The organism is Shewanella sp. NFH-SH190041 (assembly GCF_024363255.1).
Lineage (GTDB): Bacteria > Pseudomonadota > Gammaproteobacteria > Enterobacterales > Shewanellaceae > Shewanella.
Genome location: NZ_AP026070.1, coordinates 3687749 through 3745419 on the forward strand (window position 1 = coordinate 3687749; position 57671 = coordinate 3745419).

The 57671-nt window shown below is 49.8% G+C and carries 52 protein-coding genes and 1 riboswitch (2 of these 53 running past the window's edge); of the genes, 25 read left to right on the forward strand and 27 right to left on the reverse strand.

Features of this window, described 5'->3' with window-relative positions; all coding sequences use genetic code 11:
• Positions 1–1925 carry the 5' portion of a TonB-dependent receptor gene (locus tag NFHSH190041_RS16460; protein ID WP_261922803.1) on the reverse strand. The gene continues 28 nt to the left of window position 1, outside the view, so only the first 1925 of its 1953 coding nucleotides appear in the window; it begins with the start codon at positions 1923–1925; the stop codon falls past the left edge of the window.
• Positions 1926–2013: 88 nt separating this feature from the next.
• Positions 2014–2203, reverse strand: a riboswitch (cobalamin riboswitch).
• Positions 2204–2453: 250 nt separating this feature from the next.
• Between NFHSH190041_RS16460 and NFHSH190041_RS16465 the strand changes: the two genes are divergently transcribed.
• Positions 2454–2681: a hypothetical protein gene (locus tag NFHSH190041_RS16465; RefSeq protein ID WP_261922804.1), complete on the forward strand. Its 228-nt coding sequence runs from the start codon at positions 2454–2456 to the stop codon at positions 2679–2681.
• A gap of 142 nt (positions 2682–2823) precedes the next feature.
• Here the strand turns inward: NFHSH190041_RS16465 and NFHSH190041_RS16470 are convergent, their stop codons facing one another.
• Entirely contained in the window at positions 2824–3738 is a 915-nt protein-coding gene (locus tag NFHSH190041_RS16470) for a cation diffusion facilitator family transporter (protein ID WP_261922805.1), read from the reverse strand.
• A 315-nt stretch (positions 3739–4053) separates the two neighbouring features.
• Positions 4054–4980 carry a DUF368 domain-containing protein gene (locus tag NFHSH190041_RS16475; RefSeq protein ID WP_261922806.1) on the reverse strand — a complete coding sequence of 309 codons (927 nt, stop codon included), beginning with the start codon at positions 4978–4980 and terminating at the stop codon, positions 4054–4056.
• 163 nt (positions 4981–5143) lie between these two features.
• Here NFHSH190041_RS16475 and NFHSH190041_RS16480 point away from each other — a divergent pair, with 163 nt between their 5' ends.
• Positions 5144–5614: a hotdog fold domain-containing protein gene (locus tag NFHSH190041_RS16480; RefSeq protein ID WP_261922807.1), complete on the forward strand. Its 471-nt coding sequence runs from the start codon at positions 5144–5146 to the stop codon at positions 5612–5614.
• Positions 5615–5687: 73 nt separating this feature from the next.
• On the opposite strand, the gene NFHSH190041_RS16485 is transcribed toward NFHSH190041_RS16480, so the two are convergent.
• Positions 5688–6248, reverse strand: a complete 561-nt coding sequence (locus tag NFHSH190041_RS16485; RefSeq protein ID WP_261922808.1) for a phosphopyruvate hydratase — start codon at positions 6246–6248, stop codon at positions 5688–5690.
• A gap of 331 nt (positions 6249–6579) precedes the next feature.
• On the opposite strand from NFHSH190041_RS16485, the gene NFHSH190041_RS16490 reads away from it, so the two are divergent.
• The gene (locus NFHSH190041_RS16490) at positions 6580–6981 is read left to right on the forward strand and encodes a DUF1294 domain-containing protein (protein ID WP_261922809.1); all 402 of its coding nucleotides are present in this window, start codon (positions 6580–6582) and stop codon (positions 6979–6981) included.
• Positions 6982–7084: 103 nt separating this feature from the next.
• Positions 7085–7564, forward strand: a complete 480-nt coding sequence (locus tag NFHSH190041_RS16495) for an FKBP-type peptidyl-prolyl cis-trans isomerase (RefSeq protein WP_261922810.1) — start codon at positions 7085–7087, stop codon at positions 7562–7564.
• Between the two features lie 90 nt (positions 7565–7654).
• Here NFHSH190041_RS16495 and NFHSH190041_RS16500 read toward each other — a convergent pair whose 3' ends face one another.
• Positions 7655–8881, reverse strand: a complete 1227-nt coding sequence (locus tag NFHSH190041_RS16500; RefSeq protein WP_261922811.1) for a M24 family metallopeptidase — start codon at positions 8879–8881, stop codon at positions 7655–7657.
• Between the two features lie 421 nt (positions 8882–9302).
• Here NFHSH190041_RS16500 and NFHSH190041_RS16505 point away from each other — a divergent pair, with 421 nt between their 5' ends.
• The gene (locus NFHSH190041_RS16505) at positions 9303–11090 is read left to right on the forward strand and encodes an aminopeptidase P family protein (RefSeq protein WP_261922812.1); all 1788 of its coding nucleotides are present in this window, start codon (positions 9303–9305) and stop codon (positions 11088–11090) included.
• A gap of 88 nt (positions 11091–11178) precedes the next feature.
• Here NFHSH190041_RS16505 and NFHSH190041_RS16510 read toward each other — a convergent pair whose 3' ends face one another.
• Both NFHSH190041_RS16510 and rihA read right to left on the reverse strand, forming a co-directional pair.
• Positions 11179–11589: a cupin domain-containing protein gene (locus NFHSH190041_RS16510; protein ID WP_261922813.1), complete on the reverse strand. Its 411-nt coding sequence runs from the start codon at positions 11587–11589 to the stop codon at positions 11179–11181.
• Positions 11590–11745: 156 nt separating this feature from the next.
• Entirely contained in the window at positions 11746–12681 is a 936-nt protein-coding gene (gene rihA / locus NFHSH190041_RS16515; RefSeq protein WP_261922814.1) for a pyrimidine-specific ribonucleoside hydrolase RihA, read from the reverse strand.
• 339 nt (positions 12682–13020) lie between these two features.
• Between rihA and NFHSH190041_RS16520 the strand changes: the two genes are divergently transcribed.
• Positions 13021–13863, forward strand: a complete 843-nt coding sequence (locus NFHSH190041_RS16520) for a cobalamin-binding protein (RefSeq protein WP_261922815.1) — start codon at positions 13021–13023, stop codon at positions 13861–13863.
• A gap of 299 nt (positions 13864–14162) precedes the next feature.
• On the opposite strand, the gene cobO is transcribed toward NFHSH190041_RS16520, so the two are convergent.
• The 8 genes from cobO to NFHSH190041_RS16565 all read right to left on the reverse strand — a co-directional run bounded on the left by cobO (position 14163) and on the right by NFHSH190041_RS16565 (position 21578).
• Entirely contained in the window at positions 14163–14783 is a 621-nt protein-coding gene (gene cobO / locus NFHSH190041_RS16530; RefSeq protein ID WP_261922817.1) for a cob(I)yrinic acid a,c-diamide adenosyltransferase, read from the reverse strand.
• A gap of 11 nt (positions 14784–14794) precedes the next feature.
• Positions 14795–16510 (reverse strand): cobyric acid synthase, encoded by a 1716-nt coding sequence (locus NFHSH190041_RS16535; RefSeq protein WP_261922818.1) that lies wholly within the window; start codon positions 16508–16510, stop codon positions 14795–14797.
• 5 nt (positions 16511–16515) lie between these two features.
• Positions 16516–17058, reverse strand: a complete 543-nt coding sequence (gene cobU, locus NFHSH190041_RS16540) for a bifunctional adenosylcobinamide kinase/adenosylcobinamide-phosphate guanylyltransferase (RefSeq protein ID WP_261922819.1) — start codon at positions 17056–17058, stop codon at positions 16516–16518.
• 11 nt (positions 17059–17069) lie between these two features.
• Positions 17070–17843 (reverse strand): adenosylcobinamide-GDP ribazoletransferase, encoded by a 774-nt coding sequence (locus NFHSH190041_RS16545; RefSeq protein ID WP_261922820.1) that lies wholly within the window; start codon positions 17841–17843, stop codon positions 17070–17072.
• A complete protein-coding gene (gene cobT / locus NFHSH190041_RS16550) occupies positions 17840–18901 on the reverse strand; it encodes a nicotinate-nucleotide--dimethylbenzimidazole phosphoribosyltransferase (protein ID WP_261922821.1) in 1062 nt (353 codons plus the stop codon). The genes NFHSH190041_RS16545 and cobT overlap by 4 nt, the downstream gene beginning before the upstream one ends.
• Positions 18894–19970: a FecCD family ABC transporter permease gene (locus NFHSH190041_RS16555; protein ID WP_261922822.1), complete on the reverse strand. Its 1077-nt coding sequence runs from the start codon at positions 19968–19970 to the stop codon at positions 18894–18896. The genes cobT and NFHSH190041_RS16555 overlap by 8 nt, the downstream gene beginning before the upstream one ends.
• Positions 19967–20836 carry an ABC transporter ATP-binding protein gene (locus NFHSH190041_RS16560; RefSeq protein ID WP_261922823.1) on the reverse strand — a complete coding sequence of 290 codons (870 nt, stop codon included), beginning with the start codon at positions 20834–20836 and terminating at the stop codon, positions 19967–19969. The genes NFHSH190041_RS16555 and NFHSH190041_RS16560 overlap by 4 nt, the downstream gene beginning before the upstream one ends.
• A 100-nt stretch (positions 20837–20936) precedes the next feature.
• Entirely contained in the window at positions 20937–21578 is a 642-nt protein-coding gene (locus NFHSH190041_RS16565) for a histidine phosphatase family protein (RefSeq protein ID WP_261922824.1), read from the reverse strand.
• A 382-nt stretch (positions 21579–21960) separates the two neighbouring features.
• On the opposite strand from NFHSH190041_RS16565, the gene metH reads away from it, so the two are divergent.
• The gene (gene metH / locus NFHSH190041_RS16570; protein ID WP_261922825.1) at positions 21961–25758 is read left to right on the forward strand and encodes a methionine synthase; all 3798 of its coding nucleotides are present in this window, start codon (positions 21961–21963) and stop codon (positions 25756–25758) included.
• A gap of 34 nt (positions 25759–25792) precedes the next feature.
• Here metH and NFHSH190041_RS16575 read toward each other — a convergent pair whose 3' ends face one another.
• The 3 genes from NFHSH190041_RS16575 to NFHSH190041_RS16585 form a co-directional block, all read right to left on the reverse strand.
• Positions 25793–25930 (reverse strand): hypothetical protein, encoded by a 138-nt coding sequence (locus NFHSH190041_RS16575; protein ID WP_261922826.1) that lies wholly within the window; start codon positions 25928–25930, stop codon positions 25793–25795.
• Between the two features lie 464 nt (positions 25931–26394).
• A complete protein-coding gene (locus tag NFHSH190041_RS16580; RefSeq protein WP_261922827.1) occupies positions 26395–27105 on the reverse strand; it encodes a hypothetical protein in 711 nt (236 codons plus the stop codon).
• Positions 27106–27568: 463 nt separating this feature from the next.
• Positions 27569–29842 carry a DUF1561 family protein gene (locus NFHSH190041_RS16585; protein ID WP_261922828.1) on the reverse strand — a complete coding sequence of 758 codons (2274 nt, stop codon included), beginning with the start codon at positions 29840–29842 and terminating at the stop codon, positions 27569–27571.
• Positions 29843–30535: 693 nt separating this feature from the next.
• Between NFHSH190041_RS16585 and NFHSH190041_RS16590 the strand changes: the two genes are divergently transcribed.
• From NFHSH190041_RS16590 to NFHSH190041_RS16620, 7 genes are all read left to right on the forward strand, one after another.
• Positions 30536–31819 carry an exo-alpha-sialidase gene (locus NFHSH190041_RS16590; RefSeq protein WP_261922829.1) on the forward strand — a complete coding sequence of 428 codons (1284 nt, stop codon included), beginning with the start codon at positions 30536–30538 and terminating at the stop codon, positions 31817–31819.
• 331 nt (positions 31820–32150) lie between these two features.
• Entirely contained in the window at positions 32151–32408 is a 258-nt protein-coding gene (locus tag NFHSH190041_RS16595; protein WP_261922830.1) for a DUF2999 domain-containing protein, read from the forward strand.
• Positions 32409–32513: 105 nt separating this feature from the next.
• A complete protein-coding gene (locus NFHSH190041_RS16600) occupies positions 32514–32762 on the forward strand; it encodes a DUF3297 family protein (protein ID WP_261922831.1) in 249 nt (82 codons plus the stop codon).
• Between the two features lie 418 nt (positions 32763–33180).
• Positions 33181–34368, forward strand: a complete 1188-nt coding sequence (tsgA, locus tag NFHSH190041_RS16605; protein ID WP_261922832.1) for an MFS transporter TsgA — start codon at positions 33181–33183, stop codon at positions 34366–34368.
• Positions 34369–34584: 216 nt separating this feature from the next.
• The gene (locus tag NFHSH190041_RS16610; protein ID WP_261922833.1) at positions 34585–36609 is read left to right on the forward strand and encodes a S9 family peptidase; all 2025 of its coding nucleotides are present in this window, start codon (positions 34585–34587) and stop codon (positions 36607–36609) included.
• Between the two features lie 118 nt (positions 36610–36727).
• A complete protein-coding gene (locus NFHSH190041_RS16615) occupies positions 36728–37189 on the forward strand; it encodes a DUF4920 domain-containing protein (protein WP_261922834.1) in 462 nt (153 codons plus the stop codon).
• A gap of 681 nt (positions 37190–37870) precedes the next feature.
• Positions 37871–40078 (forward strand): FUSC family membrane protein, encoded by a 2208-nt coding sequence (locus tag NFHSH190041_RS16620; protein ID WP_261922835.1) that lies wholly within the window; start codon positions 37871–37873, stop codon positions 40076–40078.
• Positions 40079–40180: 102 nt separating this feature from the next.
• On the opposite strand, the gene NFHSH190041_RS16625 is transcribed toward NFHSH190041_RS16620, so the two are convergent.
• From NFHSH190041_RS16625 to mltC, 3 genes are all read right to left on the reverse strand, one after another.
• The gene (locus tag NFHSH190041_RS16625) at positions 40181–40939 is read right to left on the reverse strand and encodes a helix-turn-helix transcriptional regulator (RefSeq protein WP_261922836.1); all 759 of its coding nucleotides are present in this window, start codon (positions 40937–40939) and stop codon (positions 40181–40183) included.
• Positions 40940–40970: 31 nt separating this feature from the next.
• On the reverse strand, positions 40971–41507 hold the full coding sequence (locus tag NFHSH190041_RS16630) for a YbhB/YbcL family Raf kinase inhibitor-like protein (protein ID WP_261925164.1): 537 nt from the start codon (positions 41505–41507) through the stop codon (positions 40971–40973).
• Positions 41508–41728: 221 nt separating this feature from the next.
• Positions 41729–42967, reverse strand: coding sequence for a membrane-bound lytic murein transglycosylase MltC (gene mltC, locus NFHSH190041_RS16635; protein WP_261922837.1), 1239 nt, complete (start codon positions 42965–42967; stop codon positions 41729–41731).
• Between the two features lie 225 nt (positions 42968–43192).
• Between mltC and yjjX the strand changes: the two genes are divergently transcribed.
• The gene (gene yjjX, locus NFHSH190041_RS16640; RefSeq protein WP_261922838.1) at positions 43193–43717 is read left to right on the forward strand and encodes an inosine/xanthosine triphosphatase; all 525 of its coding nucleotides are present in this window, start codon (positions 43193–43195) and stop codon (positions 43715–43717) included.
• Between the two features lie 91 nt (positions 43718–43808).
• Here the strand turns inward: yjjX and NFHSH190041_RS16645 are convergent, their stop codons facing one another.
• Together NFHSH190041_RS16645 and NFHSH190041_RS16650 are read right to left on the reverse strand one after the other, a co-directional pair.
• Positions 43809–44150: a hypothetical protein gene (locus NFHSH190041_RS16645; RefSeq protein ID WP_261922839.1), complete on the reverse strand. Its 342-nt coding sequence runs from the start codon at positions 44148–44150 to the stop codon at positions 43809–43811.
• Positions 44151–44244: 94 nt separating this feature from the next.
• Positions 44245–44439 carry a YheV family putative zinc ribbon protein gene (locus NFHSH190041_RS16650; protein ID WP_261922840.1) on the reverse strand — a complete coding sequence of 65 codons (195 nt, stop codon included), beginning with the start codon at positions 44437–44439 and terminating at the stop codon, positions 44245–44247.
• A 122-nt stretch (positions 44440–44561) separates the two neighbouring features.
• Between NFHSH190041_RS16650 and NFHSH190041_RS16655 the strand changes: the two genes are divergently transcribed.
• Positions 44562–46481: an ABC transporter ATP-binding protein gene (locus NFHSH190041_RS16655; RefSeq protein ID WP_261922841.1), complete on the forward strand. Its 1920-nt coding sequence runs from the start codon at positions 44562–44564 to the stop codon at positions 46479–46481.
• Between the two features lie 44 nt (positions 46482–46525).
• Positions 46526–46972 carry a TIGR02444 family protein gene (locus tag NFHSH190041_RS16660; RefSeq protein WP_261922842.1) on the forward strand — a complete coding sequence of 149 codons (447 nt, stop codon included), beginning with the start codon at positions 46526–46528 and terminating at the stop codon, positions 46970–46972.
• On the opposite strand, the gene NFHSH190041_RS16665 is transcribed toward NFHSH190041_RS16660, so the two are convergent.
• Positions 46956–48554: a GMC family oxidoreductase gene (locus NFHSH190041_RS16665; RefSeq protein WP_261922843.1), complete on the reverse strand. Its 1599-nt coding sequence runs from the start codon at positions 48552–48554 to the stop codon at positions 46956–46958. The two genes, NFHSH190041_RS16660 and NFHSH190041_RS16665, sit on opposite strands and share 17 nt — an antisense overlap.
• Positions 48555–48576: 22 nt before the next feature.
• Positions 48577–49074 carry a TAT leader-containing periplasmic protein gene (locus tag NFHSH190041_RS16670; protein ID WP_261922844.1) on the reverse strand — a complete coding sequence of 166 codons (498 nt, stop codon included), beginning with the start codon at positions 49072–49074 and terminating at the stop codon, positions 48577–48579.
• Positions 49075–49189: 115 nt separating this feature from the next.
• Between NFHSH190041_RS16670 and NFHSH190041_RS16675 the strand changes: the two genes are divergently transcribed.
• From NFHSH190041_RS16675 to NFHSH190041_RS16685, 3 genes are all read left to right on the forward strand, one after another.
• Positions 49190–50161: a hydrolase gene (locus tag NFHSH190041_RS16675; protein ID WP_261922845.1), complete on the forward strand. Its 972-nt coding sequence runs from the start codon at positions 49190–49192 to the stop codon at positions 50159–50161.
• A complete protein-coding gene (locus NFHSH190041_RS16680) occupies positions 50155–50409 on the forward strand; it encodes a YheU family protein (RefSeq protein ID WP_261922846.1) in 255 nt (84 codons plus the stop codon). Before NFHSH190041_RS16675 ends, NFHSH190041_RS16680 begins: the two co-directional genes overlap by 7 nt.
• A 135-nt stretch (positions 50410–50544) precedes the next feature.
• On the forward strand, positions 50545–51432 hold the full coding sequence (locus tag NFHSH190041_RS16685; RefSeq protein WP_261922847.1) for a phosphoribulokinase: 888 nt from the start codon (positions 50545–50547) through the stop codon (positions 51430–51432).
• Between the two features lie 255 nt (positions 51433–51687).
• Here the strand turns inward: NFHSH190041_RS16685 and NFHSH190041_RS16690 are convergent, their stop codons facing one another.
• Positions 51688–52452 (reverse strand): tetratricopeptide repeat protein, encoded by a 765-nt coding sequence (locus tag NFHSH190041_RS16690; RefSeq protein ID WP_261922848.1) that lies wholly within the window; start codon positions 52450–52452, stop codon positions 51688–51690.
• Positions 52453–52860: 408 nt separating this feature from the next.
• On the opposite strand from NFHSH190041_RS16690, the gene crp reads away from it, so the two are divergent.
• The 4 genes from crp (at position 52861) to NFHSH190041_RS16710 (ending at position 55936) form a co-directional block, all read left to right on the forward strand.
• Positions 52861–53496: a cAMP-activated global transcriptional regulator CRP gene (gene crp / locus NFHSH190041_RS16695; RefSeq protein ID WP_261922849.1), complete on the forward strand. Its 636-nt coding sequence runs from the start codon at positions 52861–52863 to the stop codon at positions 53494–53496.
• A gap of 103 nt (positions 53497–53599) precedes the next feature.
• On the forward strand, positions 53600–53953 hold the full coding sequence (locus NFHSH190041_RS16700) for a PepSY domain-containing protein (RefSeq protein WP_261922850.1): 354 nt from the start codon (positions 53600–53602) through the stop codon (positions 53951–53953).
• Positions 53934–54608, forward strand: a complete 675-nt coding sequence (locus NFHSH190041_RS16705; RefSeq protein ID WP_261922851.1) for a response regulator transcription factor — start codon at positions 53934–53936, stop codon at positions 54606–54608. Before NFHSH190041_RS16700 ends, NFHSH190041_RS16705 begins: the two co-directional genes overlap by 20 nt.
• Positions 54605–55936, forward strand: coding sequence for an ATP-binding protein (locus NFHSH190041_RS16710; RefSeq protein ID WP_261922852.1), 1332 nt, complete (start codon positions 54605–54607; stop codon positions 55934–55936). The genes NFHSH190041_RS16705 and NFHSH190041_RS16710 overlap by 4 nt, the downstream gene beginning before the upstream one ends.
• Here NFHSH190041_RS16710 and NFHSH190041_RS16715 read toward each other — a convergent pair.
• Complete coding sequence (locus NFHSH190041_RS16715; RefSeq protein WP_261922853.1) at positions 55914–56585, reverse strand: helix-turn-helix transcriptional regulator; 672 nt, start codon at positions 56583–56585, stop codon at positions 55914–55916. The genes NFHSH190041_RS16710 and NFHSH190041_RS16715 overlap by 23 nt on opposite strands.
• A gap of 427 nt (positions 56586–57012) precedes the next feature.
• Between NFHSH190041_RS16715 and serA the strand changes: the two genes are divergently transcribed.
• Positions 57013–57671, forward strand: the 5' portion of a protein-coding gene (serA, locus tag NFHSH190041_RS16720) for a phosphoglycerate dehydrogenase (RefSeq protein WP_261922854.1). 571 nt of this gene lie beyond the right edge of the window; 659 of the gene's 1230 nt are visible here — the first part of the coding sequence; its start codon is at positions 57013–57015; its stop codon lies off the right edge, out of view.

The window sequence follows — 57671 nt, forward strand, 5'->3', positions numbered from 1 at the left end:
ACGCCTCGGCCACTACCTGGGTTATAAGTACTCCCCCAACTACTGTAATTTGCTGAACTGACATACTGTTTATCCAGCAGGTTATCAGCCCGCAGACTTGCTAACCAGTGACCATAGCGGTAATTCAGCGCCAGATTCACTAACGTATAACCACCCAGCTGAGGTGATACATTGGCATTATCCCCTTCCTCATAACGACGGCCGGTATAAGCTAAGTCAGAATAAATCTGCCATTGCTCAGTAATATCCCAACTGGCATAGACCCGCCCTGAATGTTTCGCGACCCAAGACAGACTTTTACCCTTATGCGCACCTGCGGTAAAACTGGCATCGATATAGTGGTACTCCCCACCGAGCATTACACCAACCAAAGGTTGCCAATCAAGACTCAGGTTGGCGCCATAACGCCGGGATGCCTCAGCATTGACATTAGCCCCGTTAAAACTACCACCGACCGGTTTTTGAGCGGAAGAATCAAAAATAATTTCATCTTCTAAATTCAAACGATACAGATTAAAGCGGCTCTGTAGCCCGCCATTGGTATAATCCCAACCCGCTTCCCAGGAGCGCCCTGTTTGTGGTTTCAACCCCACTACCCCTGGCGGGGTATAAGCCTGCTCATCCACTTTGGCAAAACGGAAATTATCCTCTCCACGCAGATACAGCCGGTTTGCATCACTCAAGTGATAATTCAGCCCCAATTCAAAGGCTTTTGCATGCTGCTTTAACGTTATGCCCGCTGGATAAACCCCGTGGTCATAGAGGTCATCATGCACATCGGCGTAACGCCCGCCCACCACATAGCTAAGCTTGGGAGTCAATGGCACACTGGCCTGTACATAAGGGCTGAGGCTTGTCTGGGTATTATTGCGACCAAAGCTAAAGCGTGATTTGCCTTTACTGATATCTACCCCACTGACCAAGGTCAGCTCACCCTCTGGCGTTGGAATACTTGCCACCGCTTTGGGGCTCAACATCAGCTGGCTGCGGTCATTGCGACCAGGACTGCCCCAGCTGACAAATGTGACATTGCTGCCACTGTAACTGGCATCCGCTGACAGTTTCCAGTTATCACTGATTTTCCGGCTTAAACCACTGCGCCAAGCTGTGGTGATATCATGCTGATAATCTGTATTATTTGTGCTCTGACGCGGATCTTGCAGGAGCTGCAGTTTATTCAATGCCCCCGGGATCTGCACATTGTTGTCAAAATAGCTGGATTCAAGATAAAAATCGGTGAGCTGATCCCGATAGCCAACTCGCCCCAATACCGCACCGGTATCAATATCATTGTGCTGGCGATAATTGTCAGATTTTTTCTGATTACCGGACAGATAATAGTGCCAATTTTCCGCAAAGCTGCCGGCGATATCGCCCTTGGCTTCACGGGTAGCAAAACTACCGCCATTAAGACTAAAATGCCCACCCTGCTTATCTGGCGCGCGGGTAATAATATTGATCACCCCACCCACGGCCTGATCGCCATACAGCACCCCGGCACTGCCATTGAGGATCTCAATCCGTTCAATCATATTCAGGGGAATACTGTTTAAATTGGGCGCGGCAATATCAATATTATTCAGCCGCCGACCATCAACCAGAATCAAGGTATTATTAGCTGCCTGCCCTGAGCTGAATCCACGCATCGACAACATGGCACCCGTACCGTTATCAGAGATCTGAATACCATTAAGATTACGCAGCGCTTCGGTCAGCTTAGTAACACCACTGTCAGCAATATCAGTGGCATCCACCACGCTGACATTGGCTGGTAGGTTTAATACATCACTGTGCATACGGCCGATAATAACGATGTTTTCAATTTCATCAGCACTGACAGGTGAAGACAGCGCTAACAATGACAGCGCTATGGAGGCGGACAAGGTACTGAGCCGTCCGCGTATAAAAGAAGTCTGATTATCCATCAACCATTTTCCTGTTATCAAAAGGGAAACGGTGCAATTCGTACCACGCCACACACACTGACGCAGTAGCGGATCTGCCCGCCGAAATCCGCCACTCACCCTGTCAGGCCGGTCTCCGGACTGAGGCATTGCATGGGGTGCACGAGAGCGACCTAATTAACGCCTCTGCGCGGTCGTCTCTTACCTTTCACCGTTGCGGGGGCAGTGCCGGAGTCACACCGGCTTCCCGATTATCCTGACAATCAAGCTGTCAGCGCACCTTGAGGGTTGGCGACACATGCCAACATAGATGTTGACGATATGTGAAGGGTGGGATTATAGCCATCTAGGAGGATAAGAGTCTAACGAAGATATTGAAAACCGTTAAAAGAATACTAGGGGCTAAAAATATCGCCTTTGTCATTTAAGGTACCTCAATACCGTATGCAAGGAGGTGAAATCCATACTGTATGAGCGTGATCTATCTCATGTTTATAGTCGTAATAGGATGATATTTATACTCAAATATCATTGATTTGAGAGAATAATATGCCAGCAATTCATGTTGATAGTGTTACTACTGACGAAGGGACTTATCGTTTTGACGGCAACTGGAACGGGACGAATTTAACAATCCTAGCAATAGATAAATTAACTCCAGATGGGTGGGAAACGATGGATTTAAACAATGATGAAATACAGGGGCAGTTACAGTATTTGGCGTCTGAATTTATCGACTATCTGCAGGCTCACAGTAACATAAAACCTTTAATCTGATTAGCTAAGCTTTCTGTCTTAACACAGCAAAACTTTTAGCTATCCCCCCTACAAATTATCAAGACAAAATGATTATCGTAATAACTATATTAATCATGTCACCCTTTGCCGCAGGATAACACCTGCGACATGGCAACATAATTTAAAGCCACCTCTCGCTACGGGTAAAACTGACCGACAGCCAAGTATCGCCTAATGGCTGCACCAAATGCTGATGGATAATCTCCCGCACACTGTCCTGCCGTTCCAGCGGCCAATGGTCAGAATCCGCAACCAAAATATTAATTTCCAAATCATATTGCCGGCCCGACTTAGTGAAATGACAGGAATAATCAGAAAAATCATAACGCCGAGCAATACCAGCCAAGGTACTTTCCACCCGTCGTCTGACTGGCGTATCGGGCGTCATCAGTAACACTTCTTTTAAATTACGCCGTAATACCTGCAATGGCAGCATCGCCATCGCCAGTGCTAATGCTGATACCAGAATCGGGTCAACATACGCATTCCAATGGGAATAACCCAAAGCATCGAGCAACATCACCAGCAAAAAGCCCGATAAAATCGTGGTACTGAGAATACCGTCGACCAGCCATTCTTGAGCATCAACCCGCACTAATTCAGAGTCCACTTCACGGGCGATATGTCGCTCGGTAAAGAAAATCACAAAACTAAAGACAGTGGACAGTAAGGCATAGGTCAATGCCACATCGAGATTAATGGGGTTCCCCCCATGGAGCATGGCTTGCACACCGCCATAAAAAGCAAACAGACAGATGGCAAGAATAATTAAGCCATTCACCACAGTGATCAGTGGTTCAAGGTGAGAATAACCGAACTGAAACACCTCATCGTCCGGACGGGAAACCAGATGGGCGGTAAACAAGGTGAGCCCTGTCATCGCCATACTGAGTAAAGAAAAAACACCATCGAGCAAGATGGCATCAGAATTGACATACCATCCCATGCCCAAGCCACTGACAGCCATCAACACTGTCCCGGCCAGGGATATCCGCAGCGCCAGCTGCTCACTACTGCTTTTACGGCAATGCGCCATAAACCCTCCTTTTCCATTGATTAATACGATCTCTCTTCCCTGAGAACAGGGAGGTCGCTTTCAGTATAATATTCGGGGCAGTGATACTCCGTGAGCCATCAGCCATCCCGGGTTATCTGTATCATTCTTTTGCATTTTTTCTTGCACACTGCTTCAGCCTAATGGATAACACCCCCTATTTTCAAATTAGCCATCACTTAATGACACGCCGCTGAACCACAGATTTATCCCTGCACTTAAGGTGATTGAGGCCATCAATAAAACAGGCGGCCATCACTGATGCGATGGCCGCCTGATCTTTAGCTTTAAACGGTATTATTTCTGGCTTTTCAGTCGATTACCAAAGTATTCCAGCGCAACCACAATAGCAATGCCGGCTAATAGACACACAATAGCCAAGCTTAACTGAGAGGGTTGCCCCACGACGTGCTCATAATGCCAAGGTAACAAATTGTGCTCAGCCAAGGGTACCTGCTCTCCCTTAGAATTAACGCGCCAACTGAGCACCTCTTTCCAGGGCCAGATTTTCCCCAACGTGCCCAACATCAGCCCGGTTAAAAACACTAAGGTCGCGCTATGAAAATGCCGCAACAGGGCTGACAGAACATGACTAAATGTCAGTAACCCCAATACCGCTCCCACAGCAAAAGTGGCGATAATCGTCAGATCAAATGCTTTTACTGCACCAATAACAGGGGTATACAGTCCCAGCAACAGCAAAATAAAGCTGCCGGAAATTCCCGGTAAAATCATGGCGCAAATGGCGATGGCACCGCCAAAAAGAATATTAATCAGTGAGGGTTCCACCGCCACCGGGTTGAGTACAGTAATGATATAAGCCACTGCAACCCCGGCCACAAACAGTAACAAGCGGGCGACGGTAAATCCCTGCACCTGTCTGAGCATATGCACGACGGAAATCAGGATCAGCCCAAAAAAGAATGACCATACCGGGATCGGGTGATGGGCCAACAAATAAGTAATCAGCTTGGCTAAACTGGCAATACTGGTCAGAATGCCGCCAAACAGACAAAGCAGAAATGGGCCATTAATGTGCATAAATGCCGCTTTAAGCCCCCGTTGACGGACTATGCCCCACAAGGCTGGATTAATGCGGCGAATGCTGTCCAGCAGGGTATCCAAAATACCGGTAATAAAGGCGATAGTACCACCGGATACGCCGGGCACCACGTCAGCGGCCCCCATGGCCAGCCCTTTGAAATAAGTCAGCAGGTATTGCACTGTTTATCCTTAAAATTGAATACATCTCTCTGAGTTGCCGAGCATTATAAGTAAGTCTGCAACCCTTGCCCATCCATGCCGTGCGCCATGATTGCCTGATGATTATTTCGCCTGTTAGACTCATCAACGCACTCTTATGTTTTTCTGCCAGAAGGAATCCGGCATGACAAGCTCCAAGGTCAATAAAACCCTCGCCTTATATCAGAAACTCAGCCGCTGGCCATTGGGCAATAAACTCTTCTCTCTTGCGATCTGCAGGATGGCGCCTTACTTTGGTAGCGTCAGCCCACTTATCACTCAGCTCAGCCCTAACCATTGCGAGTGTTTGCTAAAAAAGCGCCGCCGTCTGGAAAACCATATCGGCACCTTGCATGTTATTGCTATCTGTAATGGTTTGGAATTGGCGATGGGTGCTATGGCAGAGGCCTCAATCCCTCGCCACCTGCGCTGGATCCCCAAAGGTATGAATTTGGATTACACCGCCAAAGCGGGTTCAGATATCCGCTGTGTGGCTGAGTTACCCGGTGGCAGCTGGCAACCGGGCGATCTTATGGTCAAGGTCACCGCATATGACAGTAATGATATTGTCGTCGTCAGTGGACAAATCCGCTTATGGATTTCTGCCAAAAGCTAACAATCCCCTGTACATCAGCACAAAAAAAGCACCCACATGGGTGCTTTTTGCTCAGCATCTGTATTACTACAGGTTATACAGCAGGCTTGACGTTATCGGTCAGCTCAGCAGTACCCCGAGGCTTATGTAGCAATTTAAATGACATAATGCCTATGACCAGGGCCTTAGTAATCATCATCTGGATATTGCCATAATACGCCGCCATGCCAACAAAACCGGACAGCAGCATAAATACCCGGTAGTTTTTAATATTGGTCATATACATAGCTAGCAGAATCACCCCTAAATCAGCATACTGCAATCCTTCTGACCAGCTAGGGTTAGCAATAAAACCCGCAACCGAAGTCCAGCAAATATAACCCACTCCCAAAATCATCCCTGCTGCCAGCAGTTGGATCAGCCATTTAGGCGCGCGGGTAAAGTCCTTCACATAGCGGTACACATTAATGGATGCCACAGACACATTCAGAATGATCTTCGGCCACCAGCCCATCAGAAATGACCATAAAATATCATTTGCCGCGGAGCCAAACGCAGCAAAGCGGGTAAATTTCATGGAGTTAAATACTGTCAGGGAAATATAAAAGGCAACTGAGGTCCAGCCGAGAATATTGGTTATCAGGTCCAGCGTCATTAGGGTTCTCTTGCATATTGTGGGGGATGCTATGGGCACATAGCTGTCTTATTTTGCCCTGTGGCGAAATACACTGTCACACTGTCGATATGGCAAACCATAACAGCTTCAACTAAATTGCAGCGATTTCGCAATACACTCCGTTGCACTGGCGCGATAATAAGGCGAGAGTAACGCTATTGACAATGATTGCCGCACATAAGCTGTACAGAGTGAGCGTTTTTACAGCAAAAACCCCACAGCCAGAACCAAAGCACCACCCCGGGTCTGTTGACGTTATGACAGTCACTCTGCCAGTATGCTGCCAAAGTTGGACACATAAGGCCCCCCAGTGAACAGACGTATCTTTTCTTCCCGCCCACCCAAGCGTAACCGGCTGACTCCAAGTATCTTCATTACTCTGATTTTTATCGCCATATTTGCCGCAATGCTGTATCGACACGACTTACCACTCTGGCTTGGAGGGCTGTATCTGCTGATGAGCCTGCTGACCTTTATCAGCTATGCCCGTGATAAACGCGCAGCTGAACGTGGCCAATGGCGCACCAGTGAAATCATGCTGCAATTGCAGGCACTATTATGTGGTTGGCCAGGTGCTCTACTGGCACGTCAGTGGCTACGACATAAATCCAGTAAGGTGTCATTCAGTCTGGTACTGTGGCTCATGGTGTTGCTCAACCTTGCTGGACTGATTGCCATTGTCGTGCAATATTTTCCCATCCCGCTGAACTAACAGTGGTATTTAACACTGGCATGGTGCAAAAGAGTATTTGGCTCTACCATTATATTCCTGTCGCATCAGCGGCGAAGATCTACATAGAAAAGGAAAAAACTCAATGAAAATGCTGCTTGCGGCGGTGGTGATTGCCTGCGTTATTTTTTATTTCTTTACCACAATGAACAACCACAAACAGGCCAAAATCAATCAGGAAGCTGGCGCAGCGTTTCTGGCGGCTAATCAGGCAAAAGACGGTGTTAAAGTCACACCATCCGGCCTGCAATACCAATTGCTGCACAAAGGCGATGGCACTGTGCATCCCAAAGCCACTGATACCGTGAAAGTGCACTACCAGGGTACATTAATTGACGGCACAGTATTTGATTCATCCATTGCCCGGGGTGAGCCGATCTCATTCCCGCTTAACCGGGTTATCAAAGGCTGGACCGAAGGGCTGCAGCTGATGACGGTGGGCGACAAAATGCGCTTTTTTATTCCCGCAAATCTGGCATACGGCAATCGTAGCGCAGGAAAAATTCCAGCCGGTTCAGTACTGATTTTTGATGTCGAACTCTTGGGCATCAACCCTGCGGCCTAACGCACCACGCCAATATGCCAAGCCCGGCTAAGTGCCGGGCTTTCTTATCGATAAGTCTGGTACTGTATGGGGATGTTTATCCCTGCAGCATCAGGCCTCATAACCAAACGGGTCATCGATGCTGTGCGCGGGTTGGGTAAACCAGACGGGGCCATCGGCAGACATGTAGAAATGGTCTTCTAAACGAATACCAAATTCGCCAGGCAGACAGAGCATCGGCTCATTAGAAAAACACATGCCTTCTGCCAGCGGGGTCTTTTCACTGCGCACCAAATAAGGCCCTTCATGGATATCCAACCCGATACCGTGCCCAGTACGGTGCGGTAGCCCAGGCAAACCGTGATCTTTTGCCATACCGGCAGCTTCCAGCTCGCCACGGGCCGCCATATCCACTTCACCGCACGCCAGCCCCAATTGTGCCCGATTAAAGGCTGCCAGTTGCGCGGCTTTTTCCAACTGCCACATTTCACGCTGCCGCGCATTGGCAACGCCAAATACATAAGTGCGGGTAATATCTGATTTGTATCCCAGTAGATCACAGCCGGTATCAATCAGCACAATGTCATTATCTGCCAAGGTCTTGGGATGGCGCACTCCGTGAGGATACTGGGAGTCCTCTCCAAACAGCACGATACAGAAATAGGACCCCGCCGGCGCGCCGACCCGGATATGCGCCTGATGAATAAACGCCTCCACCTCAGCCACGCTAATGCCGGCATATAAGATACGCGCAACAGCCTGATGTACCGCTAGAGTCATCTCTTTAGCCCGCTGCATAATCGCCAGCTCAGCGGCAGATTTCCGTGCCCGACAATATAACGTCAGCTCAGCGGCGGACTGCAGGGTCAGTGCCGAGTTAGCCCGGCGTAAACCATCAAATAAAAACAAAGGCACGGACTCATCCACTGCTAACTGCAAGTCCGATAACGCTCGGCCTGTCATGCGCATCAGCATTTGGCCTAGCAGAGCATAGGGACTTTCATCCTCATGCCAAGTATTCACTGTGCCTGGCAAGGTCATAAACTCTGTCACTGTCCCCAGCTCAAAATGGGGCGCGATATATTCCAACTGGCCATCGGCTGTCAGTAACGCCCCGACCATGCGCTCAGAAGGCGACCAGCGCAGCCCGGTAAAATAATACAGATTAGTACCGGCATTGAGGTACAAGGCATCCAGTCCCTGCTGACGCAACAGTGCCGCCGCTTGGGATAGCCGTTGCTGCCATTCATCCCGGCTGATAGGCTGCACGCCAGCAGTCATATCCGTTAATTTGGCCAATTCAATTTCAGGGCGGGAGCCGCCAACACCTAGGGTCATCTATATTTCCTTTGTTATTTTATTATCAAGAGACAAAGCGCAACTTAAGTCACTGCATCATGTAGGCAATTCAATGCTTGCTCTGTGGTGTGTAAGCCTGCCCCCCCCCCTCAAGCACAGGGTATCGTTCAAGGGCGATGAAATAGGAATAACATCCCTGCCACCGCAAACGGCATACCATTAACCGACTGCATACACTCGGTCGCGCAGCAGCAATTTTATACAATATCTGCCACAGTATTCCGAATCTAAGTAACAGATCCTCAGGCTAAAATTTCTCACACCGCTTGCCCATGCCAGATTGCCCCGCCATAATCGAGCCAAGACATAGGCAGTCTGTCCTTGAACATTTTTCCGAAGTTTGGCCGTATCAATTAACAGATACCCTCTCAGTAGACTGCCACAGCAAACGGAGTCCTATATGTCAGACACAATTGCATCCCGCCTAGCCGCAGTGCGCGGCGAAATGGCATCAGTGGGCATTCAGGCTTTTATCGTGCCCCGAGCTGATGAATATCTTGGCGAATATGTTCCAGCGCACAATGAACGACTGCACTGGATTAGTGGCTTTACCGGCAGTGCTGGCGGCGTCATCGTCCTGGAAAAAAGTGCGGCGATTTTCACTGATGGCCGTTACACGGTGCAGGTGCGCCAACAGGTCAGTGATAAGTTGTTTGAGTTTGAAAGTCTGACCGACACGCCTCTAGCCGACTATCTGGCCCATCATCTGGTCGCCGGTGACAAAGTTGGCATTGATGCCAGGTTGCACCATATGGCTTGGTTTGAGGCGACCAAACATACGTTGGCCAAATCCGGTATTGATCTCATTGCCCTCAAACAAAATCCGATAGATCAGCACTGGCGCAACAGACCGGCACTCCCATCGACCCCGATCATGCTCTACAGCGCTGCGCAATCCGGCCAATCCAGCCTGCATAAACGGCAGCAAATTGGCGCTGAAATTACCAAAGCTGGCGCAGAACTGGCACTGATCACAGCACTGGATTCACTGGCTTGGTTGCTTAATATCCGTGGACGAGATGTACCCCATCTGCCGGTGGTCATGGGTACCGGGCTCTTGTGGGCCAATGGCACCATGCGTTTTTTCACTGATATGAGCAAATTGCCGCAATCCATTGATGCCCAAGTCGGCGAAGGGGTAAGCTTTTACCCAGAAGAAGATCTGGCAGAAATGTTCAGCGAGCTAAAAGGGCAAAAACTACTGGCCGACCCTCATACAGCCAATGCCGCCCTGTTGTTGGCCGCGGGCCATGCCGGCGCCGAACTTATCCCGGGGATGGATCCGGTGCTGATGCCCAAGGCCTGCAAAAATGAAGTGGAACTGGACGGTATGCGCAACTGCCATGTCCGCGATGGTGCCGCCGTCTGCCGTTTTCTCGCTTGGCTGGATCGGGAAGTTGCCACCGGCAATCTTTATGATGAAGGTGAACTGGCAGATAAACTGGCTCGGTTCCGTGAGCAAGATGGCCATTATATTGAGCCCAGCTTCGATACCATTTCCGCCGCCGGTGCCAATGCCGCCATGTGCCATTACAACCACCTTAACGGTAAAGCAGCCAAACTCACCATGGACAGCATGTACCTGGTTGATTCAGGCGGTCAATATCTGGACGGCACCACAGATGTCACCCGTACCATTGCTATTGGTGATGTCGGCGCTGAACAGAAAAAAATGGTCACTTTGGTACTGAAAGGTCACATTGCCCTCGATATGGCAAAATTCCCGAAAGGCACCACAGGCCCGCAGCTGGATGCCTTTGCCCGTCAATACCTGTGGCAATACGGCTTTGACTATGACCACGGTACCGGCCATGGCGTCGGCCATTTCCTCAGCGTACATGAAGGGCCGCAGCGGATTGCCAAAAATGCCAATTCAGTGCCTCTGCTACCCGGGATGATATTGTCTAATGAACCCGGGTATTACCGGACTGACGGCTTTGGTATCCGCCTAGAAAACTTGGTCGAAGTGCGCGCCTGTGAAGCACTGGCTGATGCAGAGCGGGAAATGCTGGAGTTCAATGCCATCACATTGATCCCATTTGATCTCCGATTACTGGATAAAAGCTTGATGACCCGGGATGAAATCGACTGGCTGAACCGTTATCACAAACGTGTTTATCAAGCAGTATCACCCCTGCTGCATGAGCATGATCTGGCTTGGTTGAAACATGCCACCCGCGCTATCTAACCGTTATTGCGGCTGATAATGTCGGTTTAATAAAAAGGAGCCCAACGGCTCCTTTTTTGTGTCCTGTTCTCAGGTAACAAACAGTCAATTACTCTGCAATAGGTAATTTGCTTTCGATAAAATCAAATTGACCGCTGTGGATATACACAATGCGGCAATCACTGATATAGCGGACACTGTGCACTTGTTCCTTACGGATATACGCGGTATCGCCAAGAATATATAGCCGCTCATCACCATCTTTAACCAGTTTGCCATCCTGTTGCAGATAAAACTGCACTGCCATATCCCCTTCCACCATGATGGTCATATCATCACCGGGATGATAATGAGGTGGCTCAGTGGTACCGGCCTCCCAGGTTTCCAGCAGTACTTCTACCCCATCAGGATCCTGCGGATAGCCACCGCGGTATTTAAAACCGGCTGGAGCACCCGGCTCTGATTTAAAATGCTGCCATACATCACTGGTGAACATATCGGGTTGTTGGGTAGACATCATCTGACTCCTACAGAATTAAGTCCTTCCATTTTAGTCCCCTGCCGAGATATACCGGTTAAAGTTTACGCCTCATAAGATGAATTCCGTTTCATTCTGCACCGCTATCACAGTATCCCACCTCAACTATTCGTAGGTGACAAATGCCATCACTCATCGCTATGACCAATGAGATAAACTCTCGGTTAGCAAATCAACAAACCCTTGACGCTCTACCCCGAACAACACATGGGCGTTCGCAGGCTGGCCGGTCAACTGATATCTATCCACGACTGTCATACCCAAGGTCAAAGGAGACATAGTGTCTATCGCCACATAACAGTTCTGGCCGGTAAATATCTGCGGCTTGAGTAACCAAGCAATGGTGCAGGGATCATGCAATGGCGCACCAGCAAATCCCCATTTAGGGTCCTTGTGGTAAATCACAAAGAACTCCAGCAAGTCAGCGACGCAATGGGCAACAGGATTAGAAATAGTGCGTATTTTTGCCACATCCTCAGCCATAACCTGTGCCTGATGAGTCACATCCAAGCCACACATGGTGATGGGAATCGCAGACTTAAACACAATATCAGCAGCTTCTGGATCAACATAAATGTTGAACTCTGCAGCCGGTGTCCAATTGCCAACACCCGCAGCCCCGCCCATCAGCACAATGCGCTCCACTTTATGGTGTAGCTCAGGGTAACTACAAAGGAACAGGGCAATATTTGTCAGCGGCCCAGTGGGGACTAAGGTGACTGGACTTGGACTGGCAGCAATTTGCTGCGCCATCAACTGCCAAGCTTTTAACTCTGAAGCGGCAAAATCCGCTTCGGGTAACTCAGGGCCATCCAATCCGGATTCACCATGTACATTATCTGCAATAATCAGCCCTCTGCTCAAAGGCTTAACTGCACCACTGGCCACAGGAATATCCTGGCGGCCGAGTAACGTCAGGATACGCATGGCATTACAAAGGGTTTTACTCTGGGTTTGATTACCAGCACTGGTGGTAACCGCCAGGACTTGCAGCTCAGGGTTGGCCAACGCCATAATCAGCGCAATGGCATCATCATGGCCAGGATCACAGTCAATAATAATAGGGCGGGACATGGTCACTCCAAGGTAAGAGATATTTTTTATTCGAGCCATAACACTACGCCAGCAACCTAATTGTCGTCTGTTGTAGCGGTAACAGTTCGACCAATTGCCGCTAACCATTCCCCAAAGATAGCGAGCTTAAAATAGCCTTACGTATGGGGCTCACAGCAGTACTAAAAACCCAGAAATTCACCAAAAGGATTAAATCGGGTTAATCTATTACCGCAATAGAGACAAAATATCTTTAATTAAGTTTTTTAATAGCTTATTGACCAAAGCATTCCACAAACAAAGCAAAATCCGCTATCCTTGTCACCCCGCTGTTGGGGTAAGATTAAGGAATTACAAATCATGGGCCTGCTGAAACATCTTCTGCCACTTGTTTTCCTCAGTTATACCGGCATCTGTACTGCCGCCAGCATAGACTCCCCTCTTCCCCCAGCCCAACGCATTGCCGCCTTATCCCCCCACGCAGTAGAAATGCTCTATGCCATTGGTGCCGGAGATAAAATTATTGCCACAACAGAACACGCTGATTACCCAAGTCAAGCACAACATATTCCGCGTATCGGAGGCTATTACGGTATCCAACTGGAAAAACTGTTGGCGTTACACCCCGATCTAGTGGTGGTGTGGAGTGGTGGCAATCGCCAAGAGGATATCGATAAAATTCGTCAGCTCGGCTTAAAAGTCTTTGACTCTAACCCAGAAAAACTCGGTGATATTGCCACGGAAATGGAAACTTTAGGTGCACTAACCGGGGAGCAAGAGCTGGCCCACCAGGCAGCTGAAAAATACCGAACAGAGCTGGCGAACCTAAAACATCACAGTGAGAACCTGCCAAAGGTGAAGGTGTTTTATCAACTCTGGGCCGAGCCCCTGATGACTGTATCCGATAATAGCTGGATCCAACAGATTATCGGGGTGTGCGGTGGCGAGAATGTGTTTTCCAGTGCCGAAGCCGCCTATCCCAAAGTCAGCATTGAGAATGTACTGAATGCTGCCCCGCAAGTTATTTTACAAAGTCAGGAACAGGCCAATATCCAAGGGATTAACTGGCGTAACTGGCCCCAATTACCTGCCGTACAACACAGCCAGATTTATCAGCTAAACCCGGATCTGCTGCACCGTGCAGGCCCCCGCACCATTGAAGGGATCAAAGCGGCTTGTCTTGCGATCAACCGGGCTCGCTAACCGCGGCGTCAATCGCAGATATTAGGGTCTGTTGACCTTTCAAGTTTGTTTTTGCAGCGATTTGAGGATGCTTTATACAAGGCAAAGGCTTTGATAGGTAGTTGCGCTACCTGATAAGCCGATAACGCAGTAGAAAGGAGCCTCAAACGCTGCCCGCAGGGTTCGGCTAAAAGCGTTTTACGCTTTGTTGAGCGGTTCTTGCTTAGCATAACTAGGCGGCAAACCACTCGCCGCGATTAAAACGCTTTTATCTCGAACAAAATTTAATCACGAAAGGTCAGCCGCCCCTAATAATGCACTCAGTAATCAAAGCCCTGCTGGGCTTTGATCCCCTGATTAAAAGCATGTCGAACACAATTTATCTCACTGACAGTATCCGCCAGCGCCAGCAAACTGCGATGACAGTTACGGCCAGTCACAATCACATGCTGATGTGCCGGGCGCTGAGAAATTGCGTTAAGCACCCGCTCTAATGGCAGATAGTGATAACTGAGCATATACGTCAGCTCATCCAATAACACCAGACTGATACGCTCATCAGCCAGAAAGGCTTCGGCCTGTTGCCAGGTCGCCAATGCCGCCGCAGTATCAGCAGCTTTATCTTGGGTTTCCCACGTAAACCCTGTGGCCATTACCGCAAAAGGCACCCCAGCCGACTCGAGTAAATTACGTTCACCGCAGGCCCAATTGCCTTTAATAAATTGCACTACTGCAGCAGATTGACCATGACCTACCGCCCGAGCAACCGTGCCAAAACCGGCGGTGGATTTACCTTTTCCCTCGCCGGTGATCACCATCAATACCCCGGTTTCCCGGGTTGCCGCCGCGACATGGGCATCCACTTGTTGTTTCACTTTTTGCTGTCGGGCTTTATGTCGCTGGGCTTTGATCTCGTCCCTATTATCAGAGTGACTGCTCATGTTGGCTCCTGTCATGCTGTCATGCTGTCATCATTGTGCTCTGGTGCAACGTCATCAATAACCGTGTCATTGGTTTGAGGCAGAGGTACCGCGGCTTGTTGCAATATCGCATCGAGACAAGACACATCTAAACTGGCTGCCAATACATCAGCCAATCTATCAAGTTGCTGTTCACGCAGTGCCGCAATATCAGGGGACTGACTAGCGCTTTGCTGTGTCATACCCGCCCAACTCAGAATAAGTTCAGTCGCTGCCGGACTATCAAACAGCCCATGCAGGTAGGTGCCCATAATTTGGCCATCATCGGACAGCATACCGTCATCCATTCGACCAGCATCAGTGTCAGTCTGTTCAGCTGCCGTTGCAGTGCTTAGTGGTTGCTGACGTTGCCATTGCAATGGCGTGATACCACTGCGCAGCGGCCGGGTTTCACCACAGTGAATTTCATAGCCACTGACAGGCACTGTCTGCTGCTCAAGCTGTAAGGTACCGATAACATTAAATACCTGTTTTTGCGGCTTCAGCTCAGTGACCGCTGACAAGAGTCCCAGCCCATCACTGGCACCGGCAGGGCCTTCCACACCGGTTGAATCTTCAATCTCTAGCCCCAACATTTGGTAGCCGCCGCAAATCCCCAGGATTTTGCCGCCATATCTGAGATGCCGATACAGATGATGGCCCCAGCCATTGGCAATTAACACAGACAAATCCGCCCGCACATTTTTCGAGCCCGGTAGAATAATTAAATCCGCAGGCGTCGCCCCTATGGCAGGAGAGGTGGTGGAGACATAGTCAAACGCCACATCAGGATGCAACCGCAGCCCATCAAAGTCGGTATGGTTACTGATACGGGGATGGGCCAATACCTGTACTTTCAGTGCAGGCGTTGCCGCAGTGGCAGGCGGCTGATCCGCCACCAACGCATCTTCCGCATCTAGGTGCAGATTATCCAAATACGGCAGCACCCCAAGTACCGGTTTTCCCGTGTGTTGCTCCAGCCATTTAATCCCCGGCAGTAATAAATCGATATCACCACGAAACTTGTTGATCACTAAGCCTTTAACCCGCTCACGCTCTGAGTCACTGAGCAGGGCAAGCGTCCCGACGAGTTGAGCAAATACACCGCCTTTATCAATGTCCGCCACGAGGATCACCGGACAGTCCACCGCCTCAGCAAAGCCCATATTGGCAATATCGCCTTCACGCAGATTAATTTCTGCTGGACTGCCCGCCCCTTCAGCAAAAATCAGTTCAAACTCCTGACGCAGTCGGTGGTGAGATGCCAATACTGCCGCCATCGCCTGATGCCGCACGCCTTGCTCACCACGCTGCCAAAAGCTGGCGGCCTCTAAGGTAGTTAACGCCTGCCCCTGCACAATCACTTGGGAGCATGTATCACTAGCGGGTTTCAGTAACACAGGATTAAAATCACTGCGCGGGGGTTGATAACAGGCTTGAGCCTGCAGCGCCTGAGCTCGGCCAATCTCACCGCCATCAATAGTCACTGCGCTATTGAGTGCCATATTCTGGGGTTTAAATGGGGCAATCTGTAACGGCATAGGCACTGCGGTCAAATCGCCTTGGTGTAACTGACGTAAACGTCTGGCGTAAAGGCGACATAATCCCGCCACTAGGGTGGTTTTACCGGCATCGGATGCGGTTCCCTGCACCATCAGGGTCGCCACCGTCTCGGCCGGCCATTTCAGAGGCAAGTCCTCTCTGCTCATAACTTTTATCCTTTTAAGGTAAGCGGCAATCCCGCCACCACTAAGGTGACCCGATCCGCCACGCTCGCCACAGCCTGATTCAACCAGCCAGCTTCATCGGCAAAACGGCGGCTTAATTCCCCCAGGGGAACAATGCCAGATCCCACTTCATTACTGACAATAATCATCTCACCGCTCATCGAGGTTAGCGTCTCCACCAAAGCTTGTCGCAAGCCCTGCATGTCGGTAGAACTTGGCGGGGATTCTTGGCATAAAACTCCACTTAACCAAAGTGTTAAGCAATCTACAAGTATTAATCTGTCCGCTCGGGCCTGCGCCGTCAGGCTTGCCGCCAGCGCTGTGCCCACCTCATGGGTCTGCCAGGCCAACTCCCCTAGGTCCCGTTCCTGTCTATGCCGCTCGATCCGCGCGCGCATCTCATCATCCCCGGCAACGGCCGTGGCCATAAAATGGCATTCGAGTTGTTGCTGCGCGATCAATGTCGCCGCGCAGTCCAGCGCATAACGGCTTTTCCCACTGCGGGCGCCACCCAAAATTAAATGGATCATCCCTCAGTCTCCTAAGCCTGTAACAAAGGCAATAACGTCAGATATACAGTCAACTCAGTGATCTGCTGCGCCGCCCCCAGCGTGTCACCGGTATAACCGCCGATCTGACGGCGCATGCCAATTACCAGCAACCAACGGGTCAACAGCAACACAGCGACCAGCACGAAGATCTCCGTCCCGCTAAGCCACAGCAGACCGGGAACCGCCGTCAGTATCAGTACCCAAAGATCATTAACATGCTGATGCTGCGCCAAGGGCTTGCTTTTCCCATCTTCATCACGCACATACTGCTCGGAATAAATCAGACTGGCAGCCACCGCCCGACTCAGGGTATGGCCGAGGATCAGCGCCAATACCATATCCCCTGATTGCGCTTGGGCCAGAGTAAGCAGCAATTGCCATTTCAATAGCAGTACCAACACCAGTGCCAAGGCACCATAACTGCCTAAACGGGAGTCTTTCATAATGCGCAGCTTATCAGCAACGCGCCAGCCACCGCCAAAGCCGTCCGCTGTATCTGCCAAGCCGTCTTCATGAAAACCACCGGTCAGTACCACTGAGGTGATCATCACCAGCACTACCGCTACCGGCACCGGCCATATCTCAGCAGCAACTAGGTAGACCAACGCACAGATGGCCCCGATAGCCGTCCCCACCAAAGCAAAATAACGGCTAGCTCGATTCAGCCGCTCCTGATCGGTAAAAATGCTGGCGGATACCGGTACCCGGGTAAAAAAGCCCACGGCAACCGCAAATAATGTCAGCTCTTGCTGCCACCATTTCATGATGTCACCTGCCTATGACTGACATCTGCCACCCCTGCGTCAGCAAAACTGGCCATATCGTTATAAAATGCCACCGCCGCCTGCAATAGGGGCAATGCCAATGCCGCACCACTGCCTTCGCCAAGCCGCATGTCTAATTGCAATAATGCTCGGACCTGTAACTGCTTTAACATGGTGCCGTGACCACTTTCGCCGGATTGATGGCTAAACACCAAATAATCACGACATTGGGGATAAAGCCGCAATGCCACCATGGCCGCGGCCGTCGCGATAAAGCCATCAACCACCACCAACATACCTCGCTCCGCCGCCGCGAGCATTGAGCCTGTTAGCAGCACAATTTCAAATCCCCCCAAACAAGCCAATTGCTCCAGTGGTGTGACTGCATCCCGGTGGCGCTGTAATGCCTGCTCAATCAGGCGCGTTTTCAGCTGCAAGGTCTTATCATCAACCCCGGTTCCCCGACCAACGCATTGTGTTACCGCCAACCCGGTCATGGCAGACATCAGGGCCGATGCTGCCGATGTATTGCCTATGCCCATTTCACCAAAGCCAATCACATTACTACCAGCCTGATAGTGTTGCTCCACCAGCTGCTTGGCCAATGCAAAGCCCTGTTCTACCTGTGATACAGACATTGCCGGTTCAAGGTGAAACGCTTGGGTGCCATTGCCCAGCCGACAGTCCGTCACCTGTTGCGCAGCTTGGGGTGATAAAGGAGACACAATCCCAGCATCAATAATTTGCAACTGCCAGCCGAGCTGACGACAGAAGACATTGACCGCTGCGCCGCCTGCAACAAAGTTCTCCACCATTTGGCCCGTCACTGATTGTGGCGCAATGGATACGCCATAGCGGGCAATGCCATGATCAGCGGCAAACACCAGCATCACAGGCCGGTTCAGGCTCAGTCGCTCCTGCTGTTGCAACGCCGCGATTTGCAATGCCAGCGGCTCCAACAACCCCAGGGCACCGGGGGGTTTGGTTTTCTGATCGATACGACGCTGAAACAGGCTGTCACGGGAGTGATCCACTGGGGTAATAATGAAGTTAGGCATAATCCATCCGGCGCCGTCGGCGCAGTACCAAAAGAAAAAACACACTGCCAAGGGCGGCTGTAATCACCCCCACCGGCAGTTCCTGATTGTCCAGCAGACACCGGGCCAGCACATCAACCCAGATCATAAAGATGCCGCCCGCTAAAGCTGTCAGCAATAATGGCTGGCGACCCGGCAGTAACAAACGCATGGTATGAGGCACCATTAAACCGACAAAGCCAATCCCGCCACAGCTGGCCACCAGCACGGCGGTGATCAGTGAACACAGCAACAAAATGCCCAAGCGAAAACGGGCGACCTTAATGCCAAGGGAGTGAGCTGTTTCATCGCCCCCCTGCAGTGCCAATAATTGCCGCTTCAATCCCAGTAATATCAGCAAAGAGAGCCCAACCACCAGAGCGGGCAGCAACAGGCCATCCCAACTGGCTCGGGTAAAACTGCCCAAGGTCCAAAACAGCACTGCCGCGGCGGCTCTGGGTTCAGAGAAATACAGCAACAAGCTGCTAAATGCCCCAAACATAAAAGAAGTGGCCACCCCGGCCAATAACATGCGCTCAACCTGATTACCCGCTCCGGTACTCAGGGCAAACACCAGCATCACCGACAGTGCCGCGCCGGCAAATGCCCCGACGGGCAATGAGATATAAGGCAAGCTACCAGCCAGATAGCCCAGCCCCATTCCGGTAAAGCTGCCTCCCAGCAAAGTCATCACCGCCACCGCGCCTAATGAGGCCCCGGAAGAAATACCAAACAAATAGGGATCGGCCAGCGGGTTGCGGGTCACTAATTGCAATACCGCCCCGGCCAGGGATAAGCCGGCTCCGGCAATAAAAGCCAGCAGGATACGGGGCAATCGCAAAGAGACAATAATCTGGCTGTCGATACCACTGCCATGACCGGTTAGCGCGGCCAACACTTGGGCTGGCGGGATACTGACAGCGCCCAGTCCTGCCGCCAGTAATGGCGTAAACAGGGCAAATAAGAGTAATGCTGCTGTCAGCAAACGATATCGCTGGTGCAGCCATATGTCGGGCGCGTTCTTTGTGAAGGTTCGGGACAGTAGCCTCATTGTGCGGTCCCCTTATGGTGACACGCTGACGCTATATCGGGGTCAGACATCCCATCCGCCTGATAGCCGTAGTAATAACAGATCTGTGGTTTACCATGCTGGGGATGGGGTGTAATACTGCAGCAAACCCCGAAGACGTCGGAGAGTTGTTGTTGGGTTAACACCTCAGCAGGTGTGCCCTGCGCCATAAGTCGTCCCTTATCCAGCATCAACAAATGATCACACAGGGCGCTAGCCAGATTGAGATCATGAATGGAGGCGATCACAGTGATCCCCAGCGAACGAACCAATTCCAGTAACTGGATCTGATAACGGATATCCAGATGGTTAGTGGGTTCATCCAGGATCAAAATCCCCGGCTGCTGCACCAATGCCCGCGCAATCAAGGCCCGCTGCCGCTCACCACCTGACAGCAGACTAAATGGCTGCTCCGCCAGTGCAGATAGCCCAACCCGAGCCAATGCGGCGGCTACCCGCTCACGGTCATCCCGGTTATCGAATTCAAACCACCCTTTGTGGGGCGTCAGCCCCATCGCGACTAAGTCCTGCACCGCCGCATCCAATTGTGCAGGGGTATCCTGCTGCACCACGGCAACCCGGCGGGCAAATTCCCGCCCACTGAACTGACTGATATCCCGTTCATCCAAACGAATACAGCCTGAATCCGGCTGCAAAAAGCGATACAAACAACGCAGCAAAGAGGATTTTCCGGCACCATTGGGCCCAATGATCCCCAGCATTTGCCCGGCTGGAACCGAAAAACTGATGTTATCGAGCAACTGTCGGCCATTGGCTGACCAATTAAGCTGCGCCACTGTCAGCGCAGCCGGAGCCAAGCCACCAGTGTGGGATAAGGGTTGGGGCATATTTTTATCAAATCAGGGGTAATTAATTGACATTATCCGGTTTTTTAACAGTCCGACAATGTCACGACTGACCATAGCCGCCAATCGGTCAGTGTACTGATTATCCAGGCCAATGTAGTCGGGGCCAGAAGCGTCCCTCGTGGCGGATAACACTGATCTGCATGGCGGCTGCATATGGCAATGCCATTGCGGAAAATACCCCAGGCTGCTGGGATAGCCCTAATACATGCCCCATCAGTGACAACATCACGCCACCATGACACACTACCCAGACGGGTGCCTGCGGCGCCAAGCCTTCCGGGGTAAACAGCTGCTGACAGATACGGTCAAACGCCTGTTGAACCCGGCGCTCAAATTGCACAGTAGCTTCGCCATTGGGAGGCGGATTTTGCCAGGGGTCACGGTAAAATGCCGCAAATGCCTCGCTGTCATTTCGCTCAATTTCAGCAAATGTCAGCCCATCCCAATCACCGTAATCCATTTCAGCAAAACCAGCATCTACCGCCAAGGTCACCGCCAATTCAGATGCCTGTTGTGCGGCAAACTCTCGACAGCGGCGGCGGTCAGATGACACGATTAATCCAGGCCGGCCATGGGCCGACATCAATCCATCGACCCGTTTTTGCATCTGCATCCATCCCTGTGGTGACAGTGCCACATCGGTTTGTCCGCGCAGGATTTCCCCACCTTCACAGGCACCGTGACGCAGAAAAATCATTGTCAGTGTATTGCCTCTTGCCATATTGCCTCCGCAGTTGATGCCAAGCGCCACCGAGTAGTGCTGCGCTTTGTTAGCCTTCCAGCTTTTCTTGTAGCAGTTTGTGGGGGCGTTATACAAGGCAGAGGCGTTGAAATGTATGTGCAACCGGATAACCCCGTCATGCCGTAGCAAGAATCACAAATGCTTCAACACAAAACTATTAATAATCATGTGGATACATACAATGTATGGTTTTTAACCACAAACACTTGCTCCAACAAGGACAGGCTGGCTATGATAACAACAAGACCAAATAGACGTCTAAACATCTAAACGGCTTATCTTGGTGTTTTGCACTGCAGTGACAAATCACCATCACGGTCAGGATAAAGGCATCACAAACCACAGCTTACAGGATGTAAACATGGCAGCAGTACAACAGCCCGCTACCCTTCTCAACCTCAAACACGCCAACGACTCGGCTGATAATGCTGTGGGGTGTCGACAGAGACAAAGCCGCACCACAGCGCTACATGCCGCATTAAAACAGCGTATTTTGCTGCTTGATGGCGCGATGGGGACCATGATCCAGCAGCACAAGCTGGAGGAGGCCGATTACCGTGGCGACAGGTTCAGCGATTGGCATTGTGATGTCAAAGGCAACAATGACCTGCTGGTACTGAGTCAGCCACAGCTTATCAGGGATATCCACAAAGAGTACCTGCTGGCAGGCGCCGATATTCTGGAAACCAATACCTTTAACGCCACCACAATCGCCATGGCTGACTATGATATGCAGTCGCTATCGGCAGAAATTAACCGCGAGGGCGCCCGCCTTGCCCGGGAGGTGGCAAATGAGATCACCGCCAAAACCGGTATTCAGCGCTATGTGGCCGGGGTGCTTGGCCCTACTAACCGCACCTGCTCCATCAGCCCGAATGTCAACAACCCGGGCTTTCGTAATGTGCACTTTGATGACCTGGTCGAGGCCTACACCGAGTCCACTACAGCACTGATTGAAGGTGGCGCCGACATCATTTTGGTGGAAACCATTTTCGATACCCTCAATGCCAAAGCCGCGCTGTTTGCCATTGAAGGGGTGTTTGACGCTCTGGGCTTTAAACTGCCGGTAATGATCTCAGGCACCATTACCGATGCCTCGGGCCGCACTCTGACCGGCCAGACAACTGAAGCCTTCTATAATTCGCTGCGCCATATAAACCCAATCAGCGTGGGGCTTAACTGCGCGCTGGGGCCAAAAGAGCTGCGCCCCTATGTAGAAGAGCTGCACCGCATCAGCCAATGCGCCATTTCCGCTCACCCCAATGCCGGGCTGCCCAATGAATTCGGCGGCTATGATGAAACGCCCAAGCAAATGGCGGAAGTGATCAGCGAGTGGGCCGAGGCCGGTATGCTCAATATCGTTGGTGGCTGCTGTGGTACTACCCCTGAGCATATCCGCGTTATCCGCAAGGCCATTGATCACTTTGCTCCCCGCATCGCGCCGGATATCCCGGTTGCCTGCCGCCTCTCTGGTCTGGAGCCCTGCACCATAGAAGCCAACTCCCTGTTTGTGAACGTGGGTGAGCGCACCAATGTCACCGGCTCAGCGCGCTTTTTGAAGCTCATTAAAGAAGGCATGTATGAAACCGCGCTGGAGGTCGCCCGGGATCAGGTGGAGAACGGCGCGCAAATCATCGATATCAATATGGATGAAGGCATGCTCGATGGCGTGGAGGTAATGACCACCGTCCTTAATTTGATTGCCTCTGAGCCGGATATCAGCCGGGTTCCTGTGATGATTGACTCCTCCAAATGGGAAGTGTTGGAGGCCGGCCTTAAGTGCATTCAGGGCAAGGGCATAGTCAACTCTATCTCGTTGAAAGAGGGCGAGGAGATCTTCATCAAGCAGGCCAAGCTGATTAAACGCTATGGTGCCGCTACTATTGTGATGGCCTTCGATGAGACAGGTCAGGCCGATACTCGCGAGCGCAAGGTGGAGATCTGTACCCGCGCCTACAATATTCTGGTCAATCAAGTGGGCTTCCCGCCGGAAGATATCATCTTCGATCCCAACATCTTTGCCATTGCCACGGGTATTGAAGAGCACGACAACTATGCGGTGGACTTTATCGAGGCCACGGCTGAGATTAAGCGTACCTTGCCCCACGCCATGATTTCCGGTGGCGTCTCCAACGTTTCATTCTCCTTCCGCGGCAATAATCCGGTGCGCGAAGCCATTCATGCAGTGTTCCTGTACCACGCCATTAAGGCGGGGATGGACATGGGCATTGTCAACGCAGGTCAATTGGCGATTTACGACGATATCGATAGTGAGCTGAAAGAAAAGGTTGAAGCCGTGGTGCTTAACCTGCCCTGCCAGGTGGCAGACTCTTCCAATACTGAGCAGTTGCTGGAGATAGCCGAAAAGTACCGTGGTGATGGCAGCGCGGGGCCTAAGAAAGAGGACCTTGCCTGGCGCGAGTGGCCGGTCAATAAACGTCTGGAGCATGCACTGGTCAAAGGCATTACCGAGTACATAGATAGTGACACCGAAGAGGCCCGTCAGCAGGCAAGTCGCCCGCTGGACGTGATTGAAGGTCCGCTGATGGATGGCATGAATGTGGTAGGCGACCTGTTTGGTTCAGGCAAAATGTTCCTGCCTCAGGTGGTGAAATCCGCACGGGTAATGAAGAAAGCTGTGGCCTACCTCAATCCCTTCCTTGAAGCTGAAAAAGCTGAAGCCGAAAAGGAAGGAGGCCAGAGCAATGGTAAGGTGCTGATGGTCACGGTGAAGGGCGATGTGCACGATATCGGCAAAAACATTGTTGGCGTGGTACTGGCCTGTAACGGCTATGAGGTGATCGACCTCGGCGTTATGGTGCCGGTGGAGAAAATCATTGAGGTGGCCAAGGCGGAGAAGGTCGACATTATTGGTATGTCGGGTCTTATCACCCCAAGCCTGGATGAGATGGTACACAATGTAAAAGCCTTCACCCGTGCAGATCTAACCATTCCCGCCATTATCGGCGGCGCCACCTGCTCGAAAATCCATACCGCGGTGAAGATTGCGCCCCATGCCCCCCATGGCGCCATCTATATTCCAGATGCCTCCCGTGCCGTGCCCATGGTCAGTAAGCTGATTAACAACCAAAGCCGTCAAGCCACCATAGATGCTATCTATGCGGAGTATGACGAAATGCGGGAAAAGCGCCTGTCTCAGGCCAAGCGCAAAGAGATTGTCTCCATTGAAGTGGCGCGGGAAAACCGGTGCCAGCTGGATTGGCAGACTCACTCGCCATTTAAACCAAAGCAGCTGGGCATTCAGGTATTTGACGACTACCCGCTTGAAGATCTGGTGAACCGTATCGACTGGACGCCATTCTTCCGCGCCTGGGAGCTGCATGGTCATTTCCCGCGGATTTTGGAAGATGAAGTGGTGGGTGAAGAGGCCCGCAAGCTATATGCGGACGCTAAAGTAATGCTGCAAACCATCATTGATGAGAAGTGGCTCACTGCCAAAGGCGTGATTGGGCTGTTCCCAGCCAATACCGTTCACCATGACGATATTGAGCTGTATACCGATGAGTCTCGCTCAGAGGTGCTGATGACCACTCACCACCTGCGTATGCAGATAGAACGTGTCGGCAATGACAACTTCTGCCTGGCGGACTTTGTCGCTCCCAAAGACTCAGGCGTGGCCGACTACACCGGCGGCTTTGCAGTGACTGCGGGACATGGCATTGATGAGCATCTTGAGCGCTTTGAAGCCAATCATGATGACTATAACGCTATTATGCTCAAAGTGTTGGCCGACCGTCTGGCAGAGGCGTTTGCCGAGCGCATGCACGAGCGCGTGCGTAAAGAATTCTGGGGCTATGCCGCCGAAGAAAACCTGGATAACGAAGCGCTTATCCGCGAGAAATACAAAGGCATACGTCCGGCACCAGGTTACCCGGCCTGCCCAGATCACACAGAAAAGGGCCTACTATGGCAGCTACTTAAGCCAGACGAGCGCATTAATTTAAGCATCACCGAGAGCTTTGCCATGTACCCGACTGCTGCAGTGAGTGGCTGGTACTTCGCTCACCCTAAATCCCGCTATTTTGGCGTCACTAATGTGGGCAGAGATCAGGTTGAGGATTATGCCGCCCGCAAAGGAATGAGTGTGAGTGAGGTGGAGAAGTGGCTGGCGCCAGTGTTGGATTATGATGTGGAATAAAAGTGACTCTGAGTCATCAGGTTCTTTAATCACTCTATCGGGGATAAAAACCAAAGCTCCATTGCGCGGCTTTGGTTTGTTGGGCTGGCGCCCAACACTGTGCTGTTAAACTCGCTGTCACAAAATAGCGGGAAACAGGCTGCCAGCCAATCAGTGGCTGTGGCTTTCGCATATCCCCACCTGTGACACGCTGCAAGTACATCCCTGTAAGCTCGACGACAGCAAATACGTCCCTGTAAAAGAGCCAGTTCGATATCCCTATCTCTCGTTTGTAATCACATGGCTTTGCCATACTCACCATGCTGTCGACGGCCACAGGCGGGGATATGCCAGAATTGGTGTTGTCTTAAAATGTAGTGTTATGCCTGTCCTGATTCTGTGTTGGCAAATTTCCAAGCTTCCCCCGTACTTGTCCAATCCCTTCTAGCAACTCCGGACGGGGACCGATGGAATCAGCCCCCTTCGTGTAACTAAGAAAGGAACATAAGCTAATTTGACTCTAATACAGATAATGTCATGTTAAAGAGTGAGCAACACAATACCAAAGCAACCGCATTCTTCCTTCAACACAAAACCAATACATAGTGAAAATACCACGCGTTGCGAATCCATCTTGAACATTTGTTAAGCGATTTTTCAATGAGCCACTTCTTTTACGACGAATTCGTAAAATTTAACGCCTTTGTCGTTTATAAATGCTCCACCTAAGTCGCCTACGTATGAACCTCCGGATGGCAACCTTAACAAACCAGACATTGCTAATGATTGAAAGTCAATTTCAGCACCTTTAGTCCAAACACTTCGCTTGTCTTCTTCTGAAGAAGCTGTATCCATACGAATTTTGTAATCGTAAAACTCTTTAAGTGTTTCCAACCCTTCAAATGGGTGGATTTGCTCGATACTAAACAAGAGCGAGTTGTACTCACGAATTGTAAATCTCTTGAACTTGAAAGTTTCGACAAACAATTTTCCTAGTAACTTCGCTTTCATTTCATTGTGATACCGATCAATGTAAACCATCGTATTTTCAATTATTTCATCAGTAACAGATGGCACATCCACGGCTTGACCAAGTAGAGCCATATCATTTCCAGTGAAGCTTTCAAGATTTACTTGTCCAATGAAACTTGAAAATTTCTTCATAAAAGCGGCACTTTGAATGGAGTTTTTTACGCCGATTGCAGTACAAATCCATTTAATAATTGGGATTTCTCTGAGAAGCTCTTGGTCTTTTGCTACCGTTTCAAGCACATTATCGAGACTCATTTCAGAGATATCAGCCCAAAATTCTTTTGCATTGTTTGATACTAGCTTTGAAACAAGGCTGTTATTTTTCTTATTATTCATAACTTACTCCGCCGCCTAACGTATGACATGGATTCCCCTACTTGCCAGAGCTTCAACACTGAGGTGTCACTCAAACTCAGGAGAGAGCCATGTCCAGTCCTATTTGTTATTACAGTGTCAATCAAGCTAAACACCGCCTCAGAATTCATAACATTGATAATAAAGCCAAAGTTATTTTTCACAAATCAGTTTCGCACCGCAAGCTTTTTGAAAGATATTTAAAGACAGTCACATCTTTTTAAACTTCAGCAATCCTTGGCAGAGCTTTAGGTTGTGATGGCTTTACTACCATCATTCGTAGTTAAAAAAGTAAGCCCCCCCTAGTGGCAATTGTTAGATGTTCAATACAATAAAAAGTAGGTTGTGTGCACAATTCCTTTTGCCTTCTTAATAACAAAAAAGACAGGAAATCCTGTCTTTTTTATCACCCGATAGTGAGGTGAAATGTGAGGCAAAATCGTTGTTATGGTGCGAGCCATCTGAAGCATGCGCCACCACTTTGGCAGCGATTCGCTGCGCGGCATGCTTTGGCATTATCGTAAGCGTAGTAATTTCTCCATTGCCAACCTGTGCCACTCCATCCTAAGTGCTGGCACTGGCCGGCATCCCACGGTCTGGTATTCCAGCGATAACATGCACCGCCTTGGTTACAGCGATTAACCCGTTCACAACGTTGCTTTGTGGTATACCAATAGGCGGCACGCGCGCCATTCCACATCCATTTACCATTGATCCATTGCAAATGTTCACAGCGGCCGTTGCTGGGCGGCACAGAATGTAGCAATGGCAGACTGGTCTGAATGGCATCCTGATTAGCCAGCTCACCATCATTTTCTACCACTGAGTGTTTTGGCGTTGCGCATTCGTGCCACTCTCCTTGTTCACTAAGGCAAAAACCATAACGCCGCAAGGTATCGAAATTATCTGTGCCTTCGGTTTCAAAACCAGATGACGTGTATAACCGTCCCCAGTTAACTGAGTTTTTCAAATTGGCATACAGGCGGTTACCGTTTAAGTCTTTAAAATGCACTAATGTGATCGGGGTTGAGCCATCATCATTGATCAATGACCACTTTAAACTGTTTTTAGTATCACTTGGGTAGGCTAAGCAGTTTTCCCATAGCGCCCAATCCCAAGAGCTGGTGCCATAAGCAACCTGATTAGATCCTAAACAGGTTAAACTGTTGCCGAATGACTGAAATGCACGCCCATAGTATTCCAAGCGAACAAGCCGTTTATTGTCATCGTCATAATAAGTTCTATTCAGGTAATTAATATTGGCATTATTATTTTGTGCGGTTGGATAATAACGCACATTACTTTGTTCAAAGTTCATGCCTATCTCAAACCAATTAGTGATTTCCTTTGAGGCATCAACAAAGAATCTTGATGGCATTCTCCCCGGGACCAGCACATGATCAAAACCACTATTATCTTTGCTCATCACGCCATAAAAATCTTTATCTTGAATATAAAGGGAAGGATTTTGCTGTGAATACAGGCGACCTTTACTGATAGTCCACTTTTGATAAAGATTAGCGCGGTCACAAGGCCAGAGTTGTACCCAATCCCATTGACTGCTGCCGCCAACAACATTTTCAGGGGCCGTAATACACATAGGAATACCGAAATCATCTTGTGGAAACGCAATTTGCCCACTTAAGGTAAACACGGCTCTTTGTGATATCGCGCTGTCACTACAATTATCGAGATAAAGGTATGTACGCGTGGCCAGTGCCGATGGCGTGCGCGCATTAGCTGGACGCAAGCAATATTCCGCCCCAGTATGGGTGCGAACCACAAGTTTACTGATGGTTGTTGGCAGTTGATCCGCGGTCACCTTTTTCACCGCATGCTTAGTGTAATTACAATGGGCAGCCGGTGGCGCAGCATTTGACGTATTATCGTCGATACGCAATCCCTGTTCATCAACGCCTGAGGCTCCCACACCAGCACAGTGAGTAGCATAGAGAGCTAACGCCGCGATGCTGGCAATGACCGGCTCTAGCTCTGTCGGCTCATACCCTAAGGCAGATGCGTTTTCCATGGTATCTCCCAGCATCGGATTCAGCACCTGACGCACCGGGCGCGGCGGGGCAATATAATGTGGATTTTCAACAACAGACCCAGGGCGGGTATCCGCTACATAACCATCAGCATCAATACTGAAGACATAACGGCTCGCGCGGACAATTTGCTGCACTGGAATACCATGTTGAATAATCCACTCATCAAGACTGCCATGATCATGTAATAGTAAACGCGCCAATCGCCTTGACTCAGGATCATCTGAATCTTCAACCGTTCCCCTTAACATCCAACGCATATCATAGGCATGCTGGGTTGGGGCCATCTGATAAATCCAATATGCAGGTAGCTGCATAACATCAAAACGAAACCGGCGAACAATCTCATTACCGAGATATCCATTCACCACCCCCGCCACAGAACCTGCCACAGACACCCAGTCAGAATTGCGCTCCCCTTCTTCTGCTGGCGCACAGCTATGGCCTGCGGCGTGACGAAGTGCACTCTCATCCGGGGTAACGCCCCGGGCCTGAGCCCAAGTTGAAAAACCTGGCCCAACGACACTAGCATCACCAAAAATCATCAATGGAGGGCGTTCATCAGCGCGGTAAAAATACTCTGGCGGGTCAGGGGCGTCATCTTCTGCTCGCAGCCCCAAAGAGAAAAAAATTATTTGAAATACAACAATTAAGATAGTTATATATTTCACGGCTAGCACTCTTTTTGATAAATTGCCCCGTGGGAATATTTAACATTAGCGAAACATCATTAGCAACAACTAATCCTAAGCATGGCCCGAAGCCATTCTAACCCAGACCTAATACAGCCCGAGGTTTAGATAACGCAGATCTGATAGTAAGAATATGAACAAGCTATTGTGCCGATAACCGCGATGACAAATAGCAAACACTGATTGTGCAATAAAAGTGGTATCTATGGGGCTAACGAGCTGCTGCAGATCATCTGCTCAGCCTGTACGTGGACAAGGGCGACAAGGGATAAATGAAAAGGCCATTGCGCTTTAATTGAAGGATATCTCTATCGCATTGTATGTACGAGGTAATCACTTATCTTCGTCAGCATATCCTGCCACTTCTATCACCTACGAATAGAATATCTCACCACAAACTATTGCTCCAACTTTGTTCACCCTCTACGCTTTAGTTAATCTAACAGGTAGCAGCACTATTTATCTGAAATCACCCAGAATAACCATATCAACGTCCTGCAAGCTGTCAGCTGGGAAAATAAAAATAATGAATATATTCAAATAAATATATTGAAAGCATCGTTAAATTAATAAATAAAACGCCCGTAAACACACAGGATTAAATGTTAAAACAGCCAAATATCATCACGTTATAAACAATCTCATCGAAGCATTCTGAATAAGGAGCATAAAATGAAGGTTAAGTCTTATTTTTTGTTATTACTGTTCCCGAGTGTACTGTCGGCTAATACGACTGAACCCACCATTGAAAGCAATCAGCTAAATGCAGACAAAGCCTTTACTACCCGGGTATGGACTGCAGATTATCTCGGACAATATCGCATTCCATCCTTATCAGAAACCAAACATAAAATTCTGCTGGCCTTTATTGAGAAGCGGGATCGGCAGGGTGATCAATCTGGTAATGATCTGGCGCTCAAACGTAGTTTAGATGAAGGTAAAACTTGGGGGAGTGAACAATTAATTTATGCTCAGGGTAATGATTCTATTAACAACCCTACCGTAGTAGTTGCTGATAATAATCTTATCACCATCATGTTTAATGTTATTCCCAAAGGCTATTCACTATTTTCAAATCTACCTAAAGGCTCGACCATTATTAAAGTTAAAGTGATGTACAGCAGTGATAATGGTGCCAGTTGGACAGATCCTATCGATATAACAGATAAAGTTGTGGCCCCTGACAGTTACTTAGTGAATGTTGGACCGGGCAACGGGGTAGCAATCGCTAATGGTCAATTCGCCGGACGAGTCGTAATGCCATCCTATGCAAAATATTCCCCGGGGCGGGATATTTCCAAAACCTATGCCTTATCAATTTATAACGACCGCATCTCGGAATTTATGGTTAATCCCGGCCAAAACTTGACTCAGCAACAAGCACTGGAATTAAGCGAATTCTGGGAAATCGGAAATACCAACAGCAGAAGTTTAGCCAATGAAATCGCCATCACTGAGTATGGTTTCAACGGTAAACTCTATTATCTCGCCCGGCAATATCAGGATAAGTCGGCTGGAGGCACTACCTATGATTCATCCTTTAATGGTGGATTTGACTGGCAAGCGAGAAATAAACAAATGTCTACGTTCCCATTTCGTACCCAGTCAGGGCTAGCCAAATTTGAAAGCGCCGATGCGCTGACCAACACCTATGTAATGACCACCCCAGTGGGCCCGTGGCGCTTCTCCAAAGGCCGAACTGATGGTCGCATTGTCGCCACCAAGCATAATGTGTTTGATAACCTCTCTTGGGTTGGCTCCAGATATCGCATCATCACTGACAGATTTTTTTCCAACTCCTCAGCCACCAAAATTTTTAGCCAATATTCACCCCAGCGCGTGGGCGTACTCTATGAAGGGAATGTCTCCAAAACGGAAAACAAGGTTGATTTTATCAACTTTTCCAGCATTGATTTAAATTACGTTCGCAGTGGCAAAAGCTACCGACGGCCATAATCTCAAGCAGATAACTTCACGCTTAGTTGCGCAGAGTCAGTTGACGTATTGCCACGGCTCTGTTCACTTTTATGATTATTCCACCCTATGGCTACAGCCCAACACTCACCAGCAAACTGTTAAACAACAAATACAATACTAATGCCCCATAAGCTTATTTTTACCGATCACAGTGCAGGAGCGCCAGCTCCCCAAGTTAACCACAACTGTCAGCCTAGCAACTATGGGATAACGCTACAGGTGAATTTATCTTTTTATGATATGCCTCTGGCACTTACCAATGGCAATGCTAGAATCGGCCTCTGACCCCATTGATCTTTGAGGATGCACTGTGAACCCGATTATTACCCTGTTAAAAGAGCACCATATCAGTGACGAACAAATCCAATCACTGTTTCAGAGCCTGACAGACAATCCGCTGATGGCTATGGCAACCCTGAGCCAACTGGGAATTCCCGCTGATAAAATGCAACAACTGATGGCGATGGTGATGCAGAACCCTGCGTTGATCAAAGAAGCCGTTGAAGAGCTGGGACTGGACTTTGCCAAAGTGGAAGCTGCTAAAGCCAAACTGCAACAAAACGCCTGATTTAAGTCGGCTTACGATTATGCTCCCGACCAGATGGCATATGCTATTGAGCCGGGGGCTACCATTGCCTACAATAGCCGCCTTTTTACTCATAGAAATAGACTTATGAACGCTACGACTTCTCAACCGGCACTGCCGGATCGCCTGTCAGTTAACCCTCGCAGCCAGTACTATGCTGCTGAATATTTTGAACACGATATCGGTATCAAAATCAACGGCAAAGAACGCTTCGACGTTGAAGAATACTGCATTAGCGAAGGCTGGGTTAAAGTGGCCTCCCGCAAGGCATTAGATCGCCGCGGCCAACCACTGATGATGACAGTAAAAGGTGAAGTAGAAGCTTTCTACAAATAAGCCTGACTGACCGACTCATCTGTCGGCAGACCCCGTCTGCCGCTTATCTTCATAACCTACCGCTATCTCTAATATCACTTTATACCCTTTACGCCTATCAACAAGCTCCCCCGCGACTGGTTCGTGCATAAAATAAAAACTCTGCCAAAACAGTCATAAAGACAGAATTGCTGACGTCACTAGCAAACGGCATTTCCTACCAGGCAATACAAATTGTTACAATGGCGATCAAAGTCGCAGATTTAACCGCCATAACTCCCTAGGATGTCAGCCGGTTAAGCGGTCCCTTTATTAGTTGATTCGCGCAAAAAAGCACCAATAAATTCTTACAATAACTGATTGGCTAGCATCATGTTTATCCAGTCTTCGTACCCTGTGCTCTGTCTAGAATCCAATTTAACACTACACAGGAAATGCCATGATAAACCGTAATCGTACGCTGCTGACATGGATCAGTTTTCTATCCTATGCCCTGACCGGGTCACTGATCATTGTGACCGGCATGGTGATGGGTAACATTGCCAGCTATTTCAACCTGCCTATATCCAGTATGAGTAATACTTTTACTTTTCTGAACACGGGTATTCTGATCTCTATTTTTCTTAACGTTTGGCTGATGGAAATTGTGCCGCTGAAACGTCAGTTAAGCTTCGGCTTCCTGCTGATGGTATTGGCCGTACTGGGATTGATGTTCGGCAAAAACCTGGCCATCTTCTCTGCCTGTATGTTTATCCTCGGGGTTATCAGCGGGATCACCATGTCAATTGGTACCTATCTGATCACCCATGAATACCAAGGTAAACAACGCGGTTCCCGTCTGCTGTTCACTGACTCTTTCTTCAGTATGGCCGGGATGATTTTCCCAATTATCTCTTCTCGTCTGTTGGCGCACCACTTTGAATGGTATTGGATTTACGCCTGTATTGGCCTGATTTATCTGGCTATCTTTGTGCTGGCTCAAATCTCTCAATTCCCAGCTTTAGACAAAAAGCCTGCTGTTACAGAACAAGCTCAGGAAAAAGAGTCTTGGGGACTGGGGGTTGTCTTCCTGTCGATTGCCGCGCTGGCCTATATTCTGGGTCAATTAAGCTTTATCAGCTGGGTACCACAATACGCGACAGAAACACTGAAAGTCTCTCTTGATAGCGCAGGTAATATGGTGAGCTACTTCTGGGGCGCTTACATGCTGGGAATGTGGTTCTTTAGTGCCGTACTGAAACACTTTGACCTGCAACGCTTTGTGATGGTTCTGGCCGCACTGGCTACCGTACTGATGTATTGGTTCAATGTGGATACCAATCCTCAGCATATGCTGTACGTCATTGCTCTGCTGGGCTTCTTCAGCAGTGCCATTTACACCACTATCATTACTCTGGGCTCACAACAGACCAGAAACGCATCGCCAAAACTGGTCAACTTTATCCTGCTGTGCGGTACCATCGGTACCATGTTGACCTTTGTGGTTACCAGCCCAATTGTGAAGCATTTCAGCTTCCATGCCTCACTGGTAACAGCAAATGCCTTGTATGCTCTGGTATTTGTCATGTGTCTGCTGACCGGCTTTGTGACTAAACACCGCATTTACGGTCACGCCACCAGCCATTAGTTGCTAAGCGCCTGCTGGCACAATAACGCCACTTGTTTGATACCAAAGGCTCGCCATTCGGCGGGCCTTTTTTATCCCTAACGTCAGCCAAATTGCTACACAATGTAAACGTATCAATTTCATTCATAGCCTTTTATCAACATAGCTGGATATACTCCTTGACGATGATTTTCCAATTAAAACAAGTACCCAAATCATACCCAAGGAGAACCACTCGTGAAGAAAGTTGGTATTTCACTGCTGTGCGCCATGCTGCCGCTGGCCTCTGCTGTGGCAGAAGAAAACAAGCCACTTTCGGTTGATGTGCTGTGGCAACTCAATCGTATCGGCAGTCCCATTATTTCCCCCGATGGCGAGCAGATTATTGCGCCAGTGACCCAATACAATGTCGATACAGATAAAGGCGCAACCCAGCTGTATCTGTTCAATGAAGATGGCAAAACCCAGCGACCACTGACAGTGGTAGGCATGCGAGTCAGTGAGCCGGTCTTCTCTCCCGATGGCAAGACCCTGGCCTTTATCAGTAAGCGTAATGATGACGAAGCTGGTCAGATTTATCTGCTGCCCATGGATGGCCCTGGTGAAGCCCAGCGCCTGACTGACGTGCCAACCGGTGTGTATGGTATCAAGTGGGTCGGCGAGCATATTTACTTTATCAGCCGCATCTACCCGGGCCAGAACTGGGATGAGATGGGTGAACAACTCAAAGCCGATAAGGATGACAAGGTATCGGCCCAGCAGTGGAATGCCCTGCCTTATTCTCATTTCGACCACTGGCTGGATGAGAACAAGCAAGCCCATGTTTTTCGTATTGCGGTCAAAGGTGGCGAGGTTGAAGCCATTACCCAGCCACTGAATATTGAGTTACCCCGTGCCTACCAAAGCGCTAGCAGCTATGACATTCACCCAGATGGCAAGCAAATTGCCTTTAACGCCAATGGTTGGGAAAACCAAGTTGACCCTAATATTGATATCTTTCTGGCCACAATCGGCAGTAACAACGCTGTTAACCTGACAGCAGAAAACCCGGCGCCGGATGCCAGTCCACAGTTTAGCCCTGACGGTGATACTTTAGCTTATACCCGCCAACGGATCCCCGGCTTCTACGCCGATACCGCCAATCTGGTTCTGGTGGATTTAGATGACAACAGCAAGCAAGCGATCACCACGGACTGGGATCGCTCTGTGTCTAGCTGGACTTGGAATGAGGACAGTGATGGTTTTTATGCTGCCATTGATGATGCAGGCACCAGTCGGCTATATAAAATTAGCGTAAAAGGTAAGGTAAAAGCTATCACCCAAGCCACCAACTTCGGCAAACCGGCAATAAGTAATGACGGCACCTTAGTTGCTACCAATGACAGCTTTTTGTACCCCGCTCGCTTAGTGAAGGTCAATCCCCGTAACGGTAACACCACCCGTTTAGACACCTTTAACGATGACATCCTTAAAGATGTGGATATGGGCAGCTATGAGTCGGTGACCTATAAAGGCTACAACGGCGATGATATTCAGATGTGGGTGCACTACCCCCCAGGCTTTGATAAGCAAAAGAAATATCCGCTGATGATGCTGGTACACGGTGGGCCGCACAATGCCATCACCGACGGCTTCCACTACCGCTGGAACGCCCAAACCTTCGCGTCTTGGGGCTATGTCACGGCTTGGCCTAATTTCCATGGTTCCAGTGGTTTTGGGCAAGCATTTGCCGATTCCATCAACCCGGACTGGAAGAACAAGTCACTGGAGGATGTGCTTAAAGCCACCGAGTGGTTTGCAGCCAAGCCCTGGATTGACTCAGATCGCATGGTAGCCGGTGGTGCCAGTTATGGCGGTTACTTAACATCCATCATTCTGGGCAGCCAGCATCCCTTCAAAGCCCTGCTGATCCACGCAGCTGTGTATAACATGTACTCACAGATGGCGGCAGACTTTGCAGTGCACGCCACCCGCTTTGGTCACTACTGGGAAAAGCCAGAAATTTATCAGGCCATTTCACCCCATTACTTTGCCGGAAACTTTAATACCCCGACATTGGTTATTCATGGGCAAAAGGATTACCGCGTCCCTGTGGGGCAGGGGTTTGAACTATTCCGCACCCTGCAAAGCCGAGGGGTGGAATCACGCATGATTTACTTCCCAGATGAAAACCACTGGATTATGAAACCCAATAACTCCATTTATTGGTATAACCAAGTAGAAGACTGGATGACAAAATTCGCCGCCCCAGGTGGGCGCTGAAATTAACTTAGGTCAACAACAGCCGGATGCAGTAAGCATCCGGCGTTATACACTCAGATCAACAGACTCCCCCTGCGACTTGGGGAAATAGATCTGGCTCGCAATCAAGGAAATGATCATGAAACCATTACTGCTCTGTCTGGCTACCCTGTGCGTCAGTGGCTCAGTGCTCGCCGCCCCGTTACAGTTTGGTACTGGTGCCGATGACAGCAAGCTTACCCCAATATCCCAAGTACTGGCCGATCCCATCCCCTTTTTAACTCAGCCTGTAACAGTAAAGGGCACCATTGTCGGAGTCTGTGAAAAGCGCGGCTGCTGGGTCAAACTGGCGTCGGATAAACGCTTCCAACAGCTGAGAATTAAAGTGAAAGATGGTGACATGGTATTTCCCCTCAGCACCAAAGGTCGTGATGCCCTGGCCACCGGCACACTTCAGCCACTGGAATATGATTTAGATACCACCCGGCGCATCTTGGCCAATAATGCCCAACAGCAAGGGGAAACATTTGACCCCGCCAGTGTGACAACTGCCATGACGGTATATCAGTTGGTACCAACCGGAGTCACCATCCTTGACTAACATGCGGATAAGCAAGAGAAACACACGCCGACGTCCTATCAACTGGTTCCGACTCACCCGCAGCTTACATCGGGACATCGGCTATTTCTGTATTGGCATGACGTGCGTGTTTGCGGTATCCGGTATTGCGGTTAATCATCTGGATGACTGGAATGCTAATTATGTAATATGACCTTGCTTACTGGCAGGTATTCTTGTCCCGCTGGGCTACATCTTGATCTGATATATCGCTATCTATGATGACGACAGAAATAGGATATTGAACTGTAAATGTCCCTTTCCCAACATGGTATCACTGTAGTTACTAACAAAGTTATCAACAGGAAGATAAAGCGACTTTTACCGCAAAAAACCTAAAACTTTATACTTAAAAATAAACACTTAGTCTGTTTTTATCCCCAAATACAAATCTGATAATTCTTCTTCAACCCAGCAAATTAAACATTTTATTAACATTTAACTTTTACTCTCTCACGACGGGATATAACAACACACAACCTGTGCATGAAATCACTTCTGAGTCGCACCTCCGCAACCAGGCTGTTATTTCATCCCGATAACCCAATACCAACCTGAAACTTTGTTCATCATCACAATAAAAATACGCAACAAAATAAGTTTAAGGGTATGAATATTAGTAACTTATTTAATTAACTTCGACACCATCCCCATGAGGGGCACATGCAGGCGTTTCTATCAATGACGCCGCGAAAAACCTTGATCGATGATAAAATTCAGAGAAATTTCTCCAGTCAATTGACGGCTATGAATCCATTGCGTCCCCGTCTTAATCACTGGCGACAGATATATCGACTATTGCACCACCCCGCATTACGTTATGTGCTTAATCTGCGCGCCAATATTGCATCTTTAAGTTTTATTACCTGTTCGCTACCCCTGTTTCTGATGGGGCAAGTCACTACAGGTATTGCCCTGTCACTGGGCAGTATTGCCTGTGGCTTAGCCGATACCGCCAGCGTCAGCCGCCACCGGGTGATTGACTTCGTTATCACTCTGGGGCTGTTTTTCCTCAACAGCTTGGCGGTAGTGCTGCTGTTTAGTCATACTGCGGCTTTCGTGGCCTATATTGGACTGAGCAGCTTTTTCCTCTTTATGCTGGCACTGTATTCTCCTCGGCTTGGTGGCATCGGTTTTGCCACCATTTTGTTGGGGATCTACACCATGATCCTGCACAGCCCCACCCTGTCTATCTGGCATTTACCACTGGCATTGTCGATTGGCGCTATCTGGTACGGTTTGTGGCAATGGCTGGCAAATCGTACCTTACCTGGCCAGGAAGACCGGGATCTGCTGTATGAAATTTTCCAGTCCCTTGGACGTAAACTGCAATCCCATGCCTGGCCGTTGACCCACAGTGGCGACTACAACACCTTTGTGGAAACCGCACGGCTGCGGGCAGTTTATAGCGCTAAATTTAATGCATTGCAGAACCGGGTTAACCAACAGCTATCCGCCGGGGAAAACCGCCCTGAGCTGGGGCGGCTTCTCAGTGCGATGAAAGCAGCTGACAGCGTATCTGAACAAACCCGGCTGATGCACTTTACCCCCAGCCCGGCATTTCAAATCGCCCACAGTGACTGGCTCGAAAAAATTGATCGCCTGACCCGAGAGATGGCTGAAAGTCTTCGGAGCATCAAACCTGGCAATAGTGGGTTTACCCTGCCAGACATCGACTTTACTGCGCTGCGTCAAGCACCGGAAGATGACAGCTTTCGCCGCGAGAGCCTGCTGGCACTTGGCTTTATTGATAAGCTGGAATTGATTTATATCGCGCTGGCGGAGCTGAAAACTGACTCAGTGCATATCTGTCGGCCCCATCCAGCGACAGATAGTGGTGCTCATCATTGCCATTTTTCCTGGCGAACACCCGCAATGCTGTGGCAGCGCTTTATCAGTCAGATGACGCTGGATTCCAGTTATTTTCGTCATGCTTTACGGGGGGCATTATGTCTGACCGTCGGGCTGATTATTGTGCGCTGGTATGATTTGGAATTTGGCTTCTGGACCCTGATGACCAGCCTACTGGTGCTACGCCCAAACCTGTCAATGACTTGGTCGCGACTGTTACACCGACTGGGCGGTACCCTTTCAGGGCTGGCCGTGGTAGCACTAATGCTGCACTGGCAGGTACATAGCCTGACATTACTGCTGGTGTTCTGTCTTGCTGCAATTGTGTTTTTCCATACCTCCGCCCGCCAGTATGGCATTAGCGTTTTTTGTGTGACCCTGTTTGTATTTTCCGGTTTTGCCCTCAATGGTCAGGGAAATATTATCTTGCTGCCACGACTGGAAAATACCCTACTGGGAGTCGCGCTACCGATTATCTTTGTGTTTTTTATCGCCCCGGGCTGGCAAAAACATGCCTTCCCCAGCCAACTACTCAACACAGTGAATGGTTATCTGGGATATCTGACAACACTAAAACAGCAACTGCAATCTGGTAGTCAGGCTGACGCGGCGTTACTAGAAGAAAATTTCCGGCTCTGTGTGCGTAACGATACCAACCTGTTTGATCACTGGCTGGGTTATCTGGCGGAACCCAGACCCCGTAACAAAACCTCAGAAGCCATTGTACTGTGCTGCCGCAGCTCCAATATTATGCTGCGTTTACTCACCCGGCTGCACCATGGTCCCAGAGATAACAGCATGGCATTACAACAGGCTCTGGATTTGACCATCAGTGATTTTACGCACCTGCTTGAAGGGTTGCAGCGTAGTCATACTTCACCACACTTCTTTGATTATCTGAGTGATCATCAGGCAGAAATTACCCCTAAGCTAAAAGAGTTGGAACATCAAAGCGGTCAATTAACTATGATTGATATCCTGCATTATCTGCGTCAGGAAGTCGAAATCCTTGGCCGCTGATGCTAGATGCTAGATGCTAGATGCTAGATGCTAGATGCTAGATGCTAGATGCTAGATGCTAGCCAAGTAGATAAAAAAATCCCCGCTACACAGGGGATTTTTTTATAGGGTCTGGCGATACTGTTTTGGCGTTAGCCCAAACATTTGTCGGAATCTGGCACTGAATCGCGCCTCAGACTGATAACCACAAGCCAAAGCAGTATCCAATGCCGAGTAATCCTGTTGTAACAGGGACAAGGCATGCATCATGCGGATCCGAGTTAACAATGGCCGAAACCCAGTTTGCTGCGCGGCCAACTTGCGTGTCATGGTGGCACGGCTCATATGAAAGGTGCGGCAGACTTGTTCTAATTGATAATCCCGTCCCGGCTCGGCAGCAAAATAGCGGCTAAGTTTATCCACCAATGACTCACGGTCAGCCGGAAACAAGCCTCCCAGTGCGCCATGGTGCCGCAATTGCGCATAAAAACCCTGCAGCAAATGTTGTTGCGCACTGTGACACAACGTGGGCATCTGATATAAGGTATCGAAATACCAACTCAGAGTCCCATCCACTGCCAATATTGGCGGGGCTGAGGCGATATCAGCATAGTCCCCTGCTGCCATTTCCGGGGGAGATAACAGCCCTAAAGTGCGGGAGGTAAATTGCCCGGCGCTGGGTTCATTACTGAAGGTTAAACTGGTGCCAGCTGGCACCAATAGCCAGTGGCTAGCAGTGAGGGTTAAGGTCTGCTCTTGCCACCACAATTGTTTTGCGCCTTTTTCTACCCAAATCAATGTTGGCATATGGATAAACACATTCCGTAGTGACTGGCGAGCACGGCCACTAAAGCGGCCGGGAAGAACCAATTTTTGACTCATAACACTCCTCAGCGCCACCGCATTTAAGCGCTTATTGCCCCTTGTTGGTATAAGTGGCTGTTAACTTAGCATGGGCTAAAGATTTTGCCCGCAGCATATAGCCCACTAACGCAGCAGAGGCATTATCCGGCAGTGCTAACTTAGCATCGGGCAATGCCCAGACGGTAAATTGATATCTGTGCATACCATCACCTGCAGGAGGGCACACGCCACCAAAACCCTGCCCGCCATAGTCATTGGTTAACTCATCAGCCCCTTTGATATGGCCGGATGCACCACGTTTTAGCGTGGTCGTTTTTACCGGAATATTCACTACCTGCCAATGCCACCAGCCACTGCCGGTCGGCGCATCTGGATCAAAAGCCGTCACCGCATAACTCTTGGTGCCCGCTGGTGCCCCCTGCCAACTCAACTGCGGAGAAAGGTTACCGCCACTACAACCAAACCCCTGATAAACAAAGGTGTCAGCCATCGGGCTGCCTTCCTGAATATCCCGACTGGTCAGTGTCATGGCGCTGGCTGTCAGAGGCAAAAGCCCCAGTAGTGCAATCAGTGTCATTTTTTTCATCATCAATTCCCCACATCCTATTCTCGTTACCCATGCTAAGCCCCGTAAGCATTTAATTGACTAAGCAATCACTATCTGGCCGGCGTCAGCGCGTGAAATAAGTGTATCCAAGCTTTTGGTGATAAACGGGCACAAAAAAGCTCATTTACCCAACCCAAGTCCAGATAAATGAGCTTTTGCGTAGCATCACTGTCAGTGCAAATCAGCACACTGTCTCAGGGTCAGTAATGCCCTTCATTAAATGCTTTTTCATACCGCACCACTTTTTTCAGATAATTGCGCGCTTCAGCTTTAGGGTGCTTCTGAGTCAACGCCCAATAGACTTGTTTGGGTTGCAGCGAATTTAAATCCCGCATCGCCCTTGCTCTATCATGGCTAAACGTCTCCAATACCCCTCCAGCACCGCCGTTATATGCCGAGATCATCGAATAACTCAGCACAGTGGCATTGCGAATATCCTTAAAATAACGGGTTTTAAGTATGTGGAAATAGGCCGCACCAGTATCAATGTTATTGGCTGGATTAAACAGATACCAACGGTTAGGGCGTCCCGGCTTGTGCTTAATCAGCTTAAAGACATCTGCCCCGGCCGTCTTAGGCACAATCTGCATCAGACCAAATGCACCAGCATCACTGACCGCATAAGGGTTAAAGCTGGACTCAGTTTTAATGATGGCATAAAGCAATGCTTCATCAATGCCATATCGACGGGAAGCTGCCTGAATTAAATGCGCATACTGATATTCCCGCTGCGCCAGATGATCTTTCACCATATCAAATTCAACATAATAAGCATTGCCGTGCTTCAGCGCTTTATGCTGGAGTTTATGGTCAATCAGATAATCAGCATAACGGTTAGCACGCCACTGCCACTCGATAAATTTACCATCATGATCCCGCACCTGCCCTAGCAGAAACGGTTTACCATCCAGTGGCACACTCTTATCGGTAAACAGCTCCACCTTAGAGGGATCAGACGGCAGTAATAAAGTTTCGATAATGGCTTTTTGCAGTCGAGCCTTGGGCTGATTCGGGTCTATGGTACTGACCCAGATTTTTCCCTTGTCAAAATCAATATGGGCCCGGGTACGGTAACCATCCAGATACTTCACATACTGGTGCTTGCTAGCCTCCATGTAGTTATCTGAACCCCACTCATGTTTAACTCGCTTGGAAAAATGCTTAATCAGCGCTTCAAACGCCTGATGTTCCGGAGGGGACTCAGGATGATACTGCTGGATGACTGGTTCAGATACGACCGGATGAAACACAGGTTTTGGGGCTACCGGAGGAATATACACAGGGGCATAAGCGTCAGGTTTTGGTTTCGGCTTAGGCGGAATATATGGCTCGTTATAAATGGTTTGATGACTAACCGGTGCAGGGGCCACACACTGGACTGGTCGCTGTACACAGGATGACAGTACTAACGCGGCTATCAGGGGAAACAAAAACTTCATGGGGAAGGACAGTCAACACCTTACTTGAGGGACACAGCTTATCAAAAGCGACCCCGGGAGTAACAAAGTGAAACCCGAGGCGGATTTCCCATTCTCAGCGTTGAAAATCCCTGCATCGCAAGTGAAATCACTGATGAGTAAATGAAATATCCATAATGTGTGAATCCGGTAGAAACAGTGCCGGACAAAGCGGGTCATCATACAATCTTTGTCTGCGGATTCATTATGAAACATGTCATTATCGGCTCAACGACCCAAGCGAAAATTGATGCCACCCGTGATGCCTTCGCCCAGCTGTACCCCCATGAACAATTTATCTATACCGCATTAAAAGTACCGACAGGAATACGTCCTCAGCCCATTACCCCGGAAGAAACCCTGACCGGGGCCTGTAATCGGGTGCACAATGCGCGGGTCAATCGCCCAGATGGGGATTTTTATGTCGGTATTGAGGCCGGACTGGATGGCGATCTCACCTTTGCGTGGTTAGTGGTTGAAGATCAACAAGGGCTACAAGGACGAGCAAAATCAGCCGGTTTCCCCTTGCCTCCCAGAGCCATGGCCAAATTAGCTCAAGGCGCTGAGCTAGGCAATTTACTCGATGAATTATTTCATAAACACAATGTGAAGCAGATGGGGGGCGCCATTGGAGAATTAACCGGTCATCGACTATCCCGGGCCAGCACTTACCGGGACGCCATGATGCTGGCCTTGATCCCGCTGAACCATCCAGATCTGTATCGCAGCTGATAAGGCTTTGCCTAGAGACTTGTTATGATTGCTGGCACACCTATGCCGAACAAAAGACAAAAACGCCGGCATAGGCCGGCGTAGCCAAACATTATTTCTCTATTGATTCACGGGCTTTACGGGCCGCATCTTCAGTCCACTGCAGTGCGCCTTTGGCCATATCTTTGGCACCACTCCAAGCACCCTTTCCTTCTTTATCCGCATGATCAGCCATAGAATCTTTGGCTTTATCCAACATATCTGCGCTGGCATCCTTACCTTCTTTCAACCACTCTTCCCCAGAAGACTTACCATTTTCCCAGGCTGTAACCGCGGTCTCCTTGATGGCCTCGCTGGCCTGATGCGCTTTTTCCTGAACATCCTGCCAAGACTGCGCCTGGGCTGACACACTGGCCAACACCAATAATCCCATCAAAAAAATCTTACTTTTCATTGCATAGTATCCTCAAATCCGACACATCATTTTAGCGATACCTGATACGCTTGTTCAGCTTAATTTATCTTTATGCACATTTATCCATGAAGACTTATTGGCGAAAAATTCCAATCACCTCACCGCTAGCTTGTTCAGCCACAGGTTTATCCACCTGTTGCTCGTGATAATCACATTCAGTGCAAGCTACTGTCTCTACGCCGTTATCCTGGTACAGATAAACACTGTCTAATGCTTGGCAGCCCGGGCAGCGGGCTCCAGCCACAAAACGTTTTTTATTTCTGCTCATACGCTCTTTTCCCTGTTACTGTCTGTCACCCAAAGCATTGGCGCGATCCTTTCCCATCTTATCAGGGATACGTTATTATGCCGCCCTGTTGATTACCCCATCCAGCCAAGACTGTAAAATTCATGATCACTATTAGCGATGCAGAACTGATCCGCGGCAGCAAAACCCTGCTGTCCGAGACTTCCCTGACTATTTATCCCGGCCATAAAGTCGGCCTGGTCGGTGCCAATGGCACCGGAAAATCATCCCTGCTTGCCCTGATCATGGGTGATATTGCCTTGGATAAAGGGGAAATCAAACTCCCCGCCGCTTGGGCAATTGCCTCCGTAGCGCAGCATACTCCAGCACTGGATACCCCGGCACTGGAATATGTGCTTGACGGTGACAGGGAGTTTCGTGAGCTTGAAGCGCAACTGGCCGAGGCGGAAAGCCGTAACGACGGTAACGCCATTGCCACACTGCACGGTAAGCTTGATGCCATCGGTGGCTACAGCATCCGTGCCCGTGCCGGCGCCCTGTTAGCCGGTCTGGGCTTTGCCCAAGAGCAACAAAATCAACCGGTCAGAAGTTTCTCCGGTGGCTGGCGCATGCGCCTGAACCTGGCTCAGGCACTGCTGTGCCGCTCCGATCTACTACTGCTCGATGAGCCAACCAACCACTTAGATCTGGACACCATGTACTGGCTGGAAGGCTGGATTAAATCCTATCAGGGCACCTTGGTGCTGATCAGTCACGACCGGGATTTTATCGACGGTATTGTTGATGAGATTGTCCACTTAGAACAACAGAAACTGAACCATTACAAAGGTAACTACAGCGCCTTTGAGCGTATTCGGGCCGAACGCATGGCGCAGCAACAGGTCGCCTATGAGCGGCAGCAAAAAGAACGCGCCCATATGCAGTCATTTGTTGACCGCTTCCGTGCGAAAGCCAGTAAGGCCAAACAGGCCCAGAGCCGACTGAAAGCACTGGAGCGCATGACTGAACTACTGCCAGCTAAAGCTGATTCTCAGTTCACCATGGCCTTTCGCCAGCCTGATGCTCTGCCCAACCCATTGATTAAGATGGAGCATGTTTCCGCGGGTTATGGTGATAAAGAAATTCTAAAAAAAGTGCAACTCAACCTAGTTCCGGGCGCTCGTATTGGTCTGCTGGGACGTAACGGGGCCGGTAAATCGACGCTGATCAAACTGCTAGCTGGAGAAATTCAGCCGATGACAGGCCTGTATGAACCCAACCCCGGGCTCAATATCGGTTACTTTGCTCAGCACCAAATTGATTTTCTGCGGATGGAAGACAGCCCACTGCAACATCTGGCACGGCTAGCCCCGGATGCCAGAGAGCAGGAGTTGCGGGACTTTCTGGGCTGCTTTGGTTTTAACGGCGATATGGCACTGGCCAAGGTCAAGCCTTTCTCTGGCGGTGAAAAAGCCCGGCTGGTACTGGCCCTGCTCGTCTGGCAAAAACCCAATCTGCTGTTGCTTGACGAACCAACCAACCACTTGGATCTGGAAATGCGTCACGCCCTGACCATGGCGATGCAAAGCTTTGAAGGTGCCATGGTGGTGGTCTCCCACGACCGACACCTACTGCGGTTATCCTGTGATGACTATTATCTGGTGGATAAGGGTGAAGTGCAGCCATTTAATGGCAACTTAGAAGATTACCACCAGTGGCTACTGGATGCGGCCAAAGCTGCTCGCACAGAACAGGAAGGCGATAAAACTGATACCGCCAAACCTCAGGTAGATAAAAAACTGCAAAAACGGCTGGAAGCTGAACTGCGGCAGAAATTGTCCCCCCTGAAAAAGCAGCAACAAAAGCAGGAAAAAGCACAGCAAGAATTCAATGACCGGCTGAGTGAAATTGAACAAATGCTGGCCGATGCCCCCATCTATGATGCAGAAAATAAAAGCAAACTGACAGAAATCTTGCAGGAACGGACAAAATTAAGCCAATCTCTTGAAGAAAGTGAGATGCAATGGCTTGAACTGCAGGAGTCGATCGATATGATGGAACAGGAAGCAGGTTTACTGCTGTAGTCGGCATTTAGCCGGTTGTTAACTCTTTCCTGAAAGGAGTCCGTGTGGATACTTTCGATCAACGTCTCTGGCAAACTTGTGAAGCTCAATATGCCAGGCACAAGGATCTCTGCCTTGAACTGCAAAATAAATATCAGATCAACGTGAACCTGCTACTACTAGCATGGTATCTGGATGGTCAGGATTCGGGACTGGAACCTGAGCAATGGCAGGGATTAACTGACACGATTCAAAGCTGGGAAGACAGACTATTGACCCCATACCGGCGTCTGCGCCAACTGGGGAAGCCCAACATGACTGAAGATGAGTATCAAAAGATGCTGGATGTGGAACTGACCCTGGAGCGTAAAGCCCAGCAGATGATTCTGCGACAATTAAACCAGCAGGAGATCCATCATCCTAGCCACAATCTGCGTAACTATCTGGCCCTGTTCAATCTGGATGAAAACAGTGTGGCTGAGCTAAGTGCTGATGCTAGCCTGTTAGCTTAGTTAAACTGTCCGCCAGCAATGTGGCATTGCGGGCGCACAGACCATAAATACTCAGCTGGGGGTTCGCCCCCAGACTGGTTGGAAACACTGAGCCGTCAAATACGGACAGATTATCCAGATAATGGCTGCGCCCGTGACTACTCACCATCGCTTGCTGGCGATCCTCCCCCATAGGGCAACCGCCCATCACATGAGCTGATGCCACCACAGTTTTCAGTGGGGCTAACCCCAACTGACTGATTTCCTGTTTTGCCTCACGCCATGAAGCATAATATCCGCCGCCCTCAGCAATCGGCAGCACCTGTCTGGCTCCGGCAGCAAATTGCAGTTCTGCCATTCGCAGCAGCGCATGTCTGGCCGCCTGCCAGAAGGCTTCTGTAAGCGGGTAATCCAGCACAATACGGCCATTGGGTTGTAATATCACACTGCCTCCCGGCGCATCGGCGCTAAATCCATCTCGCATCAGAGCAATGGTTACCTGCAGATGATTCATTTGCTGCATCAACGCCGCATGGCTGCGGCCATATCCCACAGTTTTAGACGCCAGTAATACGGGGTGTACCGGCGGCACTTCCAGCTTATAGCCCAACTCACCGCTGACGCCATCACGCCAGAGGAACTGATCTGAATATATGGATTGGGGCGCGCCACTGTGGGCATTAATATTATCATCAAATAAGGCGCCACTGAGCACTGACGGGTGTAAGAATGTTCTCCTGCCAAGAATGCCGTAAGGATCTGGTAACCAAGAACGCAACATCAGCGCCGGAGTATGGATAGCACCCCCGGCCAGAATATAGTGACGAGCCTTTAGCACCACATTAATCCCCGTCGGTGTCAGGCCGTCACTGAGCGCCTCGGCGCGAATGCCGTATACGGTGCGACGATGATGCTCTATCTGCACCGCCTTTACCTGACTCAGCAAGGTCCCGCCCCGGGACAACATCGCCGGGATGGTGGTGATTAACATAGATTGCTTTGCATCTACCGGGCAACCCATGCCGCAGTATCCGGTATTCCAGCAGCTGGTGACATTGCGACGAATCGGCGTCACATCCCAGCCCAATGTTTCACAGCCTTGTGCCAGCACCCGGTTATTGGCATTAGGCGCAAGCGTCCAAGGACGGATACTCAGGCGCTGCTCCATCTGTTCAAACCAAGGCTGCAAACTGGTTTCGGAGATACCCTGCACGGACTTTTCCGCCCGCCAATATTCCAGCGTCTGCACCGGTGTGCGGATAGACGTGGTCCAATTAATCGTGGTCGAGCCCCCTACCGCCCGGCCCTGAAAAATACTGATGGCTTTATCTTTGGTTTGCAGTGCCCCGGCTTGCTGGTACAGGTTGGGATAGGCGTGACGCTCCTCCATGTCGAAATCCCGCGAAGACTTCAGCGGGCCGGCCTCGACCATTATCACGGTTAAGCCTGCCGCCGAGAGGATCTCGGCCGCGGTTCCGCCCCCGGCACCACTGCCAATAATCACCACATCCGCTTCCAGCACAGTATCTTGCTGCAATTGGCTGCCACGGATATGGTGCCAGCCCTGTTTCAGCCCCTGCTCAATGGGATCGATACGGCTCATAGTGCACTCCTTCGCCGTCAGGCTAAATATCCGGTTTATGATAATTCAGTGCCGCCCAGTGTTCAGGACAGGCATAAAATGCTGCCATAACCAGCTCCCGCAGCCCTAAATAGGCCTGCTGCTGCATCGCTAAATAGCCCTGTCGCCAACCGTCAAGCATGGCGATTAACTCTGCTGGCGTGCGCAGTAAGACAGGGGTAAGGCTGCCTGTCAGGATCAGCACCCCAAGGCGATTTTCCAACGTATTAAGTAGCAGCATTAACTCACTACGTTGGGGGGAGGGCAAAGTGGCAATGGTGGTATCAATGGCATCCAGGGTGCGGTCAATGGCCTGTTGGCGTGGCCCAGGCATTTGTGGCAAGGCGCCATCGAGTAATACTGGCAGCAAAATGGCAAATAAGGCACGGTGATTCTGCTGCTCGGCCCCCGGCCATTGAGATGGCGGCAGGTATACGCTGGCTCCCAGTGCCAACGCTGTTGTGGCGGCAAATGCCCCGGTCAGAAAGGTTCGTCTTTGCATAGCCTATCCTCTGGCCTGAAACAAAAGCGGATACTCAATTAACCATACGTTTTCCCGCCGGGCAAGTTTAGAATAACGAGCAATCGAGTTAAAACCGTAAAAGATACACACTGTTATGTCTGGATTCACCCCGCCTTTCTGGGCTAGAAACCCCCATGTACAAACCATTTTGCCGCTATTAACTAAGGTGGCTAAACCACAGTTACGCCGTCAGCGTCTCACCCTGTGTGATGGGGACTTTATTGATTTAGACTGGTGCGGGGTGCCAACTGAGGGGCAACCTATCGTATTGCTCATCCACGGACTAGAAGGCAGCAGTGATTCCCACTATATCCGCCGTATGCTCGCCACCTGCCAGCAGCTGAATATATGTGCTTTAGTGCATCACCACCGCAGCTGCTCTGGGGCGGCAAATCTACTGGCACGCAGTTATCACAGTGGTGAAACCGGCGATCTCAGTGCGACCTTAAGCTGGCTACAGTATCACTATCCGAGCTCTCCGATCTGGGCCGTGGGTTACAGTCTTGGCGGCAATATGTTGGCGAAATATCTCGGCGAGCGTAGCAATCATAGTTTGGTTCAGCGCGCCGCCGTTATCTCTGCGCCACTGCAACTGGCAGCCTGCTCCCGCCGACTTGAGCGGGGCTTTTCCCGGTTGTATCAGCGCCATTTGCTACGCCAGTTACAGGCAAAAACCGCTGCTAAACTGGCAAGCCCAAAGACTCGGGCACAAATGCCATTGGATGATACCACCTTAGCCAGCCTCAATACCTTTTATCGTTTTGATCACCATGTCACCGCGCCACTCCACGGTTTTAGTAGTGCAAAAAGCTATTACCAATATGCCAGCGCCTTGCCTTGGCTGATACAGATAGCGGTACCGACCCTGATCCTTCATAGCCGAGATGATCCCTTTATGACCCAGGCGGTGATCCCGAGCCCACAGCAATTATCCAAACATATCCTGTATGAATTACAGCCATATGGTGGCCATGTCGGCTTTATTGACTCTGGTCTTCCTTGGCGGCCGGGGTATTATCTTGAGCGCCGAATTATTGAATTTCTCACCGGAGCACCCAAATGCTGATCCCATACAGTGCCTTAAGCCAGCTGCCCTCAGACACAGTCGATAACCTGATCAGAGAATACCTGCTGCGTCAGGTAGAAGATGGTAGTTTTGATGCCATGTCAGATGACGCCCTGACAGCGGCCATCACCAAATGCCGACAGTCACTGGCCAAAGGCGAGCTAGTGGTGGAATACAGTGAAGATGATGAGTCCGTCGCCATTCGCCGCTGTGAAGATGTGGTCTATACCGACCCAAATGACGAATAACCTTTGCGCCATACCCCCACTATTTGACTGACTGGGAGCAATAAGGACTGATTGAACAAACTGATACGCGGTAAAATTGACCTTTTGCGCAGCGATACCGTATAACAGGAACAAACCCCATCGCAGGCCAATGGAATGTCAGCCAAGCACCCTATTATTGCCGTCACCGGTTCATCCGGTGCCGGAACCACCACTACCACCATGGCATTTCGCCATATTTTCCGGCAGCTGAGTATCGATGCCGCCTTGGTGGAGGGAGACAGTTTTCACCACTTTACCCGGGCAGAGATGGAGGTCATGATCCGCAAAGCCCAGTCAGAAAACCGTAATATCAGTTACTTCGGCCCAGAAGCTAATGACTTTGTTCGGCTGGAGCAGTGTTTTAAAGATTACGGGGATAGCGGCATAGGTGAGATACGGGATTACCTGCATACTTTTGACGAGGCGGTGCCCTTTAATCAGATGCCCGGTACCTTTACCCAGTGGAAACCCATGCCGGAAAACACTGACTTACTCTATTACGAAGGACTGCACGGCGGGGTCGTTACCGATGAGGTGGATGTCGCTAAGCATGTGGACTTACTGATTGGCATGGTACCCATCGTCAACCTGGAATGGATCCAGAAAATTGTCCGAGACACATCAGAGCGGGGGCATAGCCGGGAAAAAGTAATGGGCTCAATTCTGCGCAGCATGGATGATTATGTTAACCATATGACGCCACAGTTTTCCCGTACCCATATCAATTTCCAGCGAGTGCCAACCGTGGATACCTCCAACCCATTTTGTGCCGATGACATTCCAACGCTGGATGAAAGCTTTGTGGTGATCCGCTGCAAGGACACCACCCATGTGGATTTTCCTTATTTACTGAGCATGATCCAAGGTGCCTTTATGTCCAAGGCAAATACCATGGTGGTGCCTGGCGGCAAGATGTCTCTGGCGATGGAGCTGATTTTAACACCATTAATCAGTGAACTGATGGAGCGACGTCGCCAGTTGATTACTCCAGCGGCGGAATAGCAGTGTTACCTATGTGGCAATGCAACTGACGGTTACCCGTATGATCCGAGTCACAAGACAAATCAGTGAAACGACAAGTACTGCAATATGCAAGTTCAGTTAAGTTTGATTTAAGCCTGCCCACCTAGTCTGCAGCCATCGGTACCGCAGAGCAGTACCGGCAGCTGGCATCCCCCAAGGGAGCAGATTCCCCCATCTTGATCTGTTTGCTTCCCGGGGGTGTTAGCGAATCAATCCGCAGAGCGGGCGAACGGCTCAGTCCTCCCGGTAAGCCCGTTTCTGCAGATAATAGCTCAACCGCTTTTTAAACTCCGCTACAGTAGTGGTCGGCTCTGGGCGCTGCTGCAATGCATCAATGGCTTTTTGCTGGGTATAAACCGCCGCGGCAAAATTACCGGTTTCAGCATAAGCGGCAGCCAAGTTATCCAGCGCAGATGGATTCTGGCTATCGGATTTCACCAGTGCTAAAGCCATCTTCAGCGCTTTTTCGCCATTACGGTATTTGGCTTCCGGACAGGTAGACATCACCCAAGCCATATTGCCCAAAGCCGCATTATCACCTGCCTGTTTAAATTGGCTTAGCGCCTCACCACAGTTACGTTTTACACCGTCTCCACCATCAGCATAAATTAACCCCAGCCGAAAATTGGCCCATTTATTCCCCTGCTTAGCCATTGCCTGATACCAATGCTCAGCGGTGGACAAATTACGCGGCACATATTTGCCATCAAAATACAGATCCGCTAAGGTCTGCTGCGCTTTGATATTATCGCGCTTTGCCGCCTGTTCCACCCATTTCAGGCCGGTGGCAACATCTTGTTTGACATAACGGCCAGACAAATACATCAGCCCCAGTAAAAACTCTGCATCAGGATCCCCTTGGGCTGCATTTATCTCAATAAATGCGACCTTGGTAGCCACTGCTTCAGCCTCAGGCTGAGGAATGGCAAATCCCCAAGCCAGTGTCGATAATGACAATAAAGTCAGTCCTGCGACGGCCTTAAGCCACTGCGTTTTCATGCAGCCCCCCCAGTATTAAAGATTAAAAATAAAGTTAACCAGAAAAAGCATCCTAAGTCGCCCCCGGTAGTACAGCTGACCTTATTTATTGAATTAAAATAACTTTCACTATTTATATGACAGAGATCACACCAGAATGTGAGGCAGTCGAACATTTTTATCCGCGGGCCTAGGATAAGATGTGATTCAGGCTACAGAGTTGGCTGAATCACTGACGGATGCAGCCCCGCACAGTTGACATACATCACTAAAGTAGCAGAATAACCCGAATTTCTTTCAAGCCATTAATGGAAAGCGTCGATTGTTCCCGGTAGTAAGACCCTTATCAAGGTTTTCTTTGGTGTAATGGCGTAAAATACTTGATTAGAATATTCTAACTTTTGTTTTTATCAGTAGAGGAACGTAGGCATGGCTCTGATTGGTAAGCCAAAACCAGATCCAACTTTGGAATGGTTTTTATCCCACTGTCACATTCATAAGTATCCGGCCAAGAGCACTCTGATCCATGCTGGTGAAGACTCAGACACCCTTTATTACATTGTGAAGGGTTCTGTCGCCGTGTTGATTAAGGACGAAGAAGGCAAGGAAATGATCCTGTCTTACCTGAATCAGGGCGACTTCATCGGTGAACTGGGGCTGTTTGAAGAGCAAGCTGAGCGTACTGCTTGGGTTCGCGCCAAACAGGCATGTGAGATTGCAGAAATCTCTTATAAAAAGTTCAAGCAATTGATCCAGGTTAACCCTGAAATCCTGATGAAGCTGGCTTCCCAGATGGCACACCGTCTGCAGAGCACCAGCCAAAAAGTCGGTAACTTGGCTTTCCTGGATGTGGCTGGCCGCATTGCCCAAACCCTGCTGCACCTGGCCAAACAGCCTGATGCCATGACCCACCCAGACGGAATGCAAATTAAGATTACCCGTCAGGAAATCGGTCAAATTGTGGGTTGCTCCCGTGAAACCGTTGGCCGTATTCTGAAGATGCTGGAAGAGCAGAATCTGATCCAGGCTCACGGTAAAACCATCGTGGTATACGGTACCCGCTAAGCCCGATAATATAGGGTTCAGCTTGGTTTAAGCCAAAATCGCTAAAGTGGCGCAGAGTTAATCTGGGCCACTTTTCTTTTTTGACGGACAACCGGGAGCCTTTATGAAACGGCTGATGTTTATCGGCACAGTCAGCCTTGCCATAGGCCTGTCATCCGCCAGTGCCAATCTGGTCAACAGCGATACCGAACTGCATCATAATCAAGCCAGCCTGCTGGTCAGCGCTGGGCGCATTCTTTCCCTTCAAGATACCCTTTCCATCGTAAGCCACTATTGCAAAGGCAAATTAATCGATGCACACCTCTATCAGGAAACCGATAAATGGCGGTATGATTTGGTGTTTAAGGTCCGGGGCGGTGAATTGTTGCATCTGAGTGTCGATGCCCGCAATGGCCAGCCGGTACCCGGGCTTCCCTTACCCAGTGAATGCCGCCAAGATGAAACTACTGCTCGTTGAAGACAACCCCATGCTGGTCAGTGAATTGTATAAACAATTAAAACAGGCCGGCTATGTCACAGATACTACAGACAAGGCTGTTGAAGCCGACTACCTTATCAGCGAAACCCAATACGACTGCGTGATCCTGGATATTGGTCTGCCCGATGGCAATGGGCTGGAACTACTGGCGAATTGGCGAAAGCGTGGCGTGAACACACCTGTCATCATGCTCACCGCCCGCAGCCAATGGCATGAAAAAGTCGAAGGATTTAATGCCGGAGCCGATGATTACCTGGCCAAACCCTTCCATGCCCAAGAACTACTTGCCCGTATTCAAGCGCTGATCCACCGTGCTTCTGGCCGGATGAATTCTCCGGTAAAAACCTTAAGTTACGGCGGCGTGACCTTGGATGAATCGCAACAGACAGTCACCGTCAATGAGCAGACCTATGAGCTCACCGCCATGGAATTTCGTCTGCTGAAAATCTTTCTGATGTCACCGAAAAAGCTGCTGTCCAAAGCGCAGTTGACCGACAAGCTCTATCAATTCGATGACGAAAAAGAGAGTAATGTGGTGGAAGTCTATGTCACCCATCTACGTAAAAAACTGGGCAAAACCGCCATTGAAACCCGCCGCGGACAGGGCTATATCTTTCACGGCCAGCAGTTATGATGTCGATCCGCAGTAAACTGACCCTCTGGCTCACAGCGCTAGTGGTGCTGGGAACCATTGTGGGTATGGTGCTGTTTGAATCAACCCTGCGTCAGGCATTTCATGATTCCATCATCAACCGCCTAGAAGAAGATTTAGAGCACATTATCATGGCCACCCATTTCCATGATGGTGACATCAGCATTGATCAGTCTGCGCTATCCGTGTTTTACAAACCCGCATACTCTGGCCGGTATTTCCAGCTAAATCTGCCCAATGAGGTGATCCGCTCTCGCTCGCTGTGGGATCAAACCCTGGATATCAAGCCGCTGGGTAAGGGACAAACCCGGGTCTGGCAAGCCAAAGGACCAGAGAATCATGATATGCAGTTGCTGTCGGTGGGCTTAAGCTCCAATGTCAGCCACCAGACAGCCACCTTAACCGTCGCGCAAGATTTAAGTATCGGCCGGCAGGTTTTCAGTGAAATTTATGGAACCAAACTGCTGATCAATCTGGTCATGCTGGGGGGAATGATCGCCGGTATCTTCTTGGTACTGCGCCAATCATTTAAACCGGTAAAACAGATCCAACAATCTCTTTCCCGCTTGCGGGATGGGGAAATTACCAAGCTGGAACTGGATGATATCCCACCGGAAATTACTCCGCTGGCCCAAACTTATAATGAGCTTTTGGATTACACCACTAAACAGATCGAACGCAGTCGCAATAATATGGGTAACCTAAGCCATGGGCTAAAAACCCCACTGGCCGTCATGCAGCAACAGGTAGAAGTACTGGGGCTGCAAGACCCACAGATGGCCGAGGCGATGCAACAGCAACTGGATCTGATCCGCAAAATGGTGGAGCGCAAACTGGCCGCTGCCCGGATCACCGGCAATATGCTACCGGCTGCGCAACTCAGCGTACCGCGGGATCTGGAAAGCCTGTTCGATACCTTAGGTAAGGTACACAGGCATAAAAATATTCAGTGCAAGCTGGATCTGGATACTGACATTAGCCGCCTGCCTATTCACCGAGAAGATGGCATGGAGTTGCTGGGTAATCTGTTAGATAACGCCTATAAATGGGCAAGTAGTGAAGTACGTCTAGCGGTTCGCAACGGGGAAAAAGGCGCGGTGGTACACATTGACGATGATGGCCCGGGCGTGGCAGATAATGAGCTGGATCTGATGACCCAGCGCGGCACTCGCCTGGATGAAACCGTCATGGGACATGGCCTTGGGTTATCCATTGTGCGGGAAATTGCTGAACAATATGATATTAATATCTTGTTTGGCCGCAGTCAGGCATTAGCAGGGCTGGCCATTACTCTGGAGTTTCATCAGTAGCGGCTGGAATATGCTGCTGTGCCCAGCGCAGCAGCTCAACTCGATTACGAGACTGGGTTTTACGTAATACAGATGAAATATGCGCCTTCACCGTATGCTCACTTATGCTTAGCTGGCGGGCAATTTCCTTATTACGTGCACCACTGGCTACCAGTTGGACAATTGTCCGCTCCCGCTTGGTCAATGCCTGTAATTTAGCCTGCCGCCGCGCCAGCTCATCCGGGCTTCCCTGTTGCTGGCCTAACAACTGCTCCAGTACCCGACTTAACAGTGGCCGATCAAACCATAATTCATCATGCAGCATTTTTTCGAGCCCAGTCATCTGCAGATCCATGCGCTGATCCGCATGTAATACCCCGCGGACTCCCATTAGCAGTGCCGCTTCCATATCCATTGAATCTGGCGTGACCTGATATAGCGCCAATGGCACATATGGTGCTAAGCGAGGCACCAATAATGGAATGCCCCTTTCATCCAACGCCGCGCCCTGCTGGGCAATGAAATAAAAAGCCCGCTGCGATGGGCGGGTATCAAGCTTGGTGACATCAGTAATAATGCGGGTACAAAACCCCATGGACTCGGCCAATTGTGCCAAGTGACAACTCACCGGCGCTTGGTGCAAAAAAATCAGTTCCCGGGCGGTATCCATACATTTACCCCTTCCTTATTAGCGCAATATTTTTCTGTCATTACACAGAAATACAACTTTTATGCCCTGCAATTCAGCCTACCCTGGCCGCCTGCACCGGTGACCATCTCTCTGGCAACCATAGACATGCATGCCATTCTGGCCTGCGATAGCAGTAACATCATCCCCGGAAAGTATGAATTCCATAGAACAACAATGGATAAAACCACATGAAAATAGCGATTTAACAAATAAACCCAGCAAAATTGCACAATATCCATTGTTCGTTAGCTTGAATAAATTCTTCGTTTCCCCGCCCCTCCACAGCCAAGGGAAATAGTGCTAACGTGGATCTTCGTTTGCGCACTACCGTACCATTACAACCTCCTACATCTGTATGGTTTACAACACAGCGCCATCAAAGTTTCAGACATTACAGGTACCCGATATGGCGAAACATTCGCTTGATAAAGATAAAATTAAAATTCTGCTGCTTGAGGGCGTGCACCAGTCAGCCATAGAGATGCTGCAGCGTGCCGGCTATACCAATATCCATTGCCATAAAGGTTCCCTGACCGGGAATGAGCTGATTCAGGCCATCAGTGATGCCCACTTTATCGGTATCCGCTCCCGTACTCAGCTAACTGCGGAGGTGTTGCAACAAGCTGAAAAGCTGGTTGCTATCGGCTGTTTCTGTATCGGTACCAATCAAGTTGATCTGGCCAGTGCCGAGCAATTGGGTATTCCGGTATTCAATGCGCCATTTTCCAATACTCGCAGTGTGGCGGAGTTGGTACTGGGTGAAATCATTATGCTGCTACGCGGTATTCCGCAACGTAACGCCATCGCTCACCGGGGGGGCTGGCTGAAAAGTGCCAGTGGCAGTTATGAAGCCAGGGGCAAAACCCTTGGGGTGATAGGTTATGGGCATATTGGTACCCAACTTGGCATTCTGGCCGAAACCTTAGGCATGCGGGTGGTGTTTTATGATATTGAAGACAAACTGCCTTTAGGGAATGCCCAGCAGGTCTATACCTTGGAGCAACTGCTGGCTGTTTCGGATGTGGTCAGTTTGCATGTGCCAGAAACCCCACTGACCAAAAACAT

Excerpts from the sequence above, each read along its gene's own strand:
- NFHSH190041_RS16465 (WP_261922804.1), top strand. The coding sequence starts at position 2,454 with ATGCCAGCAATTCATGTTGATAGTGTTACTACTGACGAAGGGACTTAT.
- NFHSH190041_RS16470 (WP_261922805.1), bottom strand. The coding sequence starts at position 3,738 with ATGGCGCATTGCCGTAAAAGCAGTAGTGAGCAGCTGGCGCTGCGGATA.
- NFHSH190041_RS16480 (WP_261922807.1), top strand. The coding sequence starts at position 5,144 with ATGACAAGCTCCAAGGTCAATAAAACCCTCGCCTTATATCAGAAACTC.
- NFHSH190041_RS16485 (WP_261922808.1), bottom strand. The coding sequence starts at position 6,248 with ATGACGCTGGACCTGATAACCAATATTCTCGGCTGGACCTCAGTTGCC.
- NFHSH190041_RS16495 (WP_261922810.1), top strand. The coding sequence starts at position 7,085 with ATGAAAATGCTGCTTGCGGCGGTGGTGATTGCCTGCGTTATTTTTTAT.
- NFHSH190041_RS16500 (WP_261922811.1), bottom strand. The coding sequence starts at position 8,881 with ATGACCCTAGGTGTTGGCGGCTCCCGCCCTGAAATTGAATTGGCCAAA.
- NFHSH190041_RS16505 (WP_261922812.1), top strand. The coding sequence starts at position 9,303 with ATGTCAGACACAATTGCATCCCGCCTAGCCGCAGTGCGCGGCGAAATG.
- NFHSH190041_RS16510 (WP_261922813.1), bottom strand. The coding sequence starts at position 11,589 with ATGATGTCTACCCAACAACCCGATATGTTCACCAGTGATGTATGGCAG.
- rihA (WP_261922814.1), bottom strand. The coding sequence starts at position 12,681 with ATGTCCCGCCCTATTATTATTGACTGTGATCCTGGCCATGATGATGCC.
- NFHSH190041_RS16520 (WP_261922815.1), top strand. The coding sequence starts at position 13,021 with ATGGGCCTGCTGAAACATCTTCTGCCACTTGTTTTCCTCAGTTATACC.
- cobO (WP_261922817.1), bottom strand. The coding sequence starts at position 14,783 with ATGAGCAGTCACTCTGATAATAGGGACGAGATCAAAGCCCAGCGACAT.
- NFHSH190041_RS16535 (WP_261922818.1), bottom strand. The coding sequence starts at position 16,510 with ATGAGCAGAGAGGACTTGCCTCTGAAATGGCCGGCCGAGACGGTGGCG.
- cobU (WP_261922819.1), bottom strand. The coding sequence starts at position 17,058 with ATGATCCATTTAATTTTGGGTGGCGCCCGCAGTGGGAAAAGCCGTTAT.
- NFHSH190041_RS16545 (WP_261922820.1), bottom strand. The coding sequence starts at position 17,843 with ATGAAATGGTGGCAGCAAGAGCTGACATTATTTGCGGTTGCCGTGGGC.
- cobT (WP_261922821.1), bottom strand. The coding sequence starts at position 18,901 with ATGCCTAACTTCATTATTACCCCAGTGGATCACTCCCGTGACAGCCTG.
- NFHSH190041_RS16555 (WP_261922822.1), bottom strand. The coding sequence starts at position 19,970 with ATGAGGCTACTGTCCCGAACCTTCACAAAGAACGCGCCCGACATATGG.
- NFHSH190041_RS16560 (WP_261922823.1), bottom strand. The coding sequence starts at position 20,836 with ATGCCCCAACCCTTATCCCACACTGGTGGCTTGGCTCCGGCTGCGCTG.
- NFHSH190041_RS16565 (WP_261922824.1), bottom strand. The coding sequence starts at position 21,578 with ATGGCAAGAGGCAATACACTGACAATGATTTTTCTGCGTCACGGTGCC.
- metH (WP_261922825.1), top strand. The coding sequence starts at position 21,961 with ATGGCAGCAGTACAACAGCCCGCTACCCTTCTCAACCTCAAACACGCC.
- NFHSH190041_RS16575 (WP_261922826.1), bottom strand. The coding sequence starts at position 25,930 with ATGCGAAAGCCACAGCCACTGATTGGCTGGCAGCCTGTTTCCCGCTAT.
- NFHSH190041_RS16580 (WP_261922827.1), bottom strand. The coding sequence starts at position 27,105 with ATGAATAATAAGAAAAATAACAGCCTTGTTTCAAAGCTAGTATCAAAC.
- NFHSH190041_RS16590 (WP_261922829.1), top strand. The coding sequence starts at position 30,536 with ATGAAGGTTAAGTCTTATTTTTTGTTATTACTGTTCCCGAGTGTACTG.
- NFHSH190041_RS16600 (WP_261922831.1), top strand. The coding sequence starts at position 32,514 with ATGAACGCTACGACTTCTCAACCGGCACTGCCGGATCGCCTGTCAGTT.
- tsgA (WP_261922832.1), top strand. The coding sequence starts at position 33,181 with ATGATAAACCGTAATCGTACGCTGCTGACATGGATCAGTTTTCTATCC.
- NFHSH190041_RS16615 (WP_261922834.1), top strand. The coding sequence starts at position 36,728 with ATGAAACCATTACTGCTCTGTCTGGCTACCCTGTGCGTCAGTGGCTCA.
- NFHSH190041_RS16620 (WP_261922835.1), top strand. The coding sequence starts at position 37,871 with ATGCAGGCGTTTCTATCAATGACGCCGCGAAAAACCTTGATCGATGAT.
- NFHSH190041_RS16625 (WP_261922836.1), bottom strand. The coding sequence starts at position 40,939 with ATGAGTCAAAAATTGGTTCTTCCCGGCCGCTTTAGTGGCCGTGCTCGC.
- NFHSH190041_RS16630 (WP_261925164.1), bottom strand. The coding sequence starts at position 41,507 with ATGAAAAAAATGACACTGATTGCACTACTGGGGCTTTTGCCTCTGACA.
- mltC (WP_261922837.1), bottom strand. The coding sequence starts at position 42,967 with ATGAAGTTTTTGTTTCCCCTGATAGCCGCGTTAGTACTGTCATCCTGT.
- yjjX (WP_261922838.1), top strand. The coding sequence starts at position 43,193 with ATGAAACATGTCATTATCGGCTCAACGACCCAAGCGAAAATTGATGCC.
- NFHSH190041_RS16645 (WP_261922839.1), bottom strand. The coding sequence starts at position 44,150 with ATGAAAAGTAAGATTTTTTTGATGGGATTATTGGTGTTGGCCAGTGTG.
- NFHSH190041_RS16650 (WP_261922840.1), bottom strand. The coding sequence starts at position 44,439 with ATGAGCAGAAATAAAAAACGTTTTGTGGCTGGAGCCCGCTGCCCGGGC.
- NFHSH190041_RS16655 (WP_261922841.1), top strand. The coding sequence starts at position 44,562 with ATGATCACTATTAGCGATGCAGAACTGATCCGCGGCAGCAAAACCCTG.
- NFHSH190041_RS16665 (WP_261922843.1), bottom strand. The coding sequence starts at position 48,554 with ATGAGCCGTATCGATCCCATTGAGCAGGGGCTGAAACAGGGCTGGCAC.
- NFHSH190041_RS16670 (WP_261922844.1), bottom strand. The coding sequence starts at position 49,074 with ATGCAAAGACGAACCTTTCTGACCGGGGCATTTGCCGCCACAACAGCG.
- NFHSH190041_RS16675 (WP_261922845.1), top strand. The coding sequence starts at position 49,190 with ATGTCTGGATTCACCCCGCCTTTCTGGGCTAGAAACCCCCATGTACAA.
- NFHSH190041_RS16680 (WP_261922846.1), top strand. The coding sequence starts at position 50,155 with ATGCTGATCCCATACAGTGCCTTAAGCCAGCTGCCCTCAGACACAGTC.
- NFHSH190041_RS16685 (WP_261922847.1), top strand. The coding sequence starts at position 50,545 with ATGTCAGCCAAGCACCCTATTATTGCCGTCACCGGTTCATCCGGTGCC.
- NFHSH190041_RS16690 (WP_261922848.1), bottom strand. The coding sequence starts at position 52,452 with ATGAAAACGCAGTGGCTTAAGGCCGTCGCAGGACTGACTTTATTGTCA.
- crp (WP_261922849.1), top strand. The coding sequence starts at position 52,861 with ATGGCTCTGATTGGTAAGCCAAAACCAGATCCAACTTTGGAATGGTTT.
- NFHSH190041_RS16700 (WP_261922850.1), top strand. The coding sequence starts at position 53,600 with ATGAAACGGCTGATGTTTATCGGCACAGTCAGCCTTGCCATAGGCCTG.
- NFHSH190041_RS16705 (WP_261922851.1), top strand. The coding sequence starts at position 53,934 with ATGAAACTACTGCTCGTTGAAGACAACCCCATGCTGGTCAGTGAATTG.
- NFHSH190041_RS16710 (WP_261922852.1), top strand. The coding sequence starts at position 54,605 with ATGATGTCGATCCGCAGTAAACTGACCCTCTGGCTCACAGCGCTAGTG.
- NFHSH190041_RS16715 (WP_261922853.1), bottom strand. The coding sequence starts at position 56,585 with ATGGATACCGCCCGGGAACTGATTTTTTTGCACCAAGCGCCGGTGAGT.